The 57,671-nt window shown below is 50.6% G+C and carries 54 protein-coding genes and 1 tRNA gene (2 of these 55 cut by a window edge); 28 read left to right on the forward strand and 27 right to left on the reverse strand.

The window, feature by feature from the left end; all coding sequences use genetic code 11:
• From pipX to msrB, 7 genes are all read left to right on the forward strand, one after another.
• Positions 1-266, forward strand: partial view of a transcriptional coactivator PipX gene (gene pipX, locus C1752_RS13835; protein WP_110986668.1) — the 3' portion only. It extends 4 nt beyond the left edge of the window; only the last 266 of its 270 coding nucleotides appear in the window; its start codon lies beyond the left edge, outside the window; its stop codon occupies positions 264-266.
• Positions 263-943, forward strand: a complete 681-nt coding sequence (locus C1752_RS13840) for a YggS family pyridoxal phosphate-dependent enzyme (protein ID WP_199464396.1) — start codon at positions 263-265, stop codon at positions 941-943. The genes pipX and C1752_RS13840 overlap by 4 nt, the downstream gene beginning before the upstream one ends.
• A gap of 439 nt (positions 944-1,382) precedes the next feature.
• The gene (locus C1752_RS13845) at positions 1,383-1,970 is read left to right on the forward strand and encodes a cell division protein SepF (protein ID WP_110986669.1); all 588 of its coding nucleotides are present in this window, start codon (positions 1,383-1,385) and stop codon (positions 1,968-1,970) included.
• Between the two features lie 62 nt (positions 1,971-2,032).
• On the forward strand, positions 2,033-2,833 hold the full coding sequence (gene proC, locus C1752_RS13850) for a pyrroline-5-carboxylate reductase (protein WP_110986670.1): 801 nt from the start codon (positions 2,033-2,035) through the stop codon (positions 2,831-2,833).
• Between the two features lie 9 nt (positions 2,834-2,842).
• Entirely contained in the window at positions 2,843-3,790 is a 948-nt protein-coding gene (gene era / locus C1752_RS13855) for a GTPase Era (RefSeq protein WP_199464397.1), read from the forward strand.
• A 10-nt stretch (positions 3,791-3,800) separates the two neighbouring features.
• Positions 3,801-5,285, forward strand: coding sequence for a glycoside hydrolase family 13 protein (locus C1752_RS13860; protein ID WP_110986671.1), 1,485 nt, complete (start codon positions 3,801-3,803; stop codon positions 5,283-5,285).
• 171 nt (positions 5,286-5,456) lie between these two features.
• Positions 5,457-5,867 carry a peptide-methionine (R)-S-oxide reductase MsrB gene (gene msrB, locus C1752_RS13865; RefSeq protein ID WP_110986812.1) on the forward strand — a complete coding sequence of 137 codons (411 nt, stop codon included), beginning with the start codon at positions 5,457-5,459 and terminating at the stop codon, positions 5,865-5,867.
• Between the two features lie 120 nt (positions 5,868-5,987).
• Here the strand turns inward: msrB and C1752_RS13870 are convergent, their stop codons facing one another.
• Together C1752_RS13870 and recA are read right to left on the reverse strand one after the other, a co-directional pair.
• Entirely contained in the window at positions 5,988-6,395 is a 408-nt protein-coding gene (locus C1752_RS13870; protein WP_110986672.1) for a DUF1499 domain-containing protein, read from the reverse strand.
• A gap of 97 nt (positions 6,396-6,492) precedes the next feature.
• The gene (gene recA / locus C1752_RS13875) at positions 6,493-7,602 is read right to left on the reverse strand and encodes a recombinase RecA (protein ID WP_110986813.1); all 1,110 of its coding nucleotides are present in this window, start codon (positions 7,600-7,602) and stop codon (positions 6,493-6,495) included.
• A 657-nt stretch (positions 7,603-8,259) separates the two neighbouring features.
• Here recA and xseA point away from each other — a divergent pair.
• The 5 genes from xseA (at position 8,260) to C1752_RS13905 (ending at position 13,026) form a co-directional block, all read left to right on the forward strand.
• The gene (gene xseA / locus C1752_RS13885) at positions 8,260-9,513 is read left to right on the forward strand and encodes an exodeoxyribonuclease VII large subunit (protein WP_110986674.1); all 1,254 of its coding nucleotides are present in this window, start codon (positions 8,260-8,262) and stop codon (positions 9,511-9,513) included.
• Complete coding sequence (gene xseB / locus C1752_RS13890; RefSeq protein WP_110986675.1) at positions 9,506-9,754, forward strand: exodeoxyribonuclease VII small subunit; 249 nt, start codon at positions 9,506-9,508, stop codon at positions 9,752-9,754. Before xseA ends, xseB begins: the two co-directional genes overlap by 8 nt.
• A 65-nt stretch (positions 9,755-9,819) precedes the next feature.
• Positions 9,820-11,286, forward strand: coding sequence for a glycoside-pentoside-hexuronide (GPH):cation symporter (locus C1752_RS13895; protein ID WP_110986676.1), 1,467 nt, complete (start codon positions 9,820-9,822; stop codon positions 11,284-11,286).
• Positions 11,287-11,740: 454 nt separating this feature from the next.
• Complete coding sequence (locus C1752_RS13900) at positions 11,741-12,550, forward strand: SDR family NAD(P)-dependent oxidoreductase (RefSeq protein ID WP_110986677.1); 810 nt, start codon at positions 11,741-11,743, stop codon at positions 12,548-12,550.
• Between the two features lie 44 nt (positions 12,551-12,594).
• A complete protein-coding gene (locus C1752_RS13905) occupies positions 12,595-13,026 on the forward strand; it encodes a DUF4262 domain-containing protein (RefSeq protein WP_110986678.1) in 432 nt (143 codons plus the stop codon).
• On the opposite strand, the gene C1752_RS13910 is transcribed toward C1752_RS13905, so the two are convergent.
• A complete protein-coding gene (locus tag C1752_RS13910; protein ID WP_110986679.1) occupies positions 13,023-15,179 on the reverse strand; it encodes a tellurite resistance TerB family protein in 2,157 nt (718 codons plus the stop codon). The two genes, C1752_RS13905 and C1752_RS13910, sit on opposite strands and share 4 nt — an antisense overlap.
• A 133-nt stretch (positions 15,180-15,312) precedes the next feature.
• Positions 15,313-15,945 carry a phosphoribosylglycinamide formyltransferase gene (gene purN / locus C1752_RS13915; RefSeq protein ID WP_110986680.1) on the reverse strand — a complete coding sequence of 211 codons (633 nt, stop codon included), beginning with the start codon at positions 15,943-15,945 and terminating at the stop codon, positions 15,313-15,315.
• 304 nt (positions 15,946-16,249) lie between these two features.
• Here purN and C1752_RS13920 point away from each other — a divergent pair, with 304 nt between their 5' ends.
• The gene (locus C1752_RS13920) at positions 16,250-16,873 is read left to right on the forward strand and encodes a transposase (protein ID WP_146242340.1); all 624 of its coding nucleotides are present in this window, start codon (positions 16,250-16,252) and stop codon (positions 16,871-16,873) included.
• 131 nt (positions 16,874-17,004) lie between these two features.
• On the opposite strand, the gene C1752_RS13925 is transcribed toward C1752_RS13920, so the two are convergent.
• Complete coding sequence (locus tag C1752_RS13925; RefSeq protein WP_110986682.1) at positions 17,005-17,859, reverse strand: hypothetical protein; 855 nt, start codon at positions 17,857-17,859, stop codon at positions 17,005-17,007.
• A 188-nt stretch (positions 17,860-18,047) separates the two neighbouring features.
• On the opposite strand from C1752_RS13925, the gene tatC reads away from it, so the two are divergent.
• Complete coding sequence (tatC, locus tag C1752_RS13930) at positions 18,048-18,815, forward strand: twin-arginine translocase subunit TatC (RefSeq protein WP_110986814.1); 768 nt, start codon at positions 18,048-18,050, stop codon at positions 18,813-18,815.
• Positions 18,816-18,835: 20 nt separating this feature from the next.
• Here tatC and C1752_RS13935 read toward each other — a convergent pair whose 3' ends face one another.
• Both C1752_RS13935 and C1752_RS13940 read right to left on the reverse strand, forming a co-directional pair.
• Positions 18,836-19,090 (reverse strand): extracellular matrix/biofilm biosynthesis regulator RemA family protein, encoded by a 255-nt coding sequence (locus C1752_RS13935; protein WP_110986683.1) that lies wholly within the window; start codon positions 19,088-19,090, stop codon positions 18,836-18,838.
• Positions 19,091-19,384: 294 nt separating this feature from the next.
• Positions 19,385-19,457, reverse strand: a tRNA-Arg gene (locus C1752_RS13940).
• A 152-nt stretch (positions 19,458-19,609) separates the two neighbouring features.
• Here C1752_RS13940 and C1752_RS13945 point away from each other — a divergent pair.
• The 5 genes from C1752_RS13945 (at position 19,610) to C1752_RS13965 (ending at position 23,685) form a co-directional block, all read left to right on the forward strand.
• Positions 19,610-20,053: an SRPBCC family protein gene (locus C1752_RS13945; RefSeq protein WP_110986684.1), complete on the forward strand. Its 444-nt coding sequence runs from the start codon at positions 19,610-19,612 to the stop codon at positions 20,051-20,053.
• 197 nt (positions 20,054-20,250) lie between these two features.
• On the forward strand, positions 20,251-20,859 hold the full coding sequence (locus tag C1752_RS13950; protein ID WP_110986685.1) for a DUF3038 domain-containing protein: 609 nt from the start codon (positions 20,251-20,253) through the stop codon (positions 20,857-20,859).
• A gap of 7 nt (positions 20,860-20,866) precedes the next feature.
• The gene (locus C1752_RS13955; RefSeq protein ID WP_110986686.1) at positions 20,867-21,607 is read left to right on the forward strand and encodes a DUF4335 domain-containing protein; all 741 of its coding nucleotides are present in this window, start codon (positions 20,867-20,869) and stop codon (positions 21,605-21,607) included.
• A gap of 144 nt (positions 21,608-21,751) precedes the next feature.
• Positions 21,752-22,264: an inorganic diphosphatase gene (locus C1752_RS13960; protein ID WP_110986687.1), complete on the forward strand. Its 513-nt coding sequence runs from the start codon at positions 21,752-21,754 to the stop codon at positions 22,262-22,264.
• 191 nt (positions 22,265-22,455) lie between these two features.
• Positions 22,456-23,685: an LL-diaminopimelate aminotransferase gene (locus C1752_RS13965; protein WP_110986688.1), complete on the forward strand. Its 1,230-nt coding sequence runs from the start codon at positions 22,456-22,458 to the stop codon at positions 23,683-23,685.
• Between the two features lie 896 nt (positions 23,686-24,581).
• Here the strand turns inward: C1752_RS13965 and C1752_RS13975 are convergent.
• The 4 genes from C1752_RS13975 to def all read right to left on the reverse strand — a co-directional run bounded on the left by C1752_RS13975 (position 24,582) and on the right by def (position 29,954).
• Positions 24,582-25,688 (reverse strand): inositol-3-phosphate synthase, encoded by a 1,107-nt coding sequence (locus C1752_RS13975; RefSeq protein ID WP_110986690.1) that lies wholly within the window; start codon positions 25,686-25,688, stop codon positions 24,582-24,584.
• 269 nt (positions 25,689-25,957) lie between these two features.
• A complete protein-coding gene (locus C1752_RS13980) occupies positions 25,958-28,240 on the reverse strand; it encodes a CHAT domain-containing protein (RefSeq protein ID WP_110986691.1) in 2,283 nt (760 codons plus the stop codon).
• Positions 28,241-28,245: 5 nt separating this feature from the next.
• Positions 28,246-29,385, reverse strand: coding sequence for a DNA-processing protein DprA (gene dprA / locus C1752_RS13985; protein WP_110986692.1), 1,140 nt, complete (start codon positions 29,383-29,385; stop codon positions 28,246-28,248).
• A gap of 2 nt (positions 29,386-29,387) precedes the next feature.
• Entirely contained in the window at positions 29,388-29,954 is a 567-nt protein-coding gene (gene def / locus C1752_RS13990) for a peptide deformylase (RefSeq protein WP_110986693.1), read from the reverse strand.
• A gap of 183 nt (positions 29,955-30,137) precedes the next feature.
• On the opposite strand from def, the gene C1752_RS13995 reads away from it, so the two are divergent.
• On the forward strand, positions 30,138-31,322 hold the full coding sequence (locus C1752_RS13995) for a Ycf66 family protein (protein ID WP_110986694.1): 1,185 nt from the start codon (positions 30,138-30,140) through the stop codon (positions 31,320-31,322).
• 68 nt (positions 31,323-31,390) lie between these two features.
• Here the strand turns inward: C1752_RS13995 and C1752_RS14000 are convergent, their stop codons facing one another.
• The 5 genes from C1752_RS14000 to C1752_RS14020 all read right to left on the reverse strand — a co-directional run bounded on the left by C1752_RS14000 (position 31,391) and on the right by C1752_RS14020 (position 36,572).
• The gene (locus tag C1752_RS14000; protein ID WP_110986695.1) at positions 31,391-32,863 is read right to left on the reverse strand and encodes a TrkH family potassium uptake protein; all 1,473 of its coding nucleotides are present in this window, start codon (positions 32,861-32,863) and stop codon (positions 31,391-31,393) included.
• Positions 32,864-32,869: 6 nt separating this feature from the next.
• Complete coding sequence (locus C1752_RS14005) at positions 32,870-33,535, reverse strand: potassium channel family protein (RefSeq protein ID WP_110986696.1); 666 nt, start codon at positions 33,533-33,535, stop codon at positions 32,870-32,872.
• Positions 33,532-33,960, reverse strand: coding sequence for a potassium channel family protein (locus C1752_RS14010; protein ID WP_110986697.1), 429 nt, complete (start codon positions 33,958-33,960; stop codon positions 33,532-33,534). Before C1752_RS14010 ends, C1752_RS14005 begins: the two co-directional genes overlap by 4 nt.
• 130 nt (positions 33,961-34,090) lie before the next feature.
• Positions 34,091-34,750: a sigma-54-dependent transcriptional regulator gene (locus C1752_RS14015; RefSeq protein ID WP_110986698.1), complete on the reverse strand. Its 660-nt coding sequence runs from the start codon at positions 34,748-34,750 to the stop codon at positions 34,091-34,093.
• Positions 34,743-36,572, reverse strand: a complete 1,830-nt coding sequence (locus C1752_RS14020; protein ID WP_233501597.1) for a HAMP domain-containing sensor histidine kinase — start codon at positions 36,570-36,572, stop codon at positions 34,743-34,745. Before C1752_RS14020 ends, C1752_RS14015 begins: the two co-directional genes overlap by 8 nt.
• 285 nt (positions 36,573-36,857) lie before the next feature.
• On the opposite strand from C1752_RS14020, the gene ileS reads away from it, so the two are divergent.
• The gene (gene ileS, locus C1752_RS14025) at positions 36,858-39,770 is read left to right on the forward strand and encodes an isoleucine--tRNA ligase (protein WP_110986815.1); all 2,913 of its coding nucleotides are present in this window, start codon (positions 36,858-36,860) and stop codon (positions 39,768-39,770) included.
• A 42-nt stretch (positions 39,771-39,812) separates the two neighbouring features.
• A complete protein-coding gene (locus C1752_RS14030) occupies positions 39,813-40,700 on the forward strand; it encodes a class I SAM-dependent methyltransferase (RefSeq protein ID WP_110986700.1) in 888 nt (295 codons plus the stop codon).
• 76 nt (positions 40,701-40,776) lie between these two features.
• Here C1752_RS14030 and ndhD1 read toward each other — a convergent pair whose 3' ends face one another.
• The 3 genes from ndhD1 to C1752_RS14045 all read right to left on the reverse strand — a co-directional run bounded on the left by ndhD1 (position 40,777) and on the right by C1752_RS14045 (position 45,120).
• The gene (gene ndhD1, locus C1752_RS14035) at positions 40,777-42,378 is read right to left on the reverse strand and encodes a photosynthetic/respiratory NAD(P)H-quinone oxidoreductase subunit D1 (RefSeq protein WP_110986701.1); all 1,602 of its coding nucleotides are present in this window, start codon (positions 42,376-42,378) and stop codon (positions 40,777-40,779) included.
• A gap of 72 nt (positions 42,379-42,450) precedes the next feature.
• Positions 42,451-44,505 (reverse strand): NAD(P)H-quinone oxidoreductase subunit 5, encoded by a 2,055-nt coding sequence (locus C1752_RS14040; protein ID WP_110986702.1) that lies wholly within the window; start codon positions 44,503-44,505, stop codon positions 42,451-42,453.
• A gap of 276 nt (positions 44,506-44,781) precedes the next feature.
• Positions 44,782-45,120, reverse strand: coding sequence for a thioredoxin family protein (locus tag C1752_RS14045; RefSeq protein ID WP_110986703.1), 339 nt, complete (start codon positions 45,118-45,120; stop codon positions 44,782-44,784).
• Between the two features lie 83 nt (positions 45,121-45,203).
• Between C1752_RS14045 and C1752_RS14050 the strand changes: the two genes are divergently transcribed.
• Positions 45,204-46,889, forward strand: a complete 1,686-nt coding sequence (locus C1752_RS14050) for an NAD+ synthase (RefSeq protein ID WP_110986704.1) — start codon at positions 45,204-45,206, stop codon at positions 46,887-46,889.
• A 12-nt stretch (positions 46,890-46,901) separates the two neighbouring features.
• On the opposite strand, the gene C1752_RS14055 is transcribed toward C1752_RS14050, so the two are convergent.
• Positions 46,902-47,300, reverse strand: a complete 399-nt coding sequence (locus C1752_RS14055; protein ID WP_110986705.1) for a phage holin family protein — start codon at positions 47,298-47,300, stop codon at positions 46,902-46,904.
• Positions 47,301-47,530: 230 nt separating this feature from the next.
• Here C1752_RS14055 and C1752_RS14060 point away from each other — a divergent pair, with 230 nt between their 5' ends.
• Positions 47,531-48,310 (forward strand): superoxide dismutase, encoded by a 780-nt coding sequence (locus C1752_RS14060; protein WP_110986706.1) that lies wholly within the window; start codon positions 47,531-47,533, stop codon positions 48,308-48,310.
• Between the two features lie 5 nt (positions 48,311-48,315).
• Here the strand turns inward: C1752_RS14060 and C1752_RS14065 are convergent, their stop codons facing one another.
• The 7 genes from C1752_RS14065 to C1752_RS14100 all read right to left on the reverse strand — a co-directional run bounded on the left by C1752_RS14065 (position 48,316) and on the right by C1752_RS14100 (position 53,425).
• Positions 48,316-48,675, reverse strand: coding sequence for a VOC family protein (locus C1752_RS14065; RefSeq protein WP_110986707.1), 360 nt, complete (start codon positions 48,673-48,675; stop codon positions 48,316-48,318).
• A gap of 49 nt (positions 48,676-48,724) precedes the next feature.
• Positions 48,725-48,994, reverse strand: coding sequence for a type II toxin-antitoxin system RelE family toxin (locus C1752_RS14070; RefSeq protein WP_110986708.1), 270 nt, complete (start codon positions 48,992-48,994; stop codon positions 48,725-48,727).
• The gene (locus C1752_RS14075; RefSeq protein WP_110986709.1) at positions 48,987-49,265 is read right to left on the reverse strand and encodes a hypothetical protein; all 279 of its coding nucleotides are present in this window, start codon (positions 49,263-49,265) and stop codon (positions 48,987-48,989) included. Before C1752_RS14075 ends, C1752_RS14070 begins: the two co-directional genes overlap by 8 nt.
• Before the next feature lie 53 nt (positions 49,266-49,318).
• Positions 49,319-50,062, reverse strand: a complete 744-nt coding sequence (gene fabG / locus C1752_RS14080) for a 3-oxoacyl-[acyl-carrier-protein] reductase (RefSeq protein ID WP_110986710.1) — start codon at positions 50,060-50,062, stop codon at positions 49,319-49,321.
• A 52-nt stretch (positions 50,063-50,114) separates the two neighbouring features.
• Positions 50,115-51,311: a TRC40/GET3/ArsA family transport-energizing ATPase gene (locus C1752_RS14085; protein WP_110986711.1), complete on the reverse strand. Its 1,197-nt coding sequence runs from the start codon at positions 51,309-51,311 to the stop codon at positions 50,115-50,117.
• A 230-nt stretch (positions 51,312-51,541) separates the two neighbouring features.
• On the reverse strand, positions 51,542-52,045 hold the full coding sequence (locus tag C1752_RS14095) for a hypothetical protein (protein ID WP_110986713.1): 504 nt from the start codon (positions 52,043-52,045) through the stop codon (positions 51,542-51,544).
• A gap of 3 nt (positions 52,046-52,048) precedes the next feature.
• On the reverse strand, positions 52,049-53,425 hold the full coding sequence (locus C1752_RS14100; protein ID WP_110986714.1) for a UDP-N-acetylmuramoyl-tripeptide--D-alanyl-D-alanine ligase: 1,377 nt from the start codon (positions 53,423-53,425) through the stop codon (positions 52,049-52,051).
• Positions 53,426-53,998: 573 nt separating this feature from the next.
• Between C1752_RS14100 and C1752_RS14105 the strand changes: the two genes are divergently transcribed.
• The 4 genes from C1752_RS14105 to C1752_RS14120 all read left to right on the forward strand — a co-directional run.
• A complete protein-coding gene (locus C1752_RS14105; RefSeq protein WP_146242341.1) occupies positions 53,999-54,880 on the forward strand; it encodes a hypothetical protein in 882 nt (293 codons plus the stop codon).
• A 693-nt stretch (positions 54,881-55,573) separates the two neighbouring features.
• Complete coding sequence (gene rpaB / locus C1752_RS14110; protein WP_110986716.1) at positions 55,574-56,305, forward strand: response regulator transcription factor RpaB; 732 nt, start codon at positions 55,574-55,576, stop codon at positions 56,303-56,305.
• A 4-nt stretch (positions 56,306-56,309) separates the two neighbouring features.
• Entirely contained in the window at positions 56,310-56,744 is a 435-nt protein-coding gene (locus C1752_RS14115) for a 23S rRNA (pseudouridine(1915)-N(3))-methyltransferase RlmH (protein ID WP_110986717.1), read from the forward strand.
• A 384-nt stretch (positions 56,745-57,128) separates the two neighbouring features.
• Positions 57,129-57,671: the 5' portion of a hypothetical protein gene (locus tag C1752_RS14120; protein ID WP_110986718.1), read on the forward strand. Its footprint extends 132 nt past the window's final position; 543 of the gene's 675 nt are visible here — the first part of the coding sequence; its start codon is at positions 57,129-57,131; the stop codon falls past the right edge of the window.

Raw genomic sequence — 57,671 nt, forward strand, 5'->3', positions numbered from 1 at the left:
TCAGCGAAACGTATCTGAGCCACCCAAGCTTTGGGCTGCTGTTCAGCCTGTGCCTTATTGAACCGCACCGTACGCTCTATACAACGCTGTACGCACAGCGCCTATTTTTCATTGTTTGCACAGATACACCGGAAATTGAGTTTCAGGCCGTGAGCCGTAACGAGGCTCGCATTATCGTTGAAGGTCGCCTGCGAACGCTGAGGCGTTCCGGGACGGCTTCAGCCTACGATCAACTCAAAACTGTTCATCAACAAACGTTTCAATGACAGACTCTGGAAGAGCTGTGACAATTGCCAACCGGATTGCAGCTATCTCTCAGCAGTTGCCGCCTCAGACACGGCTGGTTGCCGTCACTAAAAAAGTTTCTATCGCTTCAATGCGTCAAGCCTATCAGGCTGGGATCAGAAATTTCGGAGAAAGTCGCATCCAAGAGCTAGAGGAAAAGCAAGCTGAGTTAGAGGACTTAAGGGATGTGACGTGGCATTTCATCGGACACCTGCAGCGGAATAAGGCGAAGCAAGCTGTTGAGCTCTGTGAGTGGATTCATTCAGTCGATAGCCTAGCCCTTGCTCACCGATTGAACAGGCTAGCAGCGGATCGACCTCAGCGACCGAAAATCTGCCTACAGGTCAAGATACTGGATGATCCCAGCAAGTATGGCTGGTCTGCCACTGGCCTCAAAGCAGAGCTGAGCGAATTCCTGCAATGTAAAAATTTGGATATCCAAGGATTAATGACTATTCTGCCACTGGGGCTGAGCGAGGCCCAACAACTGGCGGCCTTCGAGCAGACGCGCATCCTTTCAGAACAGCTCACGCAGCAGACAGATAAAGTTCTTAACTTAAAGGAGCTCTCCATGGGCATGTCTGGAGATTATCAGTTGGCTATCCAGGCTGGGGCCACCCTAGTACGGGTAGGGCGTTTGATATTCGGAGAGCGCTAGTTTTTACTCTACAGCACACAATCCAAGCTCTAAATTCGAGTTTTCTATTAAATAAATTGGAATAGCCCTTGTTAAATGTGACCAAAGGTGACATTCTTTCCACATACCTTGGGCATTGTAGCTTTCTTAACTTTCTTGACTTTGTTCAACAGAAATATAAAGTTTGTTTACAATGTGGCGAGGAATATAGTTACTTGAGACGTTTACTGTATAATTCAAACTTGAAATTTTTACTGTTTCTAGATATTGATCATTATGGTTTGTCAAGGTTAGCTTGATAAGTTTAGTAAGCGTTTTCCCTGCTGAGGCTTTGGGCTAAGGTAGGTTACTGATTCAATATTTGGTTGTAAAACCCCCTACCACGAGAGTTGACCGCTGCTGCGATCGCTTGAGGATGAGTTTTATTTCAGCGAACACCGTCTACGATGGAGCCTAAATTGTGAGTACTTTGTTGGGAAAATTGAAAGAGTTCGTCGGCATGCCTGACGCAGAAGGCTATGAGGAGTATGGTGAGTACGATGAGATTCAGGGTGAAGAGTTCGCCGATCTCTATGCGCCGGAGTCTTTACAGAATTTACCCGTTCAAGAGCAGCTCAGCAGTCAACCTGATGTCACGCAAGGGGCAGAGATGAATAGCAGCACAAGTCTTAACAATGTTGTTGGTATGCCCGGAGCAAACCGATTCTGGGGATCAGCAACTGAAGTTCTCGTGATGGAGCCTCGTGCTTTCGAGGAGATGCCTCAGGTTATTCAGGCTTTGCGTGAGCGGAAGTCGGTAGTTTTGAATCTAACCATGATGGATCCAGCACAAGCTCAGCGAGCGGTTGATTTTGTTGCGGGCGCAACTTATACCATTGATGGTCATCAGGAACGGGTCGGCGACAGCATCTTTTTGTTCACGCCAAACTGCGTTCAGGTCAGCACACAGTTTGGTGTTGTGCATGAGGCACCTCAACCCCACAATCGCCCTACTCAGTCGGCTTATCAAACCCAGGAGCCAACAGCTCTTAACCAAATTGCTCAGTAATTTGCCGATTTTTGCTCTAGGCCCACTGACTGTCCATTTTTCTAACCATTGGTGAGTCTGCGGTGAGCATTACATTGGGCGTTATTGGCGGTGGCGTGATGGCAGAGGCGGTTTTGTCTCGGCTCATAGCTCAGAAGGTTTACACGGCTCAAAGCATTGTAGTCTGCGATGTCTCTCCAGTGCGGTTAAGCTACTGGAGGGAGACCTACAAGGTCAGCACGTCACCGGACAATCAATCTATTTCAGATGCGGATGTGGTTCTGTTAGCAACGAAACCGCAGGTTTTCCCCGCTCTGACTGAACAGCTGCAGCTCGGATCGTCAGCTTTGGTCATTTCTATTTTGGCTGGAATCACGCTTGGTCAGCTTGAATCTGCCTTTAAAGGTCACCCAGTCATTCGAGCAATGCCGAATACACCAGCAACAGTTGGTGCGGGTATTACGGCTCTAGCAGTCGGTCAGGCTACCAATGATGATCATTTAGAGTTGGCAGAGCATCTGTTTCGGGCTGTCGGTGATGTTGTGATGGTGCCGGATTCAATGATGGATGCGGTGACAGGTTTATCTGGCTCTGGGCCAGCCTATGTTGCGATCGCAATTGAAGCGCTCACAGATGGCGGTGTTGCCGCAGGACTCCCCAGAGCGATTGCGGCTAAACTTGCTTTGCAGACCGTTCAGGGAACGGCAGCTTTGCTGGCTGAATCGGGACTACATACCGCTCAACTCAAGGATCAGGTAACTAGCCCTGGTGGAACAACGATCGCGGGCGTAAGAGCCTTGGAACAATCAGGATTCAGATCAGCATTGATAGAAGCGGTTCAGGCTGCTTATTTGCGATCGCAAGCCTTAGCCACCCGGAGTTAGGTCACATCCATGCCGCTTGATGCCCTCTCGGGAATGGCTGCTATCCCCGCAGCCCCCACAGGATTCCACTCTGGCTTTGTAGGACTCATTGGTCGTCCCAACGTCGGCAAATCAACCCTCATGAATCAGTTCGTCGGTCAAAAGGTCGCAATCACCTCGCCCATCGCCCAGACCACACGCAACCGACTCCGTGGGATTCTCACAACTCCAGATGCACAAGTTATTTTCATCGACACCCCAGGCATCCATAAGCCCCACCACCAACTGGGCAAAATCATCGTCAAAAATGCCCAGAGAGCGATCAACTCCGTCGATGTCGTTTTATTTATGGTCGATAGCTGTAGTCCTCCAGGAGGAGGTGATCGCTACATCTTAGAGCTGTTGACGCAGATCCAAACGCCAATCGTGCTGGGACTCAACAAAGTAGACCAGCAAGAAAGCCAAAGTGCAGAGCGTTTAGATACCCAGTACCAGACTCTTGCCGACGAGCAGGGCTGGCCAGTACAGAAATTTTCTGCCCTGACAGCAGAAGGACTAGAAGATCTGCAGGCCGCATTAATTGCACGATTGCCAGCAGGCCCCTACTACTACCCTCCTGACCTAGTCACCGATCAGCCCGAGCGCTTCATCATGGGCGAACTCATTCGAGAGCAGATTTTACTGCAGACCCGGCAGGAAATTCCTCATTCCGTTGCCATCACGATTGATCGCGTTGAAGAAAGCCCGAAAATTACGCGCGTATTGGCTACCATCCACGCCGAACGCCCTTCCCAGAAAGCCATCCTGATTGGCAAAAAAGGCTCCATGCTCAAAGAGATCGGAAGTGCCGCCCGTCAGCAGATGCAAACCCTGGTGGATGGACAAATTTATCTTGAACTTTATGTTAAGGTTCAGCCCAAGTGGCGACAGTCCAAGCTGCACTTGGCTGACTTGGGGTATCGTGTGGAAGCAGAGTAGGGAATAGGTTTTGGACATTCAAACGCCCACCTGGGTGAAGCATGCCGTTTTTTATCAGATTTTTCCAGACCGACTTGCCCGAGGGTCAGAAGTAGCTCAGCATCGCTGGACTGCCAATTGGGAAGACTGGCACGCCCCTCCTACGCTGCAGGGGTATAAAGGCGGCGATCTTTGGGGCGTGATTGAAACACTAGACTACCTCCAAGATCTAGGTATCACCGCACTATATTTGACCCCCATTTTTCAGTCAGCCTGCAATCATCGCTACCATACCCACGACTACTATCAAGTTGATCCGATCCTGGGCGGCAACGTTGCCCTCAAAGCCCTCCTTGATGCGGCCCATGATCGTCAGCTCAAAGTTGTTCTTGATGGCGTCTTTAACCACGCCAGCCGAGGATTTTACTTCTTCAGCGACATTTTAGAGAACGGTCCCAACTCCCCTTGGGTAGACTGGTTCCGTATTGATAAGTGGCCACTTTCAGCCTACGACGGCTCACTACCCGCAAACTACAAAAGCTGGATCGATAATCGAGCCTTGCCAACGTTCAACCATGACAACCCCCAAGTGCGTGAATATATCATGCAGGTGGGAGAATACTGGATTGAGTTTGGGATTGATGGCTGGCGCTTAGATGTGCCCTTTGAAGTCAAGACCCCTGGCTTTTGGCAAGAATTTCGCGATCGCATCAAAGCTCTTAACTCCGAGGCCTACATTGTTGGCGAAGTCTGGCAAGATGCCCGTCAGTGGCTAGACGGTACCCAGTTTGACGGGGTCATGAATTATCTATTCACAGGCCCCACCATTGCATTTACCGGTGGAGATCGAGTCGAGAAGCGGTATGTTGAAGCTCCTGACTACACAGCAGTTCCCTCCCTTTCAGCCGCAGAATACGGCCACAAAATCCAAGAGCTGCTCATTCTCTATCCCTGGGAAATTCAACTCACACAGCTTAATTCCCTAGCAAGTCACGATACAGCTCGCTTGCTCACCATTGCCGGGGAAGATAAAGCAACAGTCAAGCTCGCAACACTCCTCCTACTCACCTTCCCCGGCGCACCCTGCATTTACTACGGCGATGAAGTGGGTTTACCGGGTGGTTTAGATCCTGACAGCCGCCGCAGTTTTCCTGAACCAGCCGATTGGGATCGTGATCTATTAGAACAGCACCGTCAGCTTATTGCACTACGGCATCAATATCCGGCATTGAGAATTGGTCGGTATCAGCTCCTGCAAACAGATGGAGACATCTACGTCTTTGCTCGCATTTTAGAAGCAGAAGCTCTCATCGTTGCCGTCAATATAGGACCAGAAACAGCAACAACAACAATAGGCTTAACACCCTTAGGAGAGGGCATCTGTCCCAACAAAATCGTGTACGGTCAGGTCCAAGTGGAAGAGTCTAAAGACGAGCGGATGGAGTGGTCAGAACAAAAACTAATCCTGAGAATTCCGGCCCGGAGTGGTTGCGTCTTGGCAGCGGACTCAGCCTAACCCCAGAGACTTTTTAGCCAAAGCTCATAGACTTTTGCTATACGTATAGGAAGCTATTGATTGGCTACTCAAAATCACAATCACAACATGAAAAGAAGAGACTTCATTTTGGGAGCGACCTCCTTAGGAGTCATCCCCCTAACACAGAATTTGCTGGAGAAACCCACCACTATGGCTGCATCACAAGAAACATTCGCCGTCAACAAAACAGAGGCCGAATGGCAGGAAGCGCTTACACCTGAGCAGTTTCGAGTTTTACGCAAGCACGGGACTGAGCGCGCAGGCACTAGCCCTCTGGACAAAAACTATTCAGAAGGCACCTACGACTGTGCCGCTTGTGGTCAGCCTTTATTTACTTCAGAGACAAAATTCAACAGCGGTACAGGTTGGCCCAGCTTTTATGATCCAATTGAGGGTGCTGTGGCAACGACAAGCGATCGCTCTCTGTTTATGGTGCGAACAGAAGTTCACTGCAGCAACTGTGGCGGACATCTCGGCCATGTCTTTAATGATGGCCCAGCGCCAACGGGCCAGCGCTACTGTATGAACGGTGTTTCGCTAGAGTTTGAGCCTGAAGCATAGGTAGTCGAAATCAGGGAGCTTCTCGATTGAGCGCTCCCGGTCCTGCAGCCTTGCTGAATCCTGGCTAGGTAAACCTCTCCATTCATACTTTGGAGACGCTGAAATAAAGCTTGGTGATCATCAGTTGAGTTGGTTAAAACGTTTACGTAGCTCTTCAACGCGAGTACGGTTCGCTCCCAAGTCTGACTGGCCGAGTCGAGAAGCGGAGCGAATATGGATGATTGACTTCTCTGGCGGTAGATAGCACTCTAAATCATCGACAAATCCCATCAGCTTACTGGTGAACTCAGCATGCAGATAGTCATCTGTTTCTGTGATCAGGTGGGTCTCTTCCATCGCCTCAATCACCTGTTTTAGCTTTGCCAATGCCTCTGCAGAACTACCGCCGTAGGTCATTGCCGCGACATGGTGGGCCGTATCTGAAGCTTGACTACTAACACAGTTGGGTGAATCAGGACAGGCAGCAAGTTTTCCATCCGTGATGCCGAGAGTCTTGGGGCGCTGACCAGAAAACGAAAAAATAGGCATAGGAGTCCTCCAGATAGACACACGCTTCTGTTGTAAACACACAGAAACGAGGAGATAGTCCTATGGTTGCCTATTTTTGTCAGCTCAGACGATAGCCTTATTTCTTCTTATCTTTGGCCTTAGACTCAACTTTCTCTTCAGCTTCAGACTCTTGCTCAGGCTTGGCCTGCTTGCTAGGAGCAACTGAATTGGCTGAGACCTCTGCACCTTGGGCCAGTTTTTCTCGCACTAACTTTGTGATGTCACTGGCAAACTCAGGGGTATCTTCCATGAACTTGACGGTTTTATCACGGCCTTGGGCAATGTTCTCACCGTTGTAGCTATACCAGGCACCTTTGCGGACAATCACGTCCATTTCTTCAGCCATATCCAAGACGCAGCCTAAGGTGGAAATGCCATGACCGAAAATGATGTCAAACTCGCCAATGCGAAACGGGGGAGCAATTTTGTTTTTAACGACTTTTACCTTAGCTCTAATCCCGAATTCTTCTGCGCCCTTTTTGAGGGTTTGAATCCGTCGGATATCGAGACGCACGGAGGCATAAAACTTGAGGGCATTACCTCCGGTGGTAACTTCTGGGTTGCCGTAGGTGACACCTATCTTCTGGCGAAGCTGATTGAGGAAGACCACGGTACAGCCAGTGCGACCAATGTTGCCGGTAATCTTCCGTAGGGCTTGACTCATAAGACGGGCCTGGAGGCCCATATGAGAATCGCCCATTTCGCCTTCGATTTCAGCGCGCGGGACAAGGGCTGCCACAGAGTCAATGACGACAACATCAACGGCGGTGGAGCGGACGAGCTGATCGACAATTTCTAGAGCTGACTCCCCTGTATCGGGCTGGGCCACCAGTAAATTTTCGATATCAACCCCAACAGCGGCTGCGTAGGTCGGATCAAGGGCATGTTCGGCATCAACAAAAGCGGCAACGCCACCTATTTTCTGCACTTCAGCAATGGCGTGGAGGGCCAAGGTTGTTTTACCCGAGCTTTCTGGACCATAAATTTCGATCACTCGTCCCTTAGGTAGGCCACCCCCCAGAGCAATATCGAGCGTTAAGGCTCCACTGGAAATAGTTTCTACTTTCATGCGGCCCGCATCCCCAAGGCGCATGATCGATCCCTTGCCAAAGGTGCGTTCAATTTGGTTAAGGACGACGCCTAGTGCCTTGTCTTTTTCGGAGCTGGATGATTTATCGGAAGCCATTGCACCTCGTGGGGGAACTAGTTTTTCATTGTAGGTGAGATCCGCCAGCCTTCCTCCCCTCACAAATCCTTTTCGAGAGGCAAGATCCATCAGCTCTAATATGCCGTTGGATCTCCCTCAGTACTCTATGGACGATCAACGCTGGGAGTCTTACAAAGAGATTGGCTACAGTCAGGAGCTAGCCGACTCCAATCGCGAGGCAGAAGGATTTTAGGGCGTCTGCCAATACGGGAAACCCTTTGAAGCCGATGCCGCCAAAAGGCTGGTGGCCGACCGCGATCATGGAGTGGTTGATTTTGGGGCTGGTCACTCTGTATATGAAGATCCGAGGTTGTTGGAGTCGGTACGGCAGGTTCTGGCCCCCTAGCCTAATGTGATTCTGTTGCTTCCGTCTCCTGACTTGGAGGAATCTATTGCGATCTTGCATGAGAGGAATGGGCAGACATCAGAGGACCAACGCTGCATAAGTAAACATTTTTTGAAGCATCCCTCGAATTCCAACTTAGCGAAGTACGCAGTGTATACAAAACTCAAAACGCCTGCTGAACCTGCCAGGAGATTTGTGCAGCTTGTGAGCCTGAAATAGGCGTCGTTGGGACAAATCAGCCAAAGGCGCTAAGCTGTAACCGTGAGTATTTTTCCTCACATACGTTGCCCATGACTTCTGGCTCTCCTAATTTACTGGTGCCGCCCACTGTTATCTCTGTGGGTGGGTTAACCAGCTACATACAGACCTTGTTAGAAGAGGATCAAGAACTGATCCAGGTGTGGATAACAGGGGAAGTTTCGAGTGCCAATCCCCACCGGAGCGGTATCTTTTTCACGCTGCAGGATCCTGATGTGGCTGCAACGCTTCACTGCGTCGCCTGGAAGTCTTACCGCGACAAGCTGGTGATTCAGCCGGAGCCTGGGGAACAGGTGATTGTGCTGGGTCGGATTCGCCTGCATCCAAAGCGAGGTGAGTATCAGCTTATGGTGTGGCAGGTGCTACCTGCTGGAGAAGGGTTGAGATCGCTTCGTTACCGTCAGCTCCGTGATCGCCTCTCGTCCGAAGGTCTATTTGATCCTGAACATAAGCTTCCGCTGCCCAAATATCCGCAAACCATTGCGGTGGTTACATCACCTCAAGCTGCAGCCTGGGGTGATATTAAACGGACGCTCAAGTTTCGGCACCCAGGGATGCGGGTATTGCTTTCGCCGGCTAATGTTCAGGGAGAATTGGCACCGGATGCGATCGCAACTGCCATTCGCAGAGTTGAGAAAGACGGACGCGCAGACGTCTTGGTCTTGTCACGGGGCGGCGGTGCCTCAGAAGATATGGCCTGCTTCAACGATGAGCGGGTGGTCCGAGCCATCAGCGACTGCTCCATCCCAGTCATCTCAGGAATTGGACACCAGCGTGATGAATCGCTAGCAGATCTAACGGCGGATGCCTATGCCCACACCCCTACAGCCGCCGCAGAATTAGCAGTGCCCCGCCTGAGCGATCTCCAGGCTAATCACGAAGAGCATATTGTGCAGCTATACGTGACCATCACCCGCAAGCTCGATCAGGTTCAAGATCAGCTACAAACTCAAAAAAAGCGACTCCATCGCCTCGGCCTAGACCGGCAGCTTGAGCGAGATAAAGCAGCCGTGCAGCAGCTCAAGCAGCAGCTGGGTCGCGCGGTGCAGCGGCGACTGCTCGCATACCAAAAACATCATCAGCTTTTACAGCAAAAGCTCGTAGCGCTGGATCCGACCGCAGTCCTTCAGCGAGGATATGCCGTAGTTAGGGCCTCTGACCGAACGATTGTGCGCCAGTCCGATGAAATCGAGGTGGGTCAGATGCTGAATGTACAGTTTTCCAACGGGCTAGCAACAGTCCAGGTCACCGAACTTGAGTCCTCTACCGGGTCATCTGATGTCTAACTCTGAGCCATACACTGACGTGACGACCCTGCCTGCCGATTGGCGATATGAACAAACGGTGGCTGAAATTGAGACGATCATTAATCAAATCGAAGCGGGAGACCTCGATTTAGCGGATGTCTTTGAGCAATTCACGCAGGCAGTAACCTACCTACAGCAGTGCGAAGCCTTCCTCGGAGATCGCCAAGGGCAGCTTGATCTGCTGCTTGAACAGTTGGGCGATCCCTCGGATCTAGGATAGACCGGCATAAGTTACATCAGTACGGGACAATGAAGAGTCAATCCCTCTTAGAGCAGTAAGACCCCATGTCCTCATCCCACGGTCTGAACCCAACAGCGCGTTCTGAATACGAGCGACCGCTGAGCTTTTGGACAAAGATGGCCTTCGGGGCCGGAGATCTCGGACCGGCCATGAGCGCCAATATCATCATCTTTTTCCAGTTGGTGTTCTTAACTAATGTGGCCGGTATTCCAGCGGGGTTGGCAGGCAGCATTCTGCTAGTGAGCAAAATTTGGGATGCCGTCAATGACCCCATCGTGGGCGTCTTAACTGACAAAACTCGGTCAAAGCGCTGGGGGCGGCGCTTACCCTGGCTGCTCTACGGAGCGCTCCCTTTCGGACTCTTTTCGTTCTTGCTTTGGATTGTGCCTCGCGTAGGCGGAGAGCTACCCAGTGTCTGGCTGTTGTTGACCTACTACATCATTGTTGGCGCGATTGGTCAGGTCTTCTATACCGTTGTAAATCTGCCCTACACGGCCATGACCCCTGAGCTGACTCAGGACTATGACGAACGGACACAGCTCAACAGCTTTCGATTTGCCTTCTCTATTGGAGGCAGTATTCTGTCACTCATTTTGGCGCAGATTATTTTCTTGCAAATTCCAGAAGAACAGCGGGAGCTTCAGTATCTGGTGCTGGCGGGTTTGACCAGTGCGATCGCAACTCTCGCTCTCTACTGGTGCGTTCTAGGAACCCGAAAGCGAGCCTTAGTCTTTGAAGCACAGCGGATTCAAGATAGCTCAGAAGAAGCGATCCCCCTCCTACAGCAATTCAAACTGGCCCTTGGCAACCGTCCATTTTTGTTTGTGATTGGGATTTATCTTTGCTCCTGGCTAGCAGTTCAGATTACCGCCAGCATCATCCCTTACTTCGTTGTTAACGTGATGCAGCTCAAGCAGGCCGAAGTTCCGCCAGTTCTCATCGGTGTGCAGGGGACGGCTCTAGTGATGCTGTTCGTGTGGGGGTTTCTCAGCAAAATTTGGGGCAAGAAAGCCGTTTATTTTATGGGCATGAGCCTGTGGATTATTGCCCAAATTGGACTCTTTTTCCTACAGCCGGGCCAGATCGGACTGATGTATATCCTCGCGGTGATGGCTGGAGTCGGCGTCTCAACGGCTTATCTGGTGCCCTGGTCTATGATCCCAGACGTGATTGAGCTGGACGAACTGCAAACCGGGCAGCGTCGAGAGGGTGTGTTCTATGGCTTTATGGTTCTGCTACAGAAATTTGGATTAGCTCTAGGGCTGTTCCTCGTAGGACTAGGCTTACAAAGTGCTGGTTTTCTAGAAGCTGCGGCTGGGGAACCTTTACCCGTGCAGCCAGCGTCTGCTGTTCAGGCGATTCGCCTAGCAATTGGCCCCTTGCCCACATTGGCACTGATTGCGGGGTTGGTCCTGACCTATTACTACCCTATTAGCCGGGACGTTCATGCTGAGATTTTGCTAAAGCTGCGAGAGAGGCGCCTGAGCAGCGATCAAAAGCCACAGGAATAGCCTGTTTATGAGAAAGGCATCACTCTATGTAAAGATTGCATATTTGTATTAAGAAATACTTCTTAATATTGCTAATGTTGTTAACTTGTGCATTGTAAATTGCTTTTGCAAGCTATCTGGGAGGAATAGATTGATGCCTTCAACGTTTGGCAAATCTGCAAACTAATATCCAAGTCGTTCATGCGTAGGCCCTTGGAACCTTAGCACCTATGCTTCATCCTCGACTGCACTTCTCTCCCATTGATTGTCTAGTTTTTAATTTATGTCGATATGGCTCAGCTGCGGGAAGACCGGTAGCGTCCCCACTGATGCCGATATTTTGATAAATCCTGATTAATTTTTTCGTATGGCTTCAGTTAAGTACTGGGGGCTGGTGTATCTACGTGATTTTGTATGGCCGCTGGCATGAAGCGCCTACAGAGCACCGCTAGCCCTCCTATTGGAGAGTATTCTCATGAAAATTCAAGGTAAAACGGCTCTGGTAACAGGAGCTTCCCGCGGAATTGGTCGGGCCATTGCTCTAGAACTGGCCCACCAAGGAATCAGATGCTTAATCTTGGTAGCCCGCAATCATCAGCGCTTGAGCGAGGTGGCCTCCGAAATTGCTGCCATGGGCGTGAGGGCCATTGCTCTACCGCTAGATTTGACTGAGACCCCCGCCGTCAGAATCGCTGCGGCACAGGTTTGGCAGCGTGATGGACCGATTCACCTGTTGATTAATTGCGCTGGTGTGGCTCACCAGTCCCCCTTCTTGAAAGCCCGCCTCCCTCAAGTTCAGCAAGAGATTGCTCTCAATCTGATGGGTACTTATACCATTACGCATCTTCTGGCCCGCAGAATGGCCCGCAGGCAGGAAGGACGGATCGTCAATGTCTCTAGCTTGATGGGCAAGATAGCGGCTCCCACAATGGCCACCTATTCAGCGACCAAGTTTGCTTTAGTGGGCTTTACCCATGCTCTACGCGGTGAGCTAGCCACCCATAACGTTCAGGTTACAGCTCTGCTCCCCTCCCTCACTGAGACTGACATGGCCCGCGATTTAGAGCGGTTTCGGTGGGTTATCCCTACCTCCCCTGAGGCAGTGGCTCGGGTTCTAGTCGCTAGCCTTGATAGAGAGTCTGCAGAGATTCTTGTGGGCTGGCAAAGTCATTTAGCCGTATGGTGTAGCCGCATTGCGCCGGGCCTGCTCGAAAAAGTAATTCAGGTGACAGCTCCTAAGGCTCTAGCCCTCAAGTTTGGCGCTGTCGGAGCGTCTCAAATCTAGAGCCACCAAGACTTATATTCCAATACACCACAGCAGGAAAGATCATGAAGAAAACGAGTTTCAATGAACGGTTAGAGCGATTATCTCAGTCGCAAGCTGTCCTTCCCCCTGATTGCCAAGATCAGGTGCTCAGCGATATTCGCGATCGCAAGTGTCACATCGTCAAAGTTGAAGGGAACGACCAACATCCCAGCTACACCTATAGCGTTGGCCTCTGGCATCATTTTGGACACCCAGAATTTGTGACCTTTAGCCAACCCGAACAAATGGGTGAACAGCTCATCGACGATATGCAGAAGCTGGTGAAGGTCGGTCAACCTCCTGTTGTGCAGCCAACACAGGAAGACTCTGAACTAAATTATCCAGTCAAACTACATCCCATTGATAACGATCAGTGGACCCGCGATTTTCTGCCCCTTGCAGATTGGTTTTATGATCGCGAATCCTTTCCGGTACTGGAGCTATTCCCAAACTAATCATCGAGGAGCTGCTCTAGCACTTCTGGATTCACCTCTAACGGTTCGTCGCCTTCGATCAGGGCTTCATCACACTGGTCGAAGGCGATTTCGTTGATGTTTTCTAAGGCTCCGTCCAGCATCAGGTTGAGATCTACGGCAATTTTTTCTAGTGCCTCACGCTCCCACTGAGGCTGTTTGGCTAGGGCAAGCAAGAACGAAACGTGGGCCTCATCTAGCCCTATGTCGGCAGAGATTTCAGATGCCTCAGGTTCTTCAGGCTCTTCGACAAAGATGTCTGACAGAATTGCGGAAGCAGCTTGGGATTCATCTTGGCGACGCTGAATGAGGTCTAGATTCAAGCCGATCTTGGACGGCACTGCTGTCGTCACGGCTGCAGGCGGCTCCTTGGCAACGAACGTAAGCGGCTCATCGGCGTGGAGCTGACGGTGAACCTGTTCAGCTTCAAAGCCCAGCAGTGGATAGAGTTTAGTGAGTACGTCAATAACTTCGGGTTGGGCCTCCCCACCAGCTTTGGCAACGCTGATTAAGAACTTTGCGATCGCAACTTTCCGCCCTCCAGAAATATCAGCAAGCCGAGCCTTGAGGCCCCGCAGCGTCGGCTTGCTGCAGCACAGCCACTGAAAATAAGCGAGGAGACGGTCTCGCTCAGGCTCTTGCAAACTAGGGGTCCAGGCTAAATATTTCTGGACATGGACCATCCCAGCCGCATCCAACTCTTCTGAGACCACAACGAGCGCAGCCAGATGCAGCAGCAACTGAGCCGTTGAATAACTCGAAGACGGCTCCACCATCGCCCCGTGGATCAAGCGAAACAGCACCACATTTTGATTCGCCTTGAGGGGCTTGCCGCCAAACCGTGCGTCTGGCTCCACGCCAATGCCCTGGGTTTCAAGAAACTCAGAGAGCAGTACCGCATCCGCCTTGGAGAACTTCACTAACGGTTCAGCAGTCCACTGTTGAAACAGCTCCTGAGCTGGGATCACCTGGAACTCATATTCACTCAGGCAGACCGTTGCCCACTGGCGAAACTGACTGACCCGAGGCAACTCATGCTGCAGAGCAATCTCAAGGGGGAGTCGTAAAACTGCCCCATAGCTCCCCCGAAGTTCAAGATTACGGCTGAGCCAGCGGCAGTAGGGATCAAGACGATCAACACAGCTCTCAACTAAGGGCTGAATCACCTCTAAGCGGTTGGCAGTCTGGGTAAACTCGGGCAGCTCTGCCGTAATCTCAAGGGGAGCACCAAAGGAAACGGTAGCCGGTTGATAGGTGCGGGTCAGGCTCACCGAAGGTCCAGAACCATCCAAAATTATTCCCTTGCCTAGCTGATCGTGATAGCGAAGTCGAAACAGGCTTTGAAGTTCAAGCAAACAGCTAGAGGGCTTTGCTTTAGTGACGTCCAGCACCCAAGCTAAAGCCCAATGGGCAGGCAGCGGCTCACCCGCCTGAGCCAATTTACCCAGCGTTAGCTGCAGCGGGATGCTGTCTCCAGGGCCTTCTCTAGGGGGCTGTCGGAGGGCCAATCCTCGGGGGGACTGCAGCAGCCAGCAGGCTTCGAGAAAGTTAGCTGCATCCCGCGAGAAAGACTCGCTGTGGTCATAGAGCGTCATTAGACGCTCTACCTCATCCATAATCTGCGTCAGTTCGGCAGTGTAGTCTGCGGTAGAGTCTCTTAGATCATAAAGGACACGGCGTTCGAGGCCGTAGAGAAACAGAAACACATAGCCGACATGAATATCAGGATCGGTGCGACCTGCAGCCAACCATTCTAAATAAGCCGCCCGACACCCAGACGGGATCTCGCTGTAGGAGGGCCAGTGAGTCATCCATTCCCCTCTGTGATCGGGCTGTTCAGAATCAACCTTGAGCTGAGGGTTGATCAGGCAGGGTTCAATGCTGACGTGTTCATGAATTCCGGCCAATGAATTACCGATGTAGATCAGGCCGTGGGTCAAGGTGTAATCTGCGACGGTGACCGCTTCCCCAGGCATAACCCAGCGAGCCACGGATAAGGTCGATAACTCAGGAGTTGCCGCTGATTCTGATTTCGGAAGCGCAGATTTCTCCGGCAGTGGCAGAGCGGATGTTGAAGGTGCCTCAGCGGGGGGCTGCGGTTTCGCCGGAAGCAATTTTTTGAGCCAGTTCAGCATCCTGAGGCTTAGAAAGCGAGTTCAAATTTAGCCCATTGTATCGGGCATCCGACGATGAAATGTAGGTATACCCGATTAACTTTGAAGATCTTGCATCAAACTCAAGCTTGCCTTGTGCCTCACCCCCTTACTTTTAGACGACGTGGTTGCTGGCAAGCTTTGCGATCGCATCTACAATAATTCGATGCTCCTGCACCTGAATCCGGGCGTGCAGAGTCTCTGCCGTATCCTCTGGCAACACCGGCACCGCTGCCTGCATCAGAATAGGCCCGCTATCGACTTCAAGCGTGACAATATGGACCGTACAGCCTGATATTTTGACCCCATAGTCGAGCGCCTGCTCAATGGCGTGTATGCCCGGGAAGCTCGGCAATAGGCTGGGGTGAATATTCACCATCCGCCCCAGGAACGCATCGATCAGCACCTGCGTGGCTCGCCGCATCCAGCCCACCATAATCACCCAGTCTACGTCTGCAGCCTTGAGAGCCGCGACAATCTCCTCGTCAAAACTCTCTCGATTTTGATAGTCGCGGTGATTAATTAGCTTTGTAGGGAATCCCTGCTGCTGGGCACGTTCGGCCACTTTGGCTTTGGGATTGTTGTATATAACGATCTGAACTTGGGCCGGTAAGATATTTTTCGAGATGGCAGTTGCGATCGCAGCGAAATTGCTGCCGCTGCCCGACGCCATAATGCCCAGCTTCAAAGGCGTTTGGACTGCCGCCTTCGACCGAGAAAAATCAGGAGACACTAAACTCTCACACATAGAGCACCCTTATTCTCAGGAGTAGTATCTGAAGCAACAACATGATCAATCTGCCTTTGCTAATTTATAAGCACAATAAATTTTCAACCTTTCTCTTCATCAAACCAATTTTGTCAAAATCCTGCGTATTGGCATCAAAGAGCCACTAATTTTCTATATTCCTCAATCTGACAGCTCAATCATCCACGGCTTCAACCTGATCGGTATCTGGAAGCTAGACTTTTATACGAAACGAGTGGTGAGCGATAAACGCAGGCGTTCAGATTCTCTAGTTATTTGGGAACCCTAGCTAGGATAGCGAATCATGTCCAAATTATCTTTAGAACCTTCCGTTTCATTCATGCCTGCGACTCTCACACCTCCACACAAAACTTCTGCCCCCGCCGTAGCTCCTGCCGCCGCATCAACCGCAAATTACTTCATTACCCTCTGCACTCACGAACGCCAGTGTCTGTTTGGCGAGATTATTGATGGGCAAATGCGGTTAAACAAGCTGGGGAGCATTGTCGAAGACGAATGGCAAAATGCAGCCAAAGATCGCCAGGATCTCAACTGTGACCAGTGGATTATCATGCCCAATCATATTCACGGCATCGTCAGCCTAGCAGAACCACCGGAGACCGATGGTATATCTGGCGGTGACATCAGTGAATCGACCGATCCGGTCTCTGCGCCTGAGGCAACTCAACAGCGGGCACTTTCAGCCTGGATGGAGGAATTTAAAGCGACAGTCACCGATCGCATCAATATTCATCGCCAAAACACACGCCCCATCTGGCAGACCACTGACGATCAGCAGTTGATCCCTCACCATTTTGCTTTCAATATTTTTCGGCAGTATATCCGCAGCAACCCCCATGCTTGGCTTTGGGACAAGCTCCATCCAGATAGCCCCTCTGACTGGCTACATTCTGAAGGGGCTATCTAAAACGATCCCATCGAGAAGAGCATCATACTGGCAGGCTTCTTTGCAGAAATAAGACATAGCCCTAGCAAAACGCTCAGCAGCAGACAGACGCTCAAGCGGCGCTACATGGGGACTGTTGTCAGAACAAACGACTACTGAACCCAAGATTCTTCTTGATGGGCCTCAAGTTCCGCATAGGCCCGTTCCTTGTGTACTTCAATACGACGTCGCTTAAGCTTCAGGGATTGGCGAGGGGAAACGTCTCTCCGAGAGGGTCGAGGCAGCGGCGTTCTGCTTGCTGTTCGGGCGTCCAAACGCCTTAAACCGAGCAAAACAGCATCCCGAATCTGAGGCTGAGGTTCCTGCGCCAACAGCAGTTGAAAATATTCATTGAGCTCCTGCCGTCGGTCATGGGTCAGAACCTCTATCCGACTCAGGCGCCGCACTGCAATCAAACGCTGCAGTGGATCCGTCGTCATCAGTTGTGTCACCCACTGCTCGTACAGGTCTGCGTCCTCGGCTGGCGGCTTCAGCAGTTGCCCAATCAAGAGACCCAGAACTGAGAGGAGACAGGCTCCCTGGAGCAGGATCGCCAGAGCAATTCCAACCTGTCCCGTGTCTTGCCAAATCAAAATCGTGCTGTAACTAATCACCACAGACAATAAGCCAGTAGTCAAAGCTAACAGGAGCGGCGAGTCCAGCAGAGACCGCATCATCTGGGTCGCCTTCAGAGATACATGGGTGCTGCGAGAAGCAAGTATCGTGATACTGAGGCCGATACAGAGGGCTATCAGTAATGGCCAATTCCAAATTAAAAGTGCGATCGCAACGACAGCCGCAACGCCCTGAGAAGATACATTGCTGTTGCCTAGCTGTCGCACCCAGCGGCCCGTCGCCTGGGCTTGGTTACTCACCACATCCATCACCAGGGAATGCTTCGCAGGCGCAAAAGCACTGTAGTCAGCCCACTCGAAAAGCCGCTGCTTTAAGGATGGTGTCTTCGCCATGCCACAATGAATCCAATCGAAACAACAAAATCACCCTTCGCCAAGAGCGCCAGCGATTTTATAGCTCCCACTAACCTACCATCTTCCACTGAGCAGATCGCACACACCTTTAACAGGCAAAATATAATAATGAGAACCCTTTTTGCTTTGATGTGCCTGTGACTTCTACTTCCGAGACCGAAACGCCAATGGGGCAAGCCTCAGCCAATGGAACGGGGACACCTGAGCCAACCCCAGATCCCAATGATGAACTGCTCAACGATGTAGAGATGTCACTCTTTGACCATCTCGAAGAACTGCGTCAGCGAATCTTCTTCGCGCTGCTGGCCGTTCTTGGAGGCGTCATTCTCTGTTTTTGGAAAGTCAATCTGATCGTCAAGCTCCTCGAAAAACCAGCCCAAGGCGCTCAGTTTTTGCAGCTCGCCCCCGGCGAATACTTCTTTGTCTCGATAAAAGTCGCAGGTTACAGCGGCTTATTAGTGGCTAGCCCCTTTATCCTTTACCAGATTATCCAGTTTGTGCTGCCGGGTCTCACCCGCAAAGAACAAGGATTCCTTGGTCCCATTGTTCTAGGATCTTCCGTTCTCTTCGTTGCCGGGATTGCCTTTGCCTACATTGCCTTAATTCCCGCCGCTCTCAACTTTTTCATCAACTATGGCGCTGATGTCGTTGAACAGCTCTGGTCCATCGATCGCTATTTTGAATTTGTTCTGCTGTTGTTATTTAGTACGGGCTTAGCGTTTCAGATTCCTGTCATTCAGCTACTGCTTGGCTTAGTGGGTATCGTCTCAGGCCGCCAAATGCTCGCAGGCTGGCGCATTGTTGTGCTGGGGGCTGCAATCCTAGGTGCTGTACTGACGCCCTCAACCGATCCCCTCACCCAAAGTCTTTTAGGAGGGGCCGTCGTTGGTCTTTACTTCGGAGGAGCAGGGCTTGTGTTGCTCCTGGGCCGATAGCTAATCGCAGCTCCATGGGCCTAAAGTTGATTTCGAACTTTATTCTCGTGGGAACCAATCGTTTCTGGCTGAAAGGCAGAGAGAATAATAGCTCCTGTCACTAGAATAACAACGGCCCGAGGACTGCGCCCTTGAGTGTAATCAACAAGCTGACTCTTGGCTTCAGCATCAGCAATTAAGCGCTGCACCGGTAGAGAGCCAGGACTAATAACTGCGACCATCTCGCCATCAGCAACCGTATTTCCGTACCCCAAATTAATTTGACCGTTGTTCATTAAACATTCCCAAAACCCCAATTCACACACCCTCCTACACCTGAACCACCAAGTTCTGATGTACAAACCCTAAAGCAGCCTCAGCTCTTATTGCGGTCGTACTGGAACAACACAGAGGTTTTAGCTCTCTATGTTGTTCCAGCGCTGATCGAAATTTGACAGTCTACCGGGCCATGTTCCTATGATTTCCTACTTGTAGTGCGAATAAACTCACCCAGTTGGGTGATCTTGTCTGCACCGGGTCGGGGGATCCTTCCCTTAAGCTAGACTGACCGTTTTCGTGCTGAAGCAGAACGCGCCCGACAGGATTTGAACCTGTGACCAATTGCTTAGAAGGCAACTGCTCTATCCACTGAGCTACGGGCGCAAATGTATAGGTTCTGAGCTTAGCAGAACTCCTGTGTCGATAGTACCGCACGCTCTCTAGCTTTGTGAATGCCCTTAAATCGCCAGGAATGTCCTATGGACAGCCCCCAAATGCAGTACAGTGCTTACGTTAGCCTGATGTCATAAAATTGCATGGCCCCTTCGCATCAGTTTCAGCAATCGATTTATATTGAGGCCCCCCTTACCGTTGTTGATCAAACCATTACCGAACAAGAGCTAATGCAGCGCTGGCTCAATCCTGCTCTCAAGTGTGAATCTGACGGTCCCTGGAGCAGTGAACTTGGCAGCAAAACTCGTTTTTCAATTCAAACACCGCTGGTGCAGCCAACGCTCAATAGCACAGTGGCAGAGCGCAAAGCGGGGCTAGTGGTATGGCAGTTCGATGGTTTTTTTACGGGTTGTGATCGTTGGGAATGCTTTCGAGAAATCACGGGCACTCGCCTAGTTAATCGCTTTGAATTCACCATCACTAATCCGCTTGTTTCTTTTGGGTTTTGGACCTTTGCTGCTACCTGGACCCAAAAGGATATGTTTTCTCAGCTAGAGCGACTCAAGAAGGTGGCTGAATCCTTATAACCTCTTGAAGCCAACAGAGAACAATTCACGTTCAAAGAAGTCATCTTTACTGTCTCATCGGGGCAAAATGGCTAAGAATGCTTGTTTACTTGGATCAAGATGTACGGCATCGGCAAAGCGCGTCGCAAATCGTACACTAAGTGGATGCCCCCTTAGTTCAAGCATTGTTCAGATAGGTTGATACTGGTAAAACGTCCATGCAAGGCAATCGCTCCATTGATGATTCAACAGTCCCCGTCCTCAGCAGCTTGGGCGATCCGGCTTTGCCGAATCAAGTTTGTCCACGACGCACTCGCATTCAGCTGGATCTGATGATGCTGGCTCTAGAGGCCCTAGACTTAAATGCCTCAGAAAATATGTTGGCGAGCATTCAAGAGCTACAGCTACAGCCTGTCATCCAAAACCGAGTGACGCTTTGGAAACTTCGCAACACGAATCCTTTGCGCCGATATAGCCGTCGGTCAAGATCTTTGAGTCTATCCGAAGCCAAAGCACTGGTTGCCATTGCCTGCAATCTGGCTCGTCAGCAAACGGCCACCATTCGCCAGTTATTGTTGGTGCAGGAGCAGCTTCAATCACAGCAGCTTTCGCCCAACCATAATATTCAGCTCGCCAATTATTGTGAGCGGTTTCGCGCCCACTTTCGCAGCCGCATGAACTCGAATCGCAGCGCAGTAGCGGCCTATAAAGATAATGAGCGCCTCGATGAATTAGCCCTAGACCTCTTGGGACAGGTACTATTTTGTACGGGTACTGCTGGAATTCACCGATTCTGGTCTAGTCTATTTGATGGAGAAGTCGCCTAGCGTCATTATGACCATTCAACGCCAATATCTGTTACCGAACTGTACGCTGACCCTCGAAGGTCTGAGTAACGCCATCGGCACCCAGGAGCTAAGACCCTCTCTGGATACGCTGATGCGATTTGAATGTCATTTTGCAAAGCTCGATCAGACCTTGGTTGGGGGACTCGATTTTCTGGAGAGCCTCATTCAAGCCACGAGTGAGTGCACGCAGTCCTGGATGAGCGGGGTTCAGCATACAAAAGCGAAGCGAAAGGCTAGAACAGCAGATCAGGTTCAACTCCAACCGGCCACTGATGGACAGTTTCAGATGTCAGTGCCAACAACTCTACTGAGTACAACGGGGTCAGAAACACAGTCCGTTGACCTGCAGCTATCGACGGTTCAGCTTTTCGATCTCTCGGAGGCCCTCGATCAGCTCTTGGCAGACTCTCAAACACTTCCCAACCTCTCTTCAAATATTCAGCCACTCTCTCGCAGAGAAGCACTGTCAGGGCAACCTCTGGCGAAACGAGCAGCACCGCTCGCGTTGGGAACAGTGAGTCTTGCGATCGCAACCAGCGCCCTATACTTTGTCCCAGCCCCTGAGATTAGTCGGCCTAAGGATGAACCCATCCCAACCGAGACGCCCGTCATACCAGGGACATCACCGCCACCAACCGGTGAAACAACTCCAGCTGAGCCAGGAGAAACCAATCCCAATCCTTCAAGTCCCGCGTCTCCCGCAACACCGTCAACGGAGACGCCTTAGATAAAGCTAAAAGGTAGCGCGACAATTTCCTCTAAAATGCTAGTCGGGCCTTAGATCGCAAGAAGCTAAGAAGACGATATATCTTCTTTCTCTCTGCAATCTGGAGCCTCTGAGGACCCCTGACGTATCATCTGGAGAATTATCGTGGACTTATCGCTCATACCCGCGCAACCAAAATTAGGCATTGTCAACGTTCTGATTGAGATCCCAGCCGGGAGCAAGAACAAGTACGAGTTTGATAAGGACATGCAGGCAATGGCTCTCGACCGAGTGCTCTTCGCCTCAGTGCAGTATCCCTATGACTATGGCTTTATTCCCAATACACTGGCCGACGATGGTGACCCCTTAGACGGCATGGTGCTAATGGATCAGCCCACCTTTCCTGGCTGTGTAATTGCAGCCCGTCCCATCGGCATGCTGGAAATGATTGACGGCGGCGACCGCGACGAAAAAGTTCTCTGCGTTCCAGCAGAAGACCCGCGCTACAACGAAGTAACCTCCCTTAAAGATATTGCACCTCACCGCCTAGAAGAGATTGCCGAATTCTTCCGCACTTACAAAAATCTTGAGAAGAAAGTAACCGAGATTCTGGGCTGGCAGGATGTTGAGAAGGTCAATCCCCTCGTCAAGGAATGTATTGAAGCGGGTAAAAAGTAAAACAGGTTCAACCTTAGAAATCTTGCCCTTGCCTTGCATCCCTCTCCCTGGGGAGAGAAGTGACGAAGTTATTTCTTCCTTCTCCCTCGGGAGAGAAGGCTGGGAGATCAAAGCCAAGGATTTGAGCCAGGGACCAATCTGTTCCTCAGTTCGCAGTAAGCTATGGACTGGGCGTACATTATGAAGTCAACATGGCCACCATTAACGACAACTATCTCAAACTGAAAGCAGGCTATCTATTCCCAGAGATTGCGCGCCGCGTAACGGCCTTTGCTGAGGCCAATCCCGAGGCACCCATTATCAAACTGGGAATTGGTGATGTCACTGAACCCCTACCCGAAGCCTGCCGCGCGGCCATGATTACAGCGGTTGAAGACATGGGCGATCGCAACTCTTTCAAAGGTTACGGCCCCGAGCAAGGCTACCCGTGGCTCCGGGAAAAGATCGCAGCCCAAGACTTTCAGGCCCGAGGCTGTGAGATTGACGCCTCCGAGATCTTCGTCTCCGACGGAGCAAAGTGCGACAGCGGCAACATTCTAGATATTTTCGGCAACCAGAATACGATTGCCGTCACCGACCCCGTCTATCCCGTCTACGTTGACACCAACGTCATGGCCGGACACACCGGTCCCGCGAATGAAGACGGTAAGTATGGCGGGCTGGTCTATATGCCGATCACGGCAGAGAACGACTTCACCGCTGAAATTCCTGATCAGCAGATTGATCTCATTTATCTTTGCTTTCCTAACAACCCCACCGGAGCAGTCGCCAGCAAAGCCCACCTCAAAGCTTGGGTTGACTACGCCAAAGCCAACGGTTCAATTATCTTTTTTGACGCCGCCTACGAAGCCTTCATCACCGATCCTGAGCTGCCTCACTCCATCTATGAGATTGAAGGTGCCAGAGATTGCGCCATCGAGTTTCGATCCTTCTCTAAAAATGCCGGATTCACGGGGACGCGCTGCGCCTTCACCGTCGTCCCCAAATCTGTAAAAGCCAAGGCTGCAGATGGCTCAGACGTAGAGCTATGGAAACTCTGGAATCGTCGCCAATCGACAAAATTCAACGGCGTATCCTATATTGTCCAGCGCGGAGCCGAGGCCGTTTACTCCGAAGCAGGTCAAGCTCAAATCAAAGCCTTAATCCAGTTTTACTTAGAGAACGCCCAGATTATCCGAGATCAGCTCACAGCGGCGGGCCTCGCCGTTTACGGTGGCGTCAATGCCCCCTACGTCTGGGTCAAGACTCCCGACAACATCTCTAGCTGGGACTTCTTCGATAAACTGCTGCATAACTCCAACGTCGTCGGCACCCCCGGCTCAGGGTTTGGTGCTGCTGGAGAAGGCTACTTTCGAATTTCGGCCTTCAACAGCCGTGAGAACGTAAACGAAGCCATGCGGCGCATTACCTCCGCAGCCTAGTTGTTTGCCATAGCTCTCCTCTAGGGCGCACCAGATCATAGGCGATCAGTTAAAGGGAATGAATGAGAGAAAGATCTCACCCATTCCTTACAGATGTTATGTACGGCAGCAGCACAAATGCCTATTAACATCATGCCTAACAGAGGGAACTCTATAAGCAAGGGCTGCTGAATCTGCAGCTATCAGGAGAATATATCCGGTAGATCCTGTCTCTATCAGCCCAGGAAAATTCGTTTTGTAACAAATAATCTAAATACGTGACGAATTTAGCCGATTGAGATATGAATATAGGAATCACTCAAATCCTGTATCACTGGTTGACTCTTCCCTAACCTCAAATTGACTTGAGAGATGAATTGATTCAGTGATCCCCACACTCAACTCACTCACATAGGATTACCTTGAAATGTCGATGACAAAGCGTTCACTAAACTTGCTGGCCCTATTCACTTCAGTTAATGCAGTGGGCCTAATACTACCAACCCTTCAGGCCGCGGAAGCTGCGCCAAAGCCTCACAACTATAACCCAGCTCTAGTTGCAATCTATACTTCAAGCTGCATGAAACAGCTTAATAGAAATCCCGATGCTAAGAAAGCATGTCAGTGCTCTGTTAGAGAGATGCAAAAGCACCACGCTCAAACACAGGCCGTTGCAATTGTGAAAAAAGCAAAGTCTAGTTCTAGCGTTGATCCGTCAACTGGCGTTCCCAACGGGATGTCTAAATATTTTGCTCCCTGCCTATAATTCACTCACTAGAAAATATCTTCTTAGAATCCCGAACAAAGCGAGTTGCGCTTGGAGGTTGTCTCGAAAATATCTAGAGTTCGAGGCTCTTGACTCCTTAAACGTTAAACTCACCAGTCGAAATTACGGTAGAGGCTCATCAGCCCTCAGTTTACTGCTCAATCTCGCCATCGGCGAACTTCTGGGTCATTAGGTAAGCCTCTTCATCCGTAAGCTGTTTGGGTGGATGTTTCATAAAGTAGGCTGAAGGCGAGAGTAGAGCGCCACCAATGTTGCGATCTAGGGCGACCTTGCAGCATCGAATCGCATCAATCACAACACCAGCCGAATTCGGAGAGTCCTCCACAGACAGCCGCATCTCTAGATGCATCGGCACGTTACCAAATAGCTTGCCCTCAATGCGAATAAAGGCAACTTTATTATCTTTCTGCCAAGGGACATAGTCACTCGGCCCCACGTGGATATTTTCTGGTTCGAGAGGCTCTGCGAGGGCAGATTGAACAGCCTCAGTTTTAGAGACTTTCTTAGACACTAGGCGACTACGATTGGTCATGTTTAAGAAGTCTGTGTTGCCCCCCGTATTCAGCTGGTAGGTTCGCTCAACCTTAACGCCCCGCTTCTTGAATAGATCGGAGAGCACCCGATGGGTAATCGTGGCTCCAACCTGTGATTTGATGTCATCACCAATAATCGGGAGTTTGGCCTGCTGGAAGCGTTCAGCCCAGCTCGGATTGCTGGCAATAAAGACAGGAATACAGTTAATAAACGCGACCCCAGCCTTGAGAGCGCACTCGGCATAGAACTGCGTTGCTTGCTCAGAGCCAACCGGTAGATAGTTGATCAGGATTTCTGCACCAGAATCCTGCAGCTTTTGCACAACAGCGTCTGAACTAGGCTCAGGATGCTGACTTTTTACGAAGGTCTGAGCCTCAGGAAATTCTGACATATGCCCAGAGCAACCATCTAAAACGCAGCCCATACTGACGTTGATGTTGCTTTTTGGCATATTTTCGCACAAAACGGTGGTGCAGTTGGGGGCAGCAAAAATGGCCTCATTAATATCGTGGTCAACCTTGCGCTGGTCAATATCAAAGGCACAGACAGCTTGAATATCACCGGGTTGATATCCACCTAGCTCCCAGTTCATGAGGCCAATGACTTCCGGCTCATCCGCACAGCGATAATATTCAATCCCCTGTAGGAGCGCACTGGCACAGTTACCTAACCCAACGATCGCGATTTTAATTGTGTTCGCCATTATTGCTCCCTAAGGTCTGGACTGCGTCCAATTTCTGCGCAAAGCTAATAATACGGCAGAACGGAACTGGATTGATCGATGGACTGATGACGACATAATGGGTGCCAACAAAACGATGGTCCTTGACTGACCAGAGGCAGGCCGATTGCCAACCTTCGCGTCACAGCTGCACATCACATCAAAGCCCATTGAATTCTAGGACACAGCTTGCTTTGATGTTTATTCACCATAGGTTATTTACTCAGACATAGGTGATTGTTGTCCCTCCCCTAAAGGGAATTTCCAAAAATTTTAAATCCAGCCCAATAGAACGGGTCTGAGTAGGGACAATCTTCTGGAGCAGCCTGCGCTTCCTGCAAAAGCTTTTCAGTTAAAGCAATTCCAAAATAGTGTCCCCATTTCCCTAAAGTGTTGTACGTACTGGTTCGCAACCAATTTTGTGCCTGCTGTAGCGCTAAGGCAGGCGGTACTTGTTGCTGAAGACGCTGATATAAATTGAGCAGGATCAGTGTTGTAGGGGTCGGTTCTATTGGCCACTGACAAAGGATAATGTGGGCAACACCTGCCATAAGCAAGCCTGTGGGCAAGTCAATACCCTCTACGGTATTTGCGGGCAGATAGTTCGAGAGGCAAATAAGCGAAAAACGGCTCAGATCGAGCGATAAGATATCGGCCAAAGTGAGGGTCTGATGGGCTGCAAGTTCAATGGCAGACTGCAGGGGTTGCACAGCGTGCTCACGAGCAACTGCAGCAATCCATCCCTGCCCCGACATCAACTTCAGCGCTGCTAACGTTCTTGCTTGACTAGCCCGAGCTTCAAGCAATCGGGTCGCGCGCGGATACAGCATCTGCACGCCAATATCTTCTAAAGGTGTGGGAGGTTGGGGAGCCACCATTAAAAATTGCTGGGATAGGAAGCGATGCTGATACAGTTCTAAGCCAAGATGGACCGTAGGCAGATATGTCAGGGTCCAGGTATCGGGGAAGAGTGTGTGGAGAGGCAGAGTTTGCAGGCCCTGATTGGGCACTAAAATTAGCTGCTGCACATCGCCAAGCGCCTCTTGACACAGGCGATCAACATTGAGGAGCTGACGCAATTGCTGAAGTTGGGCCTCCAGGATTGAAGGAGCACGGTCTGCGGAGCATTCGCGCCATTGCCCGATCCACTCTTCCAGTTGAGCGCGCTGACGAGCGTATGCCTGCGTCTTACTGGAGCGCTCTGCGCCGTTCCATCCATCGGCGGGCGGAATCCGAAAAACGGTCGGGAACTGGTGAAGTTTTAGAACAAATACCGAAATTGCGACGGGACTAAGATGCCAAAACAGCAGTGCCGTTTGAGGTCGCAGCAGTTTCTGCATTTTGGCCCAGTCTGCAGGGAAAAATTCTTCGACATCGCGCCAGTGGTTGAGGCGTGCATGATGGGCCATATCTGCGGTCAGCAAGGCTTGGGTCGCGTCTGTTTGGGCTAGCAAATCAATCTGCATTTGATCTAGACCGGACAGCTCTTGCTTGAGTCCCTGTCGCTGCTCAGGGGACAGAGTCAACATTTGAAGAATCTGCTCCCGTTTTTCTAGCGCTTCAGGCAGCATGGTTTGGAGCGCATATTGGTCATTGAGGTAACCGCAAACCGTCAGTAAAGATTGAAGCGCCAGCAAATGTAGTTCAGGAAACTGGGCAAAAGTCAAAAATTCTAGTGCACTGAGATAACTCAGTTTTGCCTCTTGCCAGGAGGGATTCGGATCGATGAGTGTGTGACCTTCGCGATATTGAAAGTCTCCTTTACGCTGGTGCAATATGCCGCAGGCACGAGGATACTCAGGATGGTGCGGTGGCATAGCCTGTAGCCCCTCTTCTAGGGCTGCAATCGCGGCGGGGTAGCCTTGAGTAAGGTAAATGCACATGCCTCGATCTTCCCAGGCAGGCCAGAGCTGTTGCTGGGTGAGACGCAGGGCGACGTCATAGTCGGCAATGGCCTGTTCATACTGTTTTTGTTCAGCCCAGACGCTGGCACGGTTGTGCCAGGATTGATAGTTTTCGGGATTCAGTTTGATCGCTTGATCAAAACTAGAGATGGCTTCAATATAGTTTCCAGATCGAAAGAAGGCCGTGCCTCTGTAGTTCCAAATACGGGGAGATTCGGGTTCTAATGCGAGGGCTTTGTCATAACTTGCGATCGCAAGTTCATAGCTTCCAGCATTCGCTAAAGCCCCCGCCCGCTCTAGCCAAAAATTAGGATCATCTAGCCCAGATCTTGGTGTCGGGGCCTCTGAGCCTGCAGGCGGGTCTTCTAAATCTTCAGGGACCGTTAGCGGCGGTAGCGACTGGACTTCAGCCTGACGATTGGCATAGAGCGTCTGAGCATTCGTGTTAGCGATCACGGCCTCGGGATAACGCTTTAGGCGCTGCAGAGCGACACCACACTGCGCCCAAAGATCAGGGTTCTGTCCGTCTAGCTTGAGCGCCTGCCGAAAACGGAGCATTGCAGTGGCCGGATCATCTTGATTAAGAGCATCCTTGCCTTGTTGAATCAGAGCCGTCAGGGAAGAAGCCATGGAAACTAGCCAAGAGAATAGCGCATACCAGGGTGTTGAACCACCACCCCCAACAACTCTAACTGTAGAAGTGTACTGGATAGCTCCCCAGTAGGAATGTGCATTTTCTCTACTATTAAATCAAACGGGATGCCGACTTCACCGGTTCCCTGGACCAATTCTTTAAGGGCCACAACCAAGCTCTCCTGTACAGGAGTCAATGCTGGAGAAGCAAGTGCAGCCTGAGCAGGAGCCGTTTCTATTCCCTTCTCTACTTCTAGGGTGGGCATAGCGCCCAGCATATTGAGTAAATTGCCAATGCCTAAAATCGCCTGTGCTCCCCGCTGTAGCAGTCCCAAGCATCCCACCGCACGAATGTTGTCGAGGGAGTTGGGCAGCACATAGACATCACGGCCATATTCATTCGCTTGGTATGCCGTAATTAATGCCCCTGACTTACTCGGTGCTTCCATCACCAAAGTGGCACGACTGAGAGCGGCAATAATGCGATTACGTTTCGGGAAATGTGAGCGATGGGGCTGGGTGCCCGCAGGATACTCGCTCACCACTAAACCTTGTTCTGCAATACGCTGGTGCAGCTTTTGATTCCGCTGCGGATAGGGCGTATCGACTCCGGTCCCCAATACAGCAACCGTGCGCCCGCCCGCTTCGATACAGCCAATGTGGGCTTGGGTATCAATGCCCTCTGCCATCCCTGAAACAACCGTAAAGCCGTTTTTTGCCAGAGCATAGGCAATTTTTCGGGTCCAGCGTTTTGCATATTCTGACGGATCTCGCGTCCCCACAATTGCAACCGTTGGTGTAGCGCCCTGGTTCTCAGCCACAGAGACCTGTCCGTAGTAGTAGAGAACCGGTGGAGGATCGCCAATTTCTAACAAAAGGCGAGGGTACTCCCGATCTGAAGGCACCCAAAAGTTTTGATGCTGGTGTTCAGCGAGGAATTGCTCTGGATGAATGGCCTGTCGCTGACTCAGAATAGTAGTGAGCGTTCGTCCTCCAATTCCGCTGACCATCTGTAGCTGCTCGCCACTGGCAACCCAGGCCGCAGAAAGCGAGCCAAACTGGGCCAGCAGCCGCTGCAAAATGACGGGACCAATGCCCGGAATCTGAGACCAGGCCAGCCAAAACGCTCGGTCTGTCTCCACCTCTAAGGGTTGATGGATTTCACGGCCCGGTGGGAAAAGCCTTGCTTCGAGAGGGCCTGACCCAGCTGTAGCTGATTCTCAACGCGATCAACAAACATCACCCCGGTTAGGTGATCAATCTCGTGCTGAATCGCCCGCGCAAGTAGCTCAGTAGCCCATATTTTTTGAGGCCTACCCTGTTCATCTTTGTAAGCAACTTCAATCGCTTCGGGACGGGTCACGTCTAAATAAACCCCAGGAATGCTGAGACAGCCTTCTTGATCGGCGACGAGATCATCACTTCGCTTGCGGATTTGCGGATTGATTAAAATCAACGGTGAGTTAGCGGCTTCGTCGGGGTCAATATCTACAACAATCACCTGCTTCGGTACTGCAACCTGCGGTGCAGCCAGACCAATGCCGTCAGCACTATACATCGTCTGCAGCATCTCTTTAACCAACTGCCGAATATCGTTGTTGACCTGAGACACCCGCTTGGCAGGCTGACGCAGGACGCGATCGCCCAAAGTATGAATATTAAGAGGGGGACTCTTGAGCTTGCGTTTATCAAAAACAACTTCAGAAGACATAAGCGGCAACAGATGTGCAGTAACGTTTGCTAGCTTTATTGTACTCAATTTAATCCGCCCACTCTTGATGGGCAAAAGACTAATTCTGCTCAAGTCTCTGGTACAGAAGGCAAAAGGCTGTCAACGGCCAGAGAGTAGAGTGGTATTAATTGATCGAAACAACTCCATGTGAGGAGGCACAACATGCTGACCTATGTGCTGGTCTGGATTATGGGTTTAGGGAGTTTAGGTCTCTACCTGGCAGCCTACTTATTCCCCGAGGTCCACCGTAAGAATGACTTTATTTGGGGTGGAGTAGGGCTGTTTTATGCCCTCGTTCTGTGGGCCAATGCCAAAACGATTCCAGGGAGTCTGCTATTAGGTCAAATTGCCAGCGTTAGCCTGATCGTCTGGCTGGGCCAACAGACGATTCAGCAGCGCGCGTCATTAGCCTCACCTGACATCCCCCGTCCTGAGTCAGGGTCAGTAAGCGGTCGTCTTCGAGGCATTGTGCTTCAGGCATGGAAGCTGATCGAGCCACTCATCGCCTTGATTTCAGGCTTCGTTGCCAAAGTACTCGAAAAGCCTCAAGAGGCAAACATTGCAGAGATCGAAGTAGGGGTTACCGAGGAGGCAAAACCGAACTTTCTCAATCAGCTCACTGATCCCCTCTCTAATTTGTCAGGCAATTTGACTGGGTTATTTAAGTCCGGTGAGAAAAGTCCACAAACCGTCAATACTGTAACTATCAAGGCAACACCGGCCTCTGAAGATACAGTAAAAGGCAAAGCCGCATCAGTGGTGACGGAGCCTGCAAGCAAAGAAACACCGCAGAACCTCGATCCGGTTGGGGACGCTCCAGAAAAAGCAGCAGAAGCTGAAGTTTCACCGCCGCCGGAGGTTGAAACACCTCCATCTACTGAAAATCCATCAGAGCCTCTAGACGTTTCTAGCGCACAAGAAGAAGAAACGTCGGAATCCCCCATCACCGTTGAAGTACCGATGGCGGAAACAGAGGCGACTCAAACAGAAGCCACCCGTGAGGTTAGTCAAGAGAATGGAGATGAAATCCCAAACGCGACCGAACCGGTAGATCCACAATCAGCTTTGCCACCTGTAGAAATAGATACAGATAGCCCTTCCCATTCTTCTGAGACTATTGAGGTACAACCTCCAGCAGAACAAGAACAAGCTGCTGCAACAACCTTTGACACACCTGTTTCAGAGGGAGACACCTCTGAAACAGAGAATTCTGATGCGGTCGGGAAGGATTCCACGACCGCAGAGACATCGGTTGAATCTAAGACGACACAGACGGCAATAAACAGCGGCGATCTGCAGCCAGAAGACAAGCCCGAAGAATGGACTGCGCCTGATCCACTGGCTTAGATGCTCTTAGCACTGGCACTAACGCTCAGCAAGACTGAAGCATAGCTCCACGGCCCCAGTACGCTATGCTATCGAACTGGAACCGGTACGTCTCGAACCATTTGGAGGATGCCGACAAAAACGGTAAAGAACTCCAGGCGTCCCAGGAACATACCAATGCTTTGCACCCAAAGCAAGCCAGTCGGGGCATCTGCCGCAGTGACCCCAATCGACAGCCCCACCGTTCCTAATGTACTGGCGTACTCAAACAAGCTGTCCTTAAGAGGGTAACCGTAGGCGGCAGTAATGCTGCTGCCAATCCCAAAAACAAGCAGGTATAAAAAGACAAACAGCGCAATTTGGCGAATTTTAGCATCGCTGAGGAACTGTCTTTGCTCACCCTGCCAAGCATCTGGTTCGGTAACGGCGCTTTTAGGTAGCAGCATCCGTCGGACTTCCCAGATCAATGCTCTGTAAAGTACATAGATTCGATGTTGCTTGATACCCCCAGCAGTAGAGCCAGATCCACCGCCGATAAGCATTAGGGGAATCATGACTAACCATCCGAAACTATTCCAGTCTCCATAGCCAACGGTGGAAAATCCTGTGGTGGAGAGGGCAGTTACGGTTTCAAAAATGGCGACCCGGATCGCTTTCTCTAGGGTGGGATAAAGTCCGGTCGTTACACCCAGCAAGAGGAGCAGAGCACACAGAGGAATCATCAATGCCTGTAGGCGGATCTCACCGTTGCGAATCACCGCTTTGAACTTGCCTGTGAGCAGCAGGTAGCCTGTGACAAAACTCAGGGTACCAAACAGCATCAGTACAATTGTGACGGCTTCCACCGCCGGACTATCCCAGTAACCAATCGAATCTGTTCGCGTCGAGAACCCGCCTGTGGAGAGAGCTGCGAAAGAGTGGTTCACGGCATCAAACCAGCCCATCCCAGCCACTCGAAGGGCAACAATTCCGATGGCGACGTAGCCGCTGTAGAGACTCAAGACAAGTTTGCCTGACCGACGAACGTTGGGGGCGAGCTGATCACTGCGGCCTTCTGCAGAAGATAGGCCAGATCCTGAGGGACCGGCTAAGGCGCTGAGAGTGATAATCGCTAGACCTGCGCCTCCGGCTAGCTCAATGGTGCTCCGAAACAAAAGAATTAAATGGGAGGCTTGGGTCACGTCTACGACCGATAGGCCCGTTGTGGTCCAGCCGCTGGTGGACTCGAAGATGGCCTGGGTAAAGGTGAGATCTTGGATCGTGATGAAGGGGATGGTGCCAATTGAGATCGCAACAATCCAAGACAAAACCACAATCACGGCCCCCTCTGGCAAAGTCAAACTCACACTCTTTTTGGGAGCAAGTTCTTTCCACAGCAATAGACCGACTAGCGCCATACCCAGCCCCGGCAGAAGAAGCCCCCAAGCGAGGGACAGCTCTTCAGGGTAAAAGATCAGGGCTAGCAGAGGGGCCAGAATCGTCAGACCAGAAATAAAACACACCAGTCCGGTGTAGCCAAAAATCGCTCGGTAGCGCTGGCGCAGCAGTTGATGATATCGCATATCTTTCTAGGTTCCCTCACCCGTTAGTACCCGCAAAAATGGCCCATAGTGTTCTGGGCGACTCACCAACACAAGGCGATCATTGACCTGCAGCCGAGTCCACCGTTCTGGCGAGACCAAGTATTGATTGCGAATAATGCAGGTGATTTGAGCCTGACTGGAAATTTCTAGCTCTTTGATGGTTTTGCCAACGGCAGGACTGTCTTCATTAAGAGCAATTTCAACCACGCCGACCTCGCCCTCCGCGGCTGACATGACGGTTTTGATATCTTCTTGCTCAAGCTGCTGTTCAATCAGGCTGGCAATAATCTCGGTGGCGGAGAAGGCAATTGAGATGCCTAGTTCCTGAAAAATCGCCTGGTTATCTGGATCATTCACCAGTGCCAGTGTGCGCGAGACATCGTACTGTTTCTGAGCGACCTGACAGGCAGCTAGATTATTCTGATCTTCCGCCGTCAACGCCAGCAGTGCATCAGCGCGGTAGGCTTCTGCATCCTTGAGAGTCGCTGGATTGCTGCCGTCGCCCACCATCACCGTTGCTTTGAACTGACGAGAGAGGGTTGTTGCTTCGGCAGAATCGTGCGTGATGATTGTTAGGTGATAGCCCTTGCTGGCAAACTGTCGGGCCAAAAAGTAAATGAGCTTACCGCTCCCCACCAAAATGAGTCTCATGCGCCCACCTCCTGAGGCTGATTGAAGACCTGCAGGAATGCCTCTGCAGAGAGTTTCGTCGGGCTAATCGTTGCAATGCCCAGTTGTTCGTACATTTCCTCTTTACCGGGGTCAAAGACGCGAGCTAGCACCTTAGGAACATCAAATACGGTTTTTGCCACCTGAGCCACCATTAGGTTGATGTTGTCTTGATCGGTGACGGCAAACAGACAGTCGGCCTGGTTGGTTTTGGCCTGCTCTAACACCGCTAACTCGACAGCATCTCCGATCACTTGGAAGCCACTGAATTCACTGGAAAGACCGCTGAAATTTTTCTCGTTACAGTCAATTGCGACAACGCTATGACCTTGACCACTTAAGCGACTGGCAAGGATTGAGCCTAAGCGGCCACACCCAACCACGACAATATACAAAGACTGTGCCATATTGATCCTTTCGTTGCGTAAAAGAAATTTTTAGACACTTGATATGACAGATGATGATCGTCTGAAGGGGCGAATGATCAAATGTCCTATGAAGAGAAAAGTGATGTGAGCGCTATATGCTAGCGAAGCTCTATAGCGTTGGCCTGTTGCTCGGATCTTCTGTTGCGCGGTCTAAATTTTGCTTCGCTGATTCAAAAGTCGGATCTAAATCAATCGCGACCCGATAATTCTTGAGTGCTTCTAGACGATCACCCAACGTTTCCTGCAGCATTCCCAGCAAGTCAAAGGCTTCAGGACGAGACGGGTCAGAGCCGATGGCCTTTTTGGTTTGTGCGATCGCAACCTCAAACTGTCGCTCACTGGCCTGATATTTCGCCAGCTCTACCATCGCACCATAGTCTTGCTCCTCTTGGTCACCGAGCGCTTGCCGCTCTAGCACCCGCTGCACAATATCTCGAATCTCTTGAGGGGTAAAGGGCTTTTGGATGAAGTCTACGGCTCCCAACTTCATGGCCCCCACAGCGTTGTCCACCGTAGCGTGGGCTGAAATCATGATCACCTTAATTTCTGGGTACAGCTCCACGGCCTGCTCAATCAGCGCCATGCCGTCAATTCCGGGCATCTTGAGATCGGTCAAAATCAGATCAAAGCTCTGCTCCTTGAGTCGAGCGAGGGCATCATCTCCGTTGACCGCTGTTTTTACTGCATAGCCCTGAGGTTCCAGGGACTGGGCAACCGTTAGCCGGATGCTCTTCTCATCATCGACGACTAAGATATTTGAACTAGACATGCATTGAATCTCCTTCCGTAACTGGTGAACGATCCACTATTGGTAATGTAAAGGTAAACGTACTGCCTTGGCCCGGTATTGAGTCCACCCAGATGGTTCCGCCGTGAGCTTTGATCATCTCTTTGCAGATCGCTAGTCCTAAACCGCTGCCGCCGACATCTTTTTCAGTCTCGACCTGCACAAACTTATCAAAAATTCGGGCTTGATACTCTACCGGAATGCCATCACCATCATCGGCGACAGAAACATAAATTACGTCTTGGCGAGGTTGGGCCGCTACCCGAATCTGCCCGCCCGCTTCCGTGTAGCGAAGGGCATTAGCAACCAAGTTAGTTAGCACCCAAGTAATTTTGTTGGCATCTGCTTTAACCTTAGGCAGTTCTTCCGGAATTTGCTCAATGAGCTCCACTGATTTCTCTTCTACCTGCATCTGAAAAGGAGATAGAGCCTTCTTGATCAAAAGCCCCACATCAACCGGGACTAGCTCCATCTCAATACGACCTGACTCGATTTTGGATAGATCCAGGAGGTCATTGACGAGTGCCCGCAGCCGCTGGATATCTTCTTGAGCCGTCTGTAGAAGCTCCTGCTCCGTATCAGAAAGCTTCTGCTTGGCAGTTTCTAGCAGCAGGTTAATACTCATGGTCATGCCGGTCAGCGGCGTTCGTAATTCGTGGGAAGCTGTAGCCACAAAGTCACTCTTGAGCTGATCGAGTTCTTTGAACTTCGTGACATCCTGGAGCAGCAACACCACCCCCAGCATTTTGTCCCTATCGGTGGTGACAGGGGTGATGGCAAATTTGTAGTACTGGATGTTGTGGTCGCGCTCCATCTCCAAAATGGATTGCTCCTCGTCCAGTTCAGGAGGTTGGCCAGATTGGGCTGTTGCCTTCACATGCTCAAACAGCGACTCACTGTGAACCACCTCTAGAAAGGAGACATCCTGAGCTTGCTTAGGAGTCGTTTGTAAGATTGCAGCAGCCGTTGGGTTAATCGCAATGATTTTGAACTGATCATCCACCACCACCAGACCATCGACAATGCTAGAGATAATTGCCTCACTGCGCTGCTTCTCTGCAATCACCTTGCCCACGTTAAGCTGACGAAAGGCTTTCAGTTTGCGACTCATCGTCGTAATCTCGTGGGCAAGCTGACCCAGCTCATCCTTTGTATTCACTTCGAGAGTGACATCATAGTCACCCTCTGCAATCTGTTCTGTGGCCAGCGTCATTTCGCGCAGGGGCCGTCCAAGTCGATCTGAGAGAATCAGGCTGAAAGCTAAGCCTAAACCTGCTGCTGCTGCTCCCGTCACAATCATTGACCAGGTCGCCTGCTGGGAAACCAGCTGCGCTTCCTCAGAAGCCGACAGCATTGTTTTTTGATTCAAATCTCGCAGCTCACTACACCCCTCACGGACCTCTTGAAACTGAGGCAGCAAAGTTTTGTAGTAGTAGTCAGAGTCAGTCTGTTTTGCTGAACGCAGGTCTGGCATTTGAGAAAACGCAATCAGATAGTCCCGGTAGTCATTCTCTAAAGCCTCTAATTGCTGGGCTTCGCCCATGATTGTAATGTTGTCCTTGGCGCGCCCCAGCCACTGTAAAAAATCAATTTCATGTTCACGGAACTGTCTCGTTCCCTGAGACTGATTCTCTAGCAACACCAAAAGAGTGGCGCTATCCTGACGCTCGATAGCGTCGATCATATTCTCTGCGGCAAGGATACTGCGATAGTTCTCTCGTAAGATTGCGTCGCTGGCCTTCCCCAGCCGTCGCAGATTCACCACTCCCCAGCCGCAAACGAGAATGACTAGTGCTAGAGACACGCTGTACCCCAGTAATATCTTCGCTTTTAGATTCACTGTTAAGCTGCTTTTAGACTAGAGGTCAAAGTCCTGTTGTATTGTCACGCTAGATTATTAGTTGTAGCTTAAGCTGCTCTGAAAGAGGTAGATAGCGATCCATCAAGAGGGCGGTAGTATCTAGACCACTTCACATGACTTCAGCGTCTGCGGAAAATAGTCGAGCTAAGTTTCTTGAAGCTCCGCCAAGATCTCGTTGATAATGACTGAATATCTCCATTGTCCAACCTAGCGACCTTATTAATTACTGTGACAGAAGCAGGCCAGTACAAGAAAACCGTCAATCTGCCCCGCACGACCTTTGACATGCGGGCCAATGCCGTCAAGCGTGAACCCGAGCTACAGGCATTTTGGCAGGAACAGCAGATTTACGAAGACCTCTCCCAAAACAATCCGGGGGAACTGTTTGTACTGCACGACGGGCCGCCCTACGCCAACGGAGATCTGCACATTGGTCATGCCCTTAACAAGATTCTCAAGGATACGATTAACAAGTATCAACTCCTGCAAGGCCGCAAGGTCCGCTATGTACCGGGTTGGGACTGTCATGGTTTACCTATTGAGCTGAAGGTGCTGCAAAACATCAATCCTGAGCATCGCGCGAATTTAACGCCACTGAAGCTGCGCTGGAAAGCACGCGATTTTGCGGTCAAAACAGTCGAGAAACAGAGCAAGAGTTTCCAGCGGTACGGCGTATGGGCTGACTGGGAGCATCCCTATTTGACACTCAAGCCTGAATACGAGGCGGCTCAAATTGGTGTCTTTGGACAAATGGCCCTCAAGGGCTATATCTACCGGGGATTCAAGCCGGTTTACTGGAGTCCCAGTTCCCAAACAGCGCTGGCTGAGGCAGAGCTGGAATATCCCGAAGGACATACCTCTCGCAGTATCTATGTAGCGTTTGAGGTCACAAAGCTCTCACCTGAAGCAGAAAACGATCTAGCGGACTATCTCCCTGGACTAAAGGTGGCGATCTGGACAACCACACCTTGGACAATCCCCGGCAACTTAGCGGTGAGTCTCAATCCGGATCTCAGCTATGCGGTGGTCAAGACGGCTACTGGAGAACATCTGATTGTGGCGGAAGATTTGGTTGAGGCTTTGGCAACAACCCTCGCAGGAGATCTCACGGTTCAAACCACAATCTCTGGCAAGGCGCTAGAGCATTCGACCTATCGCCATCCTCTGTTTGACCGAGAAGGTCCTCTAGTGATGGGCGACTATGTGACCACTGAGTCTGGGACGGGACTGGTGCATACGGCTCCAGGACATGGTCAAGAGGATTATCAAGTAGGCCAGCAGTATGGTTTGGCGATGCTGTCTCCGGTGGACGGCAATGGTCAGTTCACAAAGGAAGCGGGACCATTTGAGGGACTCAATGTTCTCAACGGTGGAAATGAGGCCGTGATTGAGGCGCTCAAGTCTGCTGGCACGCTGCTAAAGGAAGAGGATTATGTTCATAAATATCCCTACGATTGGCGGACGAAGAAGCCGGTCATCTTGCGGGCGACGGAGCAGTGGTTTGCGTCTGTTGATGGCTTTCGAAAGGATGTGTTGGATGCGATCGCAACCGTCCACTGGATCCCCGCCCAAGGTGAAAATAGAATCACGTCAATGGTCTCCGAGCGGTCTGACTGGTGTATCTCTCGACAGCGTAACTGGGGCGTCCCCATCCCGGTGTTCTACGACGAAGCCGATGGCGAACCGCTCCTGAACGAAGAGACGATCAACCATGCCCAGAAGATTATCGCCGAAAAGGGATCGGATGCCTGGTGGGAGCTTTCCACAGAGGAACTATTGCCGGAGCCCTACCGCAGCAACGGCCATAGCTATCGCAAAGGCACCGACACAATGGATGTCTGGTTTGATTCCGGCTCTTCTTGGTCCGCCGTTCTCGATCAGCGTGAGGCGCTAAAATATCCAGCCGAGATCTATCTTGAAGGCTCTGACCAGCATCGTGGCTGGTTTCAGTCGAGCCTTTTGACCAGCGTCGCGGCCCACGGTCAGGCTCCCTATAAAACCGTTCTCACCCACGGATTCGTCCTCGATGAACAGGGACGCAAGATGAGCAAATCCATCGGCAACGTTGTTGATCCAACACTGGTGATCAATGGGGGTAGAAATCAAAAGCAAGATCCACCCTACGGCGCTGATGTACTACGCCTTTGGGTCTCATCCGTAGACTACGCCTCTGATGTGCCGCTGGGGAAAAACATCCTCAAGCAAATGTCGGATGTCTATCGCAAGATCCGCAATACAGCGCGATTCTTAATCGGTAATCTCCATGATTTTGATCCGGCTCAGAATGCAGTGGACTATGCCGATCTGTCTCAGCTCGATCGCTATATGCTCCATCGGATGACTGAGGTGTTCGCTGAAGTTACCGATGCCTTCGAGACCTATCAGTTTTTCCGCTTTTTCCAGGCTGTGCAGAATTTCTGTGTGGTAGACCTGTCTAACTTCTACCTCGATATCGCTAAAGATCGGCTCTATATCAGCGCCCCTGATGATGTTCGCAGGCGAAGCTGCCAAACGGTACTTGCGATCGCACTTGAGAACCTAGCCCGCGCCATCGCTCCGGTCCTATCCCACATGGCAGAAGACATCTGGCAAGCGCTGCCCTACGCAAAATCTCACGCCTCAATTTTCGCTGCAGGATGGGTGCAGCTAGAAGACAACTGGCAAAATGCCAGCCTTGCTGCCACCTGGAGTCAGATTCGGCAGGTGCGTCAAGACGTTAATAAAGTTCTAGAAGAGGCCCGTTCTGCCAAAACCATTGGTTCCTCGCTAGAGGCCAAGGTGCAACTTCATGTTGCAGATAACAATCTACGGCAAACGTTAGCAGACCTCAATCCAGCCTCGGATCAAAAAACGAACGGAATTGATGAATTGCGGTACCTATTCCTAGCTTCACAGGTAGAACTGCTGGATTCCAATGATTTTGCCAAGACAGCACAGTATTCCTCAAAGTCTGATACCTTGACCGTAGGTGTCACCCCGGCCCAGGGACATAAGTGCGATCGCTGCTGGAACTATTCCGAGCACGTCGGCGCTTCAAGCCAACATCCTCTTCTATGCGAGCGCTGTGTGGACGTCATTGAATCACTGATTTCCCACGAGCAAATTGCCCAAAATGAGGAGGGAAGCTGGCACCCTCTTTAATGCTAAGGACCAGCCTTAAGGACTGCTGCAATCGGAGACGCAATGTTTGAGCTTGATGCCAGTATCCCAGCAGCCAAACAATGCCCGATCTGCGGTCAGACAGGCGATCGCAAGTTCCGAAAAAATCACATCTGGATTCGGGATTGTGCCAACTGCAGTCATCGCTTTGCCGAACTAGAGCTTGGCATTGACGAAGTGGGCCAAATTTATGATGGCCAGTACTTTCAAGGAGACGGCCTTGGGTATCTTGACTATCTTGCTGAAGCCAGCCTGCTCAGGAAGAAAGGGCAATGTTACGGAAAGCTACTAGAAGGCTACTGTTGGCCTGGAACAGCGCTTGATGTAGGAGCCGCTGCTGGTTTTATCCTCCACGGGCTGATGAACTACGATTGGCAAAGCCGCGGGATTGAGCCCAACGCGCGCATCGGAAGATTAGGCCGCGAAAAGCTGCGGCTCAACATTACCCCAGATACCCTTGAAACGTTTCCTAAAAGTGAGTGTTACGACCTAGTTATGATGATTCAGGTCCTTTCTCATTTTTACGATCTTGAGGCTGCCCTAGAAGTTGCCGACCGCGTTACCCGACCGGGTGGCCTATGGCTGATCGAAACCTGGAATCGTAGTAGCTGGACGGCTCGTCTTTGTGGCAAGCGGTGGCGGGCCTATCAACCGCCCACCACACAAAACTGGTTTTCACCATGCTCTCTGCGAGAAATTGCCGAAGCTTACGACTTTGAAGAAGTGGGTCAAGGCAACGCAACCCGATGGGTGAGCGCCCCATACCTACGGTCCTTGCTCCGCTACCACGGCGGGTTTTGGTCGTATCCTCTTGAAAAGCTTTTGGCCATTATTCCCAACTCATGGACGATGTCTTGGCCCGTAACAGACCGCTTCTGGGCGATCTATCAGAAGGCCGAAAACCTAGATTAGGTGACGGTGAACCTATCAGTGCTAGAGACAGAGCATTCATGCGTGCCTCTAATCATCGCAGAGACACGCACAGCAATTAAAGCCGGGGTGCCTGACTAACGCCTTGACTTAAGAGAACTGCCTGCTGTTCTGTTGTGGGCGTAGCCGCTTGAACGATCGAAGGTACAGAGGTACGAATCCGAGCAATGAGCTGCGATGTTTTAGCATCGTAAACCTGCGTCATAATTTTGGGATAGAGACCAATCCCAATGATGGGGATCAATAAACAGGCAATGATAAATACCTCACGCGGTTCTGCATCAATGAGAGCCTCGTGGGAAGTCAGCTCTTTGTTCTCATCACCGTAGAAGATTTCCCGCAGCATTGATAGCAAGTAGATAGGCGTTAGGATCACACCAATTGCCGCTAAACAGACCACAATCAAACGAAAGCTGAAGCTGTAGGCATCACTAGTTGCAAAGCCGACAAACACCATCAGCTCAGCGACAAAGCCACTCATACCCGGTAGCGCCAAGGATGCCATACTACAGGTCGTGAACATGGCAAAGATCTTAGGCATCTGCTGACCGACCCCCCCCATTTCTTCGAGAACCAAGGTATGAGTGCGGTCGTAGGTTGCGCCGACCAAGAAAAACAGGCTTGCCCCAATTAAACCGTGGGAGACCATCTGCAAGACAGCACCACTCATGCCCAAGTCAGTGAAGCAGGCAATCCCAATCAGGACGAAGCCCATGTGGGAAATTGAAGAATAGGCAATCTTCCGTTTGAGGTTGCGCTGAGCGAAGGAGGTGAGGGCCGCATAGATAATGTTGACCACTCCCAAAATAATCAGCGCAGGCGCAAACTTAGCATGGGCGTCCGGCAGCATCTCCACATTCATGCGAATCATGGCGTAGCCACCCATTTTTAGCAGAATACCTGCCAGCAGCATGTGAACCGGAGCAGTGGCTTCACCGTGGGCATCCGGCAGCCAGGTGTGGAGCGGTACGATGGGTAGCTTAACTGCATAGGCAATCAAGAAGGCAGAGTAGACCAACAGCTGGAAGGTGAGTGGGTAGTCCTTTGCCATTAGCGATCTCATGTCAAAGGTGACTACATCACCAAAGAAAGCCATTGCCAGCGCTGCAACCAAGATGAACAGAGAACTTCCAGCGGTGTATAAAATAAATTTTGTTGCTGCATACTGACGCTTATAGCCACCCCAAATCGACAGCAGCAGATAAACCGGCAGCAGCTCCAGTTCCCAAGCCAAGAAGAAAACCAGCAGATCTTGGACCGCAAACACTGCAATCTGACCGCCGTACATCGCCAAAATCAAAAAATAAAATAGCCGAGGCTTAAAGGTAACCGGCCAAGAAGCCAAAATCGCCAGCGTACTGATAAAACCCGTCAGCAGAATTAGCGACATGGAGAGGCCATCCGCCCCCACCGACCACTGGAGACCAATTTGAGGGATCCAGTCGTAACGCTCCACCATCTGCATTTCAGAGCTGGAGATGTCGTACTGCGTGTAAAACGCATAGACCAGCATCACAAAGTTGATCAGCCCAATGGTGAGGGCATACCAGCGAATTGGTCGCCCTTTGCCGTCGGGGTCAGGAATCAGCGGAATCGCAGCAGAGGCCACTATCGGAAAAAAGATAATTGCGGTTAGCCAGGGAAAGGTGGCTAAAGTCATAAACCGTATAACCTCTGAACTTGCAAGAATTTACCTTACAGAAATTGACAATGTGAGCTTAACAATGCCGCCCTAGACAGAAATAATCACGAAACCCAAAACCGCGAAGAAAATAATCAGCGCGTAGAACTGGGCGCGACCATTCTCAAAGTATTTCAACCCTTCGCCACTAATCACGGCGACAAACCCCGTGAAGTTAACAACGCCATCAACGACGTTGTAGTCCACCTCTAAGACCTGACGCGCTAATCGACGGCAGCCACGTACGAAAACACGATCATAGAAATCATCTAAGTACCATTTGTTGAGTGAGAACTCATAGAGAGGCTGAATTTTAGATGCGATCGCACCGGCATCAACCTTGCGGCTGATATACATCAACGAAGCCAGCGTAATCCCAATCAGGGCAATGCCGATGGAGCTACCCGCCATCGGAGCGAACTCAGACCACTCGAACTCAGCCGCTATCTCTGCCATGTCGGGAACGGGTTCCCCTGGCGGATAGATGAAGGTTTCAAAGTAGTTAGCGAAGGGTGTCCCCAACAGTCCGATAGCTAATGAGGGAATCGCTAACACCATTAGCGGTAAAGTCATGGTGATCGGAGATTCATGGGGCTCGCTGGCGTGGTGCCCGTGATCGTGAGAGTCGTGGGCATCATGAGCCTCCAGCTCTTTAGGATCCATTGCCCCAGGTCCGAAAGCCGGTTGAGAAAGCTGTTTAATCTGGGTGCGAAGCTCTGATTGGTTACCGCGAAATTCTCCTTCAAAGGTCGAGAAGTACATGCGGAACATATAGAAAGCCGTAACCCCTGCAGTGGCCCAGCCAATCAACCACAGAGCCGGATTTGCTTCAAACGCAGCCCCTAAGATCTCATCCTTAGACCAAAAGCCAGCGAAGGGTGGAATCCCGGAAATAGCAAGACAGCCAATTAAAAAGGTGATGGCAGTGGCAGGCATATACTTCCGCAGACCACCCATTAGGCGCATGTCTTGCGCAAGCACTGGGTCATGCCCGACGACATCTTCCATACCGTGAATGACGGAGCCGGAGCCAAGAAAGAGCATGGCCTTGAAATAAGCGTGGGTCATCAGGTGAAAGAGGCCGGCGGAGTAAGCGCCAATCCCCATTGCCATCACCATGTAGCCCAGTTGAGAAATGGTGGAGTAAGCCAAACCCTTCTTAATATCGTTCTGGGTCATCGCAATGGAGGCACCCAGGAATGCAGTTAAAGCGCCGGTCCAGGCAATCACCGTCATCACTGTTGGAATGTCGGCAAAGACCGGAAACATTCGGGCAATCAAGAAGACCCCAGCCGCAACCATAGTGGCGGCGTGGATCAGAGCCGAAATGGGTGTTGGCCCTTCCATTGCGTCCGGTAGCCATACGTGGAGGGGGAACTGGGCTGACTTAGCAACAGGACCCAAAAACACCAGAATGGCAAAGATAGAAACGAGCGTTCCGCTGAGTGCTCCAGAGGCGACTAGCTCCTGGAGGCGAGTGCCAATGATGTCAAATTCAAAGCTGTTGGTGGCCCAAAAGAGGCCCAAAATACCCAGCAGCAGACCAAAGTCACCGACGCGGTTGGTGACAAAGGCTTTCTGAGCAGCGGCAGCGGCGGGTTTGCGATCAAACCAGAAACCCACCAGCAGGTAGGAACACATCCCCACCAGCTCCCAAAAGATATAAATCTGTACCAGGTTGGGGCTCATCACGAGGCCCAGCATCGAAAAGCTAAACAGACTCAGATAGGCGTAGAAACGGACATAGCCTGGATCGTGGGCCATATAGCCGTCGGTGTATACCATCACCAAGAAAGCTACCGTGGTTACCACCACCAACATCATGGATGTCAGGTGATCAATGGTGTAACCCATATTGAGGTGAAAGTTACCGGCTGCGGCCCACTCAAAAGTGACGAGGTAAGGCTCATGACCTTGAAACTGACTCCACAGGATGGCAAAGGAGAGCGCCATTGCGCCCCCCAGCATTGAAACGATGAAGGTCGCGCTAGGCCGACGCAGGGCATTTGTTGCCTTATTAAAAGAGATCAGTCCAAGGCCTAAGATCATGGCACCTGCGAGGGGCAGGACCGGAATCAGCCAGGCATACTGATATAAAGATTCCATTGCTGACGCTTATTCTCTGCGATGTTTTCGTTGGATCCGCAAAACAGTTTTCATTGTGGCACAATCTCAAGCTTACAGACGGCTCTCTGCTGCGGCTTGTTTTAGCGGGATATTGTGATTAGACTGCCCTGAATGAAGGCACAGAGTAACTTCCGTTAACTATTCTGCAGGCCATGGGCAGGAATACCGCTGATCCTTAAGGCTTTCTGCAGCTTGTTTAAGCTAAACCTTAAGAATGCAGCACTGTAGGCATCGCCTGCCCGGCCTGAACCCCGACTAAGCAGAGTGTGGGACCTGCTCTAAAATCGCCTGGAGCTGCTCTCGGATCAAAGTACGGCTTTCAAAAGTTTCTATCCGCTGGATGACCTCGCCTTGATCAAAGAGTATCAAGGTCGGGATCTGCTTGAGACGATAGTCATGGGCCAGCTTAAAGTTCTCGTCAGCGTTGACCTGAACAACCTTCATTTGGTGGGTCGCGTCTTCGTCGATCCGGTTGAGATATTTAGAGAGGATTCGGCAGGGACCACACCAAGGCGTCCCAAAGCTGACTAGGACTAGACCGTCAGCCTCAAGCACGGCTTGTTTGAAGGTGTGTTCGTTGACCGATAAAACCATGCGGAGATGTTTAGTAGCAACGAATTTGAAGCAATAGCTGCGATTATGCTACCAGGAAATAGCGAACGGGAAAAATAGCGCCCATGAAACTTGCGATCGCACAGCTCAATCCCACCATCGGCGATTTATCCGGCAACGTCCAGCAGATTATCGAACGGTCTATAGAGACTGCGGGCCAGGGCGCTGAGCTAATGCTAACGCCGGAGCTATCCCTCTGTGGCTATCCACCCCGCGATCTGCTGCTCAACCCCAGCTTTATCGAGGCGATGACGGCAGCGCTACAGGAAATCGCGGCAAAGGTTCCGAGTCATTTAATGGTGCTTGTAGGCTTTGCTGAACCCAACCCCCAGGCACCTGAAGTGGGAAGCAAGCCACTCTATAACAGCATGGCCTGCATCAAGGCGGGTCAGGTCCGGCAGGTAATTCGCAAGCGTCTGCTGCCCACCTATGACGTGTTTGATGAAGATCGCTATTTTGCCTCTGGAGAGCAACCCGGCATCTTGGACTGCTGCGGCCTCAAGCTTGGCGTCACCATTTGCGAGGATCTCTGGAACGATGAGCAGTTTTGGGGCCATCGCTCCTACACAGTCAATCCCATTGCCGAGCTGGTGGAGCGTCAGGTAGACCTGATCGTGAATCTTTCTGCCTCGCCCTTTGTGATCGGTAAACAGCGCGTCCGCGAGGCGATGCTCACGCACAGTGCCCAGCGCCACGGTTGCCCAATCGTATACGTCAATCAGCTAGGGGGGAACGATGATCTTATTTTTGACGGCCGCAGTGTGGCAGTTGATATACAGGGTTCAATTGCAGGCCGCGCTCAAGCCTTCAAGACCGATCTACTATGTATAAAATTTGATTCTGAGAAGAAAACGCTACGATCCTCAATCAGCCATCCCTTAGAGGGTGATCACGCTGAAATCTGGGCGGCGTTGGTGTTAGGGGTGCAGGACTACGCCCGTAAATGTGGGTTTACCCAGGCCGTGCTGGGATTGAGTGGTGGGATTGATTCGGCACTTGTAGGTGCGATCGCAACAGCAGCCCTCGGCCCTGAAAACGTCCTTGGCGTCCTAATGCCTTCTCCCTACAGCTCCGATCACTCGATTAAGGATGCTCAAGATCTAGCAGTGAATCTGGGCTTTAAAACTGAAGTGATTCCCATTGCTGATCTCATGGGAGCCTATGATCAATCCCTATCCTGTATATTCTCAGACACCGAACCCGGTATAGCCGAAGAAAATATACAGGCTCGCATTCGGGGGGCGATTTTGATGGCGATCGCAAATAAATTTGGTCGTCTCCTGATCTCCACCGGCAACAAATCTGAACTTGCCGTCGGCTACTGCACCCTCTACGGCGACATGAGCGGTGGGCTCGCCGCCATCTCTGACGTACCTAAAACCCGCGTTTATTCTCTTTGCCGCTGGCTCAACTCAGAAGCAGGCCAACAAGCCTTTAACGCTCAAAGCTCAGAAATCATTCCAAAAAACATTCTCACAAAACCTCCCAGCGCCGAACTCAAACCTAATCAGGTGGACCAAGACTCTCTCCCCCCATACGATCAACTTGATGACATTTTGGCCCGCATCGTTGATCAGCATCAATCACAGACTCAGATCGTAGCTGCAGGTCATGCGGCTGCCATTGTGCAGCGCGTCATGCAACTTGTACATCGAGCAGAATTTAAACGTCGGCAGGCTCCTCCCGGCCTCAAAATTACAGACCGTGCCTTTGGTACAGGCTGGCGGATGCCAATTGCAGCAAAACATTAACGAGAAAAGCCTCTAGCCAATACTGTTAGAGAGCAACATGAAACTAGAAGAGACAGTCTCAGCATCGCCAAAGGGCAGGAATCGCTGGATGAGAACGTTAAACAGCGTTAAGAGTGCCGCACCAAAGATCGCACTCAAGAGCTTATTCTGCAGCCGGAAACCTGGAACCAGAGCCGCCGCAAGGCCAAAGATAATTACGTTAAGGATAAAAACAGGTAAAAAGTCCAGGTGCAGGGGCAAGAAGCTGAACAACTTGATCAGCGGCCACATCAAAACATTAAGAACACCAATGACAATCGCTGAGATTGCGGCTTTGCCGGGGCTGTCTATATCAACCCCCACCACAGGCAACTTAGAAATAATTAGCAAACTGATAACCGTCACCACAAACTTGACCAGAAGACCAATCATGAAAAATCTCCAAACTTAATGGGTTTACCTCAGACACGAACTGAGTCGTTGTCGAGAGTAATCGTACAGAAAAAATCTGTAAATTAAGATACTTTTACCGCGCTACGGGACTCAAAGCGGCATAAAGTTCAGAATTCTTTGGATAAAGGCCACTCACGGCTCTGCATTTCTGATTGATGAAGTCTTATATGATGAAGCAGATTAGTATTGTTCTTAGGTAAAGCCGCTCTATGAAACGCCTGTTTGGGATTGTTCTCTCAACCTTGCTCCTAACGTCCTGTTTATGGGGAGGTTTTCAGTCAGCTGGACTGACGCAGCCCCTTAGAAAAAACATCCAACAAAATCCTGAGTTTTCCTCTCCTAGGACCTCTCTTGTTGCTCAGGCACAAGCCGAAGAATTTGTACTACCGCCGCTTCCCTATGCTTACGATGCTCTCAGTGCATACGTTGATGAGCAAACTATGATGATTCACCACGATAAGCATCACGCGGGCTATGTGAAGAATTTGAATGATGCGATCGCAAAGCACCCTGACTTAAAGGGCAAATCTGTAGAAGCTCTCCTGCAAGACCTAGACAACATCCCTGAAGATATTCGCGTCACTGTTCGCAATAACGGCGGCGGTCACGCAAACCACACCATGTTCTGGGAAACCATGACGCCCGATAGTAAAGGTCAACCCACCGGCAAGCTAGCGAAGGCCATCAACTCAAGCTTCGGCAGCTTTGACGCTTTCAAAGAAGCCTTCAACACCGCTGGCACTAAACAGTTTGGGAGCGGTTGGGCTTGGCTGGTCTTGACACCCGATAACAAGCTAGAAGTGACCAGTACAGCAAACCAAGATAGTCCATTACTGGACGGCAACACACCGATCATGGGCAACGATGTTTGGGAACATGCTTACTACTTGAAGTACCAGAACAAGCGGGGTGACTACCTCAATGCCTGGTGGAATGTCGTGAACTGGGATCAGGTGGGTCAACGGTATGAGCAAGCATTGAGTTCTTAGTGACTTTATTCACTAACATCTGACCAGATCGCATATTCATTGCCGTTGGGATCACTAAAGTGAAACCGACGGCCCCCTGGGAAAGGGAAGATTGGTTTGACGATCTGACCGCCAGCATTTTTAACAGCAATCACCGCAGCTTCTAAATCAGCGCGATAGAACACAATGAGTACGCTTCCCGATTGAGTCGAGACCGTCGTATCGGATTTGAAGAAGCCGCCGTCCACGCGGCCATCGTTAAAGCTGCAGTACTCCGACCCAAAGTCTTCAAAGGTCCAGCCAAACAGCTCTGAGAAAAAAGCCTTTGTCTTCGGCAAATCTAAGGCAGGAATCTCAATATAGTCAATCGTATTCTCTCGATTCATGCGTCTCTAGTTTTGTCTCTTCCAATTTTGTCGATCAACAGCAACAATTTTATCCGTGAGGTTTGTAGGCTTCACTACGGTGCGCGATCGCCACAACTAGCACCAAAACCTGCCCATCGTCTATCGAGTAAACAACCCTATAATCACCGATACGGTAGCGATAGCAACCTGCATAATCCCCCCTGAGAGCTTTGATATTGGGATGTGAACGAGGCGTTTGTTCTAGCTGCTGCAAACATCGAGCTATTTTCTTCGCTAAAGCTTTGTCAGCCTTGAGATAAACCTTCTGGGCATCTGGATGGAGAGCAACCTCATACATCAGAGCGAAGGTTTCTCCAGTTCGTATAAAGAGTTTGGGGCGTTGCTCGATTCTGCCTAACCCGCTCTAGCAAACCAGGAATTGCCAGAAGTTCTTGAGTAGCAGCTTCGCTCTCGGCGTTCGCTAGGTAGGTTGCAAAATCAGTAAGCACCTGAAGTCGCTCTGGAGAGAGTTGTCGGAGTAGAGCACTAAGCTGGTTCTGCAGCTCCTCTACAGACGCCAAATCTGACGATTCTAGATTCCCTATGTGAGAACTATCTGCAGGGTTCATCACTTTGTCTCCCGACGGCAAAATGTAAGTTCTATTGTAAGGCAACCTTTTAACTAGGCCATTACCATGCCGCCATCAACGTTGAAGACTTGGCCGGTAATGTAAGCGGCGGCTGAATCCGCCGCCAGAAACCGTACTGTACCTGCAACCTCTTCGGGCTGACCGTAGCGACCTAAGGGGATGAACTTAAGGATTTCTTCAGCACCTAAGCCATCAGTCATATCTGTCTCAATGAAGCCAGGAGCGACTGCATTGACGGTAATTCCACGACTGGCGAATTCTTTGGCAACGGTTTTCGTGAAGCCGATCACTCCAGCTTTCGCGGCGCTGTAGTTGGCCTGACCGGGATTGCCCATCTGTCCAGCAACAGAGGCGATATTAATAATTCTGCCCGCACGCTGCTTGAGCATTGTTTTGCTTACGGCTCGGGTGCAGAGAAAGACACCCGTTAGATTCAGATCAATCACCGCTCTCCAGTCCGCAGGCTTCATGCGCAGCAGCAGGGTATCGCGGGTTATCCCTGCATTGTTAACCAGCACGTCCACACGGCCCCACTTATCCATCACGGTTTTGACGAGGGCATCGACCTGCTCTTCTTGAGAGACATCCGCTTGAATTGCGATCGCATCTCCACCTTTGCCGGTAATATCTGCCACCACCTGGTCAGCTGCAGTACTGGAGCTAGTATAATTCACCGCCACAGCAGCCCCCTCAGCAGCAAGCGCTAGGGCAATCTCTTTGCCGATGCCCCTCGAAGCACCTGTGACAATGGCAACTTTATCCTGCAGTGAACTCATACATGACTCCGATCTAATCCGTAGACGATCTTATGTCATTGATGTCACCGGACTAAACCGAAGCAGGCACCTTGGCGCTGAACTTAATTTTCAGGTAGTCCTCTTCCATTTTGGCTCCGGCAGGCTGCATAGCCGCAAGCGCCTGGGGCAGAACTAGATTGCGACGATGATTACCAATGCGAACGTTGAGTTCATCCGCCGTCTTCGTTAGCTCCACCTGATCTTTCGGAATACCGGGCAAATAAAGCTCAAGGCTATACTCACCATCATTCTGCACAACCCGCAGCGTATTCTCGTGGTAGTAAACCTTGGCCGGATCTTCGCCCTCGGGATAAAGCGTCTCTTTGAGACGATCTAAGGCTTCAAGACCGCACATCTCTTCTTGGTAGAGCGGCACCTCTTTGACTGGGAGAGGATGGAAGTTTTCATGAATTTCTTTGCGGTGCTGACTCTGATTCTCTTTCCACTGCACAAAGAAAGGATCCGTGACGTGTTCAGGAATAATTCTGTTAGCCACCACCATGTCTGTGGAAACGTTGTAGAGACTCAAATAGGCATGGGCGCGCAGAGACTCTTTAATAACCATCTTCTCGGGGTTGGTCACCAACCGCACTGAGGTCTGAGTATTGTCGGTTAGCACCTTTTCTAGGGCTTCAATTTGCTCATAAAACTCATAGGGCGCATCCATCACCTCAGAGTTCGGTAAAGAGAACCCCGCAATCGGCTTAAAAATCGGTTCCACTAGTGGTCTGAGAGCCACAGAGACAGCCTGGAATGGCTTATAGAAGCGGCGCATATACCAACCACTCACTTCAGGCAAGCTCAGCAACCGGAGCGCTGTACCGGTGGGGGCTGAATCAATGATCAGCACATCAAAGGTGCCTTCGTCATAGTGACGCTTCATGCGGACCAGACTAAAGATTTCATCCATTCCCGGCAAGATAGCCAGCTCTTCTGCCTGTACGCCGTCTAAACCTCTAGCTTGAAGAACTTGGGTAATGTAGCGCTTGACCGCTCCCCAGTTGCCCTCTAGCTCCATAAGAGCATCTAACTCGGCCCCCCAGAGATTGGGGCGGACCAATACAGGTTCGTGCCCAAGCTCCATATCGTAGCTATCGGCAAGGGAGTGAGCCGGGTCGGTGCTGAGCACTAATGTTTTGTAACCCAGTTCGGCACACCGGAGGCCAGTGGCAGCAGCAACGGAGGTCTTACCAACGCCACCTTTACCGGTCATTAAAATTACGCGCATGGGTCACTCAAGCAGATTGAAGGTGTACAAGGCTGAAAGCCAGTTGAGATGGGCTTTACCTGTATTCACAATAACGTAAAGGACGAGACCGGTGTTTTGCGAATCAAAAATCACTGGGAACCAACCGCCCCTAAATCGTCAGAGAACGGCCAAGGCTTGGCTCAAAGGACACTTCAATATCTCTCTGCGCCACACGAGCAAGAATATCCCGAAGCATTTCTTCCCCTGGGTTAGCCAGTACAGGCGTTCGGTTGAGGCGACTTCATTTCGGCATCAGCCCCAAAGCCAGGGGCTAACTGAGTCTCTTGAAAGCCTGACACAATGCTCCCTTTCATAGCCTGAGTTCCGTAGCCCCCAGGATTCATGTGGGCCCGAACAATGAGAATTTGATCTGCTGAGGCAGAAACGGGACCACCACTGCGCTGGAAAGGTTGCTCATCAATATGGCTGTGAGCCAAAATTCGCCGGTATAGCAGTTCACCTTCTTCGCTTAAGACTTCCCACCAGTCGGCATATTGCTCGCATCCAGTGTCGGGACTTTCGACCGTGACAGCGAAGGTATATTGCCCAGGCTGGTTTTCGGTTGCAGTCACATCAGTTACCTTTGCCAGTCCGGCTTCAGGCTGGTTAGGCGCAGGCACCGAAGAGTCAGTTGTGGCTTGACTGGAAACGGTGGGGGCTGAAGAGCAACCTACCAGCAGCATCAATCCAATGAGGGCTGTCCTAAAAATCATGCTTTATGCCTTTGCAAGTCTATTTTTCAAGCCTGAGACGACACGATTGAGGCCCACTGAGTTAGAAGCCTTGAATAAAATGCGATCACCGCTGACAGGCTGCCCTTCGGGCTTCAGAATGGCTTTCTCTAGATAGTCAATGAGAGCGTCATGACTGTCAAATTGTTGCGTTGGGATAGATTGAGCACCCTGAGCTAGGGCATTTCCTTCAAAGCCCCGATCTAAAATCAAAAGCTGATCAAGGTTCAGGGTCTTTACCAGCTCTCCAATTTCTCTATGGAGGGCTTCTGCATGATCACCCAGTTCTTTCATAGGGCCTAACACAGCGATGTGGCGCTTACCTGGTGTGTTGGCAAGGAGCTTCAGCGCTGCTGTCATTGATTCAAGACCTGCGTTGTAGGTTTCATCTAATAGCACAACATCGTTGGGCAGGTTGATCTTTTGAGCGCGTCCTCCTGGGAGGTTGACGGTGATTCCCTGCTTAAGTGGGGCTAGATCGAGTTTTAGATGACGTGCGATCGCAACTGCGGCCAAATAATTTAGCGCATTATGCTCTCCCTCCAGCGGCAGCGGATAGGATTCCCCCTCTAGCTCTATCGTTTGCGCGTCGATCAAATGTCCTTGCAAATCTCCTGCCGTCAGACCGTAGCTGATTAGGTCGCCCTGCCAAACCTGTTTAGCCGTGGACATGAGCAGCGGTAAATCAGCATTCAAAATCGCGAGGCTTGAATCGGGCATCTCTGCAAATAGCTCACATTTAGCTTCTGCGATCGCTTCACGCGAGCCTAGGCGGCCGATGTGGGCAGTACCAACGTTAGTGATTACGGCAATATCAGGCTGGGCAATTTGAGCCAACTCCGCAATTTCACCTCGCCCCCGCATCCCCATCTCAATCACGGCATAGTCATGTTCTGGGGTCAGTCTCAACAGCGTTTTGGGCACGCCAATCTCATTGTTATAGTTGGCCTCGGTCTTGAGGACGTGACCAGCCGTACCAAGAACGGATGCAATCAGCTCCTTGGTTGTGGTCTTGCCCACGGAGCCAGTAATCGCAATAATTGGGATTTGGAACTGCTGTCGCCACCAGCGACCTAAAGCTTGGTAGGCCGCTAAGGTATCAGGCACCTGGAGTTGGGGGATGTCAGTTTCTGTAGGGGTGTCTACGATAGTTGCGATCGCACCTTTCTCCATCGCCTGCCCAATAAACCGATGCCCATCAAAACTTTCGCCTCGTAAAGCTAGAAAAACGGAGCCTGAATTCAGTTCACGGGTATCCGTCGTTAAACCATCCGCAGACCTCTGAAGCTGAGAGCTCTCGAAGTTAACAGGCGTTGCCTGCAATATTTCTATAATCTGCGCGAAAGTAGCACGGAACGCCATATCGACAAACACATGGTGGAACAGACCTGTAATTTATCACTCAAAGACGTTTCTAGAACAGATTCTCCACTGCCTCAAGGCACTTTAAAGCCACGATATTGTCATTCCCCCTATTTGCACCTATTCAGCGATATAGATAGACACAATCACCCAACAAGTGACGGCAAGATCTAGCGGCCCACAACAACACAGTGAAGATTTGAACAACAGAAAGAAAAGACAAGCCAAATGCAGACAGTGCACAGGTTCACAACAGAAACTCTGAACTCCCTGAGATACTGGAGCAAGCACTTATGGGTCAAGTTCAGACTTCAGCAACGGTTTTTCCTCCTACGGACACAGCTGAAGCTTAGGAATATAACCAGCTACTCTATTACCCTAAGAGACGCTGGCCTAGGCGACCAACTGCTCAACGCTAATGTTTCCGCAAAAATATGCGAACGACTTGGCCTAAAATTTTCCGGTATCAGAGAGGCTTCTCTGACAAGTCAGAAGTCTCACCGAGAAGGGTATCTAGAAATTTATCAATACATTGGCATAACAGATATAGCTAGAATCCAAGACAAAGATCTCTTGACAATATCTAGCTCCAAGACAGAGTCTCTATTACTTTTTCTAGAGCATATTCAAAAGAGAGCTAAAAGTCCAGAAGCAAAAAGATCTCTCTGTTTTGAGACTCCAATGCCAGTATGCTATCGTTCAGTCAAATATTTAGATAGCCACAATGGAAACTACTTAAACAATCAGTTTTCAGCTCAGCTAAAAAGTTTATATCATATCAAAAAGACGCAACAAGAAGAACATCAGAAGAAAATTTTATTTCATATTAGACTAGGTGACGTTGCAAATCTAGAGTTACTTCCAGAAAAGATTTTTATTCCTTGGTGCTATGCAATCAACCAAGAAGGATTCATTAACTTATCTGAGCAAACTACTCACTACCGGCATGACCACCTATCAGACTTTTCTCTTCTCTCTCAACGTCTATGCCAAGAGATCAGCGAGACCATTGAAATCATTGTCGTTACAGATGGCTATAGCACATCATTTGACTATATCTCAGGAAAAAGAGAGCTTGTTGAGTATCTAAAATCGTTCAATCTCAACTTCAATAAATCCACAATCAGAGATTTAAAGTCAAAGTACAGAAAATATTTTCACAGAAAGTTTTCAGGAGCCAGTCAGATCATCTATGGGGAAGAGGTGGAATTATCGCTTGAGGCAATCAAACAAATTGCTAGCGCTGATATTGTTATATCGTCAAGCGGGCACTTCGCTCTGGGATTGATGAATAATTTTGCCATCAAGAAGCAAGACTTCTTTTCTCCTAAAATTACGTACCTAGCATCCCAGAGGAATAATTCTAGAAAAAATTTAACAGCCCATCTATTATCTGATTCCATAGAGAATAACGTCACAAATATAACCCAATTAATAGAAAGTTCATCCCACTAATATCTAGGCTTGAAAATCTATCAAAAATTCTTCCATAAGGCCTATAACAATTTTTTAAGCAGAAATTTTTTGAGCAGAAGGACTGGGAGCATCCCATTTTCACAGAAATGCCTAGCGATTGAAATCGCGGCTGCATAGAAGAAGTCCAGGCGGACTCACGCATCATCTTTGGCCTGCACAAGCAGGCTTGGTCTTTCTAGCTGGGATTAAAATCGCCAGAGACCAAAGTGGGATACTCCCGAAGGATTAGCCTGTAACCCTCACTCTTTGCTACTGATCGACTTCTTGAAAGCTATGCACCCCGAAGAAGAAAGAGTTTTCACTGATGCAGAGGCATGCCCCTGGTTGGCTGACCGTGCATCCCACCTTAAATATCTGGCGATCGCTCCATGACCTGAGCCTTATGCTCCGCAAAGTCGACACCCCCCTCGCCTGACACCCCTCACCTAAGGTTCAGATATCCCCAAATAAGGCACGATTGTTAACCCTCAGCTATCCCACAGAAGACAGACAGACGGTATGATTAAGTTGAGAAGTGTAAATCTCTGTGTCTATTTGTGACTAAATCACAGGCAGCCGGTTTGAGTCTGGCGAGAGAGCGCCGCTGTTGTCTAGCCGTTCCGCCAAGTTGCTTGATTCTCGGTTTTCAACCCAACATTTTTGAGTGTATTTCAAGAAGCATAGGAATTCTGAGTGAGTTATAAGCAAAAGGTTTTAGTCGTTGATGATGAGTCAACGATTCGTCGCATACTGGCAACTCGTCTAACGATGCAAGGATATGAAGTATCTGTGGCAGTGGACGGAGAAGAAGCCCTCCAGGTCTTTGAGGAGCAGGCTCCCGACCTCGTTGTTTTGGATATCATGATGCCAAAGCTCAACGGTCTCCAGGTTTGTCAAGAGCTGCGCAAGACGACAGATATCCCCATTATTATTTTGTCAGCATTGGGAGATGTGGGCGATCGCATCCAAGGCTTAGAGCTGGGTGCAGATGACTATTTATCAAAGCCCTTTTCCCCAAAAGAGCTAGAGGGACGAATTGAAGCTATTTTGCGCCGTACCCAGAGCGAATCGGGTGCTGAGAGCCAGACCAACGGAATTATTCAGCTGGGTGCTCTACGGGTTGATCTGCGAAAGCGACAGGCCTACCTTGCAGATGAGCGGCTGGCCTTGACGGGAATGGAATTCGATGTTTTGGAGCTGTTGGTCACGAATCCGGGCAAGACCGTATCGCGTTCTGAGATTCTGCAGCGCGTTTGGGGCTATGCTCCCCACCAGTATGCAGATTTGCGCGTCGTGGATGTGAATGTCTCACGCCTGCGCTCTAAAATTGGCGACAATCCTAAAGAACCCGAGTTTATCCACACTGACTGGGGGACCGGCTATTACTGTCAGCCCGTGGGACAGACACCTGCCGTTAGCGCCTAGTCCGATGAGTGCTTTCCCGAAGGTCAAACTGATTGCCGTGGGCAAGGTCAAAAAAGTCTGGATTCGGCAGGGACTAGAGATGTACGTTCCGCGTTTACCAGAACTGGAAATTCAGGAAATCAAAGACTCTAACCCCGACAAAGAGGGGGAGCAGCTTCTCTCCCTAACCACCGTGAACGATTCAGTTGTGGCTTTGTCAGAAGCAGGTAAAACCTATACCTCCGTGGATTTTGCTCATTATCTAAGCCAAGCTCCTTCCCATAGGCTTGTGTTTATGATTGGTAGTGCCGAAGGACTCAGTGAATTGGTTAAACAGAAATCAGCACTACAGTTCAGTCTCTCACCCATGACCTTCCCCCACGAGCTGGCTCGGCTGATGCTGGTGGAGCAGCTCTATCGCGCAAAGAACATTCTGCAAGGCGGTAGCTATCACAAGTAGGCTTAGCTCTCAATGGCCATCGAATCGATGGAGGAGGCAAAACCTACCCAGATTGAGTTGGCGATGATAGGCTGGGCAAACAATTATTGGTTTTGGTGGGGGGGCAACCGCCAAATATAGCGGTACACGTATTGATTAGGACATAAAAATAGCTGAAACGCTTCTGTGCTAAAGAAAGGCTGTCCTAACTTAGCTGGGTAATGCTATACAGCTAAATCGCACGTCAGCGCCTTGCTGGGAAACCAGCCTTCTAACTGCGCGCTCTAAAGCATTCAAGGGATTCAATTACCTGAAAAAATTTAAACAGCGTTTTGCAAAACCAGTCGGGCTTATGCCCCGTTTTTAGATGTATCTGCCCCCAAGATCTCAGTTTTGTTTGGATTTATGCATCGTTTTCGTCAGTTGTTTCTCTACTGCCAAACGCCCCTAAGCATTCTTCGCTTGGGTTTGCTGGTCACGCTAGCTTTCATCTATTGCCATCATTCTACGTTCACAGTTCACCCCATCCTGCTGGCCGGAATCGCCGAGCCACTGACAAGCGTGACATCTCTGACGCTATTCACCACTGCAGGTATTCTCGCCCTCGGGAAGGGCATGGAACTCCCGGTTTTATGGGCACTAAGTGCGACAGCGGGAGTGGCCTGTATCCATCTTGGTTTACCTCTAACGACTTTAGGGGTGGCACTGGCGGCTCTCTTCGGCGGATGGGAATTGACCCGCAGACATTCTTTCTCTGACAATTGGATTGCGCTTTCAGGTGCAGTAGCCTGTAGTCTGCTCTTCGCCGGGAGCAGTCACTGGCACACCGTCATGGAAGGCACTGGGCTCACACCCCTCACCTCTGACTCGTACAGAGCTTTGATACCCTGGGGCACGGGCACAGCAGTTTATTTGCTGGGCTTCTTAATCGGGCAGATTATCATTAGT

Source organism: Acaryochloris thomasi RCC1774 (assembly GCF_003231495.1).
Lineage (GTDB): Bacteria > Cyanobacteriota > Cyanobacteriia > Thermosynechococcales > Thermosynechococcaceae > RCC1774.

Bases quoted from the DNA above. Each gene is read 5' to 3' on its own strand.
- xseA (WP_110986674.1), top strand. From the start codon at position 8,260: ATGACTTCTGGCTCTCCTAATTTACTGGTGCCGCCCACTGTTATCTCT.
- C1752_RS13975 (WP_110986690.1), bottom strand. From the start codon at position 25,688: ATGGCGAACACAATTAAAATCGCGATCGTTGGGTTAGGTAACTGTGCC.
- C1752_RS13980 (WP_110986691.1), bottom strand. From the start codon at position 28,240: ATGGCTTCTTCCCTGACGGCTCTGATTCAACAAGGCAAGGATGCTCTT.
- C1752_RS13955 (WP_110986686.1), top strand. From the start codon at position 20,867: ATGACCATTCAACGCCAATATCTGTTACCGAACTGTACGCTGACCCTC.
- C1752_RS13945 (WP_110986684.1), top strand. From the start codon at position 19,610: ATGGCCCCTTCGCATCAGTTTCAGCAATCGATTTATATTGAGGCCCCC.
- C1752_RS14045 (WP_110986703.1), bottom strand. From the start codon at position 45,120: ATGGTTTTATCGGTCAACGAACACACCTTCAAACAAGCCGTGCTTGAG.
- purN (WP_110986680.1), bottom strand. From the start codon at position 15,945: ATGTGTGAGAGTTTAGTGTCTCCTGATTTTTCTCGGTCGAAGGCGGCA.
- C1752_RS14000 (WP_110986695.1), bottom strand. From the start codon at position 32,863: ATGCGATATCATCAACTGCTGCGCCAGCGCTACCGAGCGATTTTTGGC.
- C1752_RS13935 (WP_110986683.1), bottom strand. From the start codon at position 19,090: ATGAACAACGGTCAAATTAATTTGGGGTACGGAAATACGGTTGCTGAT.
- C1752_RS14055 (WP_110986705.1), bottom strand. From the start codon at position 47,300: ATGATTGGTCTTCTGGTCAAGTTTGTGGTGACGGTTATCAGTTTGCTA.
- xseB (WP_110986675.1), top strand. From the start codon at position 9,506: ATGTCTAACTCTGAGCCATACACTGACGTGACGACCCTGCCTGCCGAT.
- C1752_RS14040 (WP_110986702.1), bottom strand. From the start codon at position 44,505: ATGGAATCTTTATATCAGTATGCCTGGCTGATTCCGGTCCTGCCCCTC.
- C1752_RS14100 (WP_110986714.1), bottom strand. From the start codon at position 53,425: ATGGCGTTCCGTGCTACTTTCGCGCAGATTATAGAAATATTGCAGGCA.
- C1752_RS13925 (WP_110986682.1), bottom strand. From the start codon at position 17,859: ATGGCGAAGACACCATCCTTAAAGCAGCGGCTTTTCGAGTGGGCTGAC.
- C1752_RS14095 (WP_110986713.1), bottom strand. From the start codon at position 52,045: ATGATTTTTAGGACAGCCCTCATTGGATTGATGCTGCTGGTAGGTTGC.
- C1752_RS14050 (WP_110986704.1), top strand. From the start codon at position 45,204: ATGAAACTTGCGATCGCACAGCTCAATCCCACCATCGGCGATTTATCC.
- ndhD1 (WP_110986701.1), bottom strand. From the start codon at position 42,378: ATGACTTTAGCCACCTTTCCCTGGCTAACCGCAATTATCTTTTTTCCG.
- C1752_RS14070 (WP_110986708.1), bottom strand. From the start codon at position 48,994: ATGTATGAGGTTGCTCTCCATCCAGATGCCCAGAAGGTTTATCTCAAG.
- C1752_RS13950 (WP_110986685.1), top strand. From the start codon at position 20,251: ATGCAAGGCAATCGCTCCATTGATGATTCAACAGTCCCCGTCCTCAGC.
- C1752_RS13965 (WP_110986688.1), top strand. From the start codon at position 22,456: ATGGCCACCATTAACGACAACTATCTCAAACTGAAAGCAGGCTATCTA.
- C1752_RS14065 (WP_110986707.1), bottom strand. From the start codon at position 48,675: ATGAATCGAGAGAATACGATTGACTATATTGAGATTCCTGCCTTAGAT.
- era (WP_199464397.1), top strand. From the start codon at position 2,843: ATGCCGCTTGATGCCCTCTCGGGAATGGCTGCTATCCCCGCAGCCCCC.
- C1752_RS14010 (WP_110986697.1), bottom strand. From the start codon at position 33,960: ATGGCACAGTCTTTGTATATTGTCGTGGTTGGGTGTGGCCGCTTAGGC.
- C1752_RS13995 (WP_110986694.1), top strand. From the start codon at position 30,138: ATGCTGACCTATGTGCTGGTCTGGATTATGGGTTTAGGGAGTTTAGGT.
- C1752_RS13870 (WP_110986672.1), bottom strand. From the start codon at position 6,395: ATGCCTATTTTTTCGTTTTCTGGTCAGCGCCCCAAGACTCTCGGCATC.
- C1752_RS14085 (WP_110986711.1), bottom strand. From the start codon at position 51,311: ATGCGCGTAATTTTAATGACCGGTAAAGGTGGCGTTGGTAAGACCTCC.
- C1752_RS14115 (WP_110986717.1), top strand. From the start codon at position 56,310: ATGAGTGCTTTCCCGAAGGTCAAACTGATTGCCGTGGGCAAGGTCAAA.
- C1752_RS13900 (WP_110986677.1), top strand. From the start codon at position 11,741: ATGAAAATTCAAGGTAAAACGGCTCTGGTAACAGGAGCTTCCCGCGGA.
- C1752_RS13920 (WP_146242340.1), top strand. From the start codon at position 16,250: ATGTCCAAATTATCTTTAGAACCTTCCGTTTCATTCATGCCTGCGACT.
- C1752_RS14075 (WP_110986709.1), bottom strand. From the start codon at position 49,265: ATGAACCCTGCAGATAGTTCTCACATAGGGAATCTAGAATCGTCAGAT.
- C1752_RS13905 (WP_110986678.1), top strand. From the start codon at position 12,595: ATGAAGAAAACGAGTTTCAATGAACGGTTAGAGCGATTATCTCAGTCG.
- def (WP_110986693.1), bottom strand. From the start codon at position 29,954: ATGTCTTCTGAAGTTGTTTTTGATAAACGCAAGCTCAAGAGTCCCCCT.
- C1752_RS13910 (WP_110986679.1), bottom strand. From the start codon at position 15,179: ATGCTGAACTGGCTCAAAAAATTGCTTCCGGCGAAACCGCAGCCCCCC.
- fabG (WP_110986710.1), bottom strand. From the start codon at position 50,062: ATGAGTTCACTGCAGGATAAAGTTGCCATTGTCACAGGTGCTTCGAGG.
- C1752_RS13840 (WP_199464396.1), top strand. From the start codon at position 263: ATGACAGACTCTGGAAGAGCTGTGACAATTGCCAACCGGATTGCAGCT.
- tatC (WP_110986814.1), top strand. From the start codon at position 18,048: ATGGGGCAAGCCTCAGCCAATGGAACGGGGACACCTGAGCCAACCCCA.
- C1752_RS14060 (WP_110986706.1), top strand. From the start codon at position 47,531: ATGAAACGCCTGTTTGGGATTGTTCTCTCAACCTTGCTCCTAACGTCC.
- C1752_RS13895 (WP_110986676.1), top strand. From the start codon at position 9,820: ATGTCCTCATCCCACGGTCTGAACCCAACAGCGCGTTCTGAATACGAG.
- msrB (WP_110986812.1), top strand. From the start codon at position 5,457: ATGGCTGCATCACAAGAAACATTCGCCGTCAACAAAACAGAGGCCGAA.
- C1752_RS14030 (WP_110986700.1), top strand. From the start codon at position 39,813: ATGTTTGAGCTTGATGCCAGTATCCCAGCAGCCAAACAATGCCCGATC.
- C1752_RS14005 (WP_110986696.1), bottom strand. From the start codon at position 33,535: ATGAGACTCATTTTGGTGGGGAGCGGTAAGCTCATTTACTTTTTGGCC.
- recA (WP_110986813.1), bottom strand. From the start codon at position 7,602: ATGGCTTCCGATAAATCATCCAGCTCCGAAAAAGACAAGGCACTAGGC.
- C1752_RS14015 (WP_110986698.1), bottom strand. From the start codon at position 34,750: ATGTCTAGTTCAAATATCTTAGTCGTCGATGATGAGAAGAGCATCCGG.